This is a genomic window from Kitasatospora sp. NPDC101447 (assembly GCF_044767225.1).
Taxonomy (GTDB): Bacteria; Actinomycetota; Actinomycetes; order Streptomycetales; family Streptomycetaceae; genus Kitasatospora.
This window is the reverse complement of the sequence record NZ_JBIWNL010000020.1, coordinates 82,400-140,070: the sequence shown is the minus strand read 5'-3', so window position 1 is coordinate 140,070 and position 57,671 is coordinate 82,400. Positions and strand designations below refer to the sequence as shown.

Genomic DNA, 57,671 nt, shown 5'->3' with positions numbered 1-57,671 from the left:
CGCAGCCCGTCGTCGAGGACCCGGACGGCCGTGCCGCCGATGGGACGCCCGATCGACGGGCGGTCCGCGCCGGTCAGCGGCTCGCTCATGGTGGCGCAGACGGTCGCCTCGGTCGGCCCGTACGCGTTGATCAGGTGCCGCCCGGAGCCCCACCGGCGCACCGCGTCGGCGGGCATCGCGTCCCCGGCGACGGCCAGGGTGCGGACGGTCGCCAGCCCGTCGGGGGGCAGGACGGACAGCACCACGGGCGGCAGGGTCACGTGGGTGATGCGGTGCCGGGCGATCGACCGGACCAGTGGGCGGCCCGGTGTCAGTTCCTCCTTGGTGGCCAGCACCAGTTCGGCACCGGACAGCAGTGCCGTGCACAGTTCGGAGAAGGCGGCATCGAAGCTCGGCGAGGCGAACTGCAGCACCCGGTCCCCGGGGGCGACCCGGAACCGCTCGATCTGACGCGCGGCCAGGTTGGCGATGCCCTCGTGGGTCACCACCACCCCGTTCGGGCGCCCGGTGGAGCCCGAGGTGTGGATGACGTACGCGGGATGGGCGGTCAGCAGCGGGGCGGTGCGGTCCCGGTCGCCCGGGTCGGTGTCCGGTGCCGCGTCGATCGTCCGCCCGGTGAGCGGGTCGTCGAGGACCACCGCGGCTGCGGGTTCCGGCAGCCGGCCGGCCATGGAGCCCAGGGTGAGCACCAGGGACGGCCGGGCGTCCGCCAGCATGTGCCGGATCCGCTGGGCCGGGTAGTCCGGGTCCACCGGCAGGAAGGCACCGCCGGCCTTGAGCACGGCCAGCACCGAGGTCACCTGCGCGGGGGAGCGGGGCAGCAGCAGCGCCACGGTGCTCTCCGGGCCCACGCCCAGCGAACGGAGGTGGTGCGCCAGCCGGTTGGCCCGGCGGTTCAGCTCGGCGTACGTGAGCGTGTCGTCGCCGGAGCGCAGCGCCGTGGCGTCCGGGGTGCGCGCCACCTGCTGGTGGAACAGCTCCGGCATCGTCCGGGCGGGCACGGGCGGTTCCGGGGCGGCGGACCACTGCTCGATGTCACGGTGCTCGTGCGGCAGCAGCACGTCCAGGGATCCGATCGGCGCCCGCGGGTCGTCCGCCACGGCGGCCAGCAGGGCGACCAGGCGGTCGGCCAGCGCTGCCACGGTGGCCTCGTCGAACAGGTCCGCGTTGTACCGGATGCCGCCTCGGACGCCCGCTGCCAGGCCGTCCGGCGTGTGCGTCTCACCGAGCGAGACGTCGAGGTCGAACCTGGCCGTCCCGGGGTCGACCTCCGGGTGGGTGACGGTCAGGCCGTCCAGGTCGAACCGGGGGGCCTCGGTGTTCTGCAGCACCAGCAGGACCTGGAACAGCGGGTGCCGGGACACCGAGCGGGTCGGGCTCAGCACCTCGACCAGTCGCTCGAACGGCACGTCCTGGTGGGCGTAGGCGGCGAGCGCGGTGGTGCGGACCCGGTGGAGCAGCGTGACGAAGTCCGGATCGCCGGAGGTGTCGGTGCGCAGCACGACGGTGTTGGCGAAGAAGCCCACCAGCTGGTCGAGCGCCTGGTCGACGCGGCCCGCCAGCGGGCTGCCGATCGGGATGTCCGTCCCGGCGCCCAGCCGGGTGAGCAGCGTGGCGAGCGCGGCCTGGAAGACCATGAAGGTGGTGACGCCCTCGCGCCGGGACAGCTCGGTCAGCTTCCGGTGCAGCTGCGCGTCCACGTCGAGCGGTACCAGGCCGCCCCGGTGGCCGGGCACGGCGGGACGCGGGCGGTCGACGGGCAGCGTCAGCTCCTCCGGCAGGTCCGCCAGGGCCTGCCGCCAGTGGGCGAGCTGGCGGGCGATGGAGCTGTCCGGGTCGTCCTCCGTGCCGAGCAGCCGCCGCTGCCAGAGCGTGTAGTCCGCGTACTGGACGGGCAGCGGTTCCCACGCCGGGGGCCGGCCCGCCGAGCGGGCCCGGTAGGCGGCGGTGAGGTCCCGGGCGAGCGGGGCGTACGAGGAACCGTCGCCGGCGATGTGGTGCAGGACCAGGAGCAGGACGTGCTCGGTCGGCGAGATCCGGAACAGCACGGTGCGCAGCGGCGGTTCCGTGGCCAGGTCGAAGCCGGTGCGGCTCGCGGCGGACAGCGCGGCGGGCAGCTCCGCGGGGGTGACCGCCACCGGGACGGGGTCGGGCGGGCCGTCGCCGGCCCCGAGGACCCGTTGCCGGGGGACGCCGTTCCGGTCCGGGAAGACCGTCCGCAGGGCCTCGTGCCGTTCCACCACGTCCCGCAGCGCGGCACCCAGGGCCGCCGGGTCGAGCTCTCCGGACAGCCGTAGGGCCAGCGGGATGTTGTACGCCCCCGAGTCGCCGTCGAGGCGGTCGAGGAACCACAGCCGCTGCTGGGCGTACGACAGCGGGACCACCGCGGGGCGTTCGGCGGGGACGAGGGCCGGGCGGGCGGTGTCGGCCGCGTCCAGCCGGGACGCCAGGCCGGCCGGCGTCGGCGTCTCGAAGACCGCGCGCAGCGGCAGTTCGACCCCGAACGCGGAGCGGACGGCGTTGACGAGCCGGGTGGCCAGCAGGCTGTGTCCGCCGAGCCGGAAGAAGCCGTCGTCGGGGCCGACCGAGGGCACCGCGAGCACCCGGGCGAACAGGTCGCCCATCAGCTCCTCGCGGGGGTCGCGCGCCCGGCCGCCCGTGGTGCGGGCACCGAGGTCCGGGGCCGGGAGGGCGGCGCGGTCGAGCTTGCCGTTGGCGTTCACGGGCAGTGCGTCCAGCAGGACGAACGCGACGGGCACCATGTACTCCGGCAGCGCCGCGGCGGCGTGCGCGGCGATCGACGCGGAGGTCGCGCCGCCGTCCGGGCGCAGGGCCACGTGGGCCACCAGGCGGCGGCCGCCGCCCGGGTCGGCCACGGCGGTGACCGCAGCTGCCGCCACCGCCGGGTGGCGGGTCAGGACGTTCTCGATCTCGCCGAGTTCGATCCGGAAGCCGCGCACCTTGACCTGGTCGTCCGTGCGGCCGAGGTAGTCCAGGCTGCCGTCCGGGCGGCGGCGCACCAGGTCACCGGTCCGGTACATCCGGGCGCCCGGCCCGCCGAAGGGGTCGGCGACGAACCGCTCGGCGGTCAGCGCGGGGCGGCGGAGGTAGCCGCGGGCCAGGCCCTCGCCCGCCAGGTACAGCTCGCCGCGGACGCCGGTGGCGACCGGTTGCAGCCGCTCGTCGAGGACGTGGGCGCGCACGTGCGGCAGGGGCCGCCCGATGGGCGGAGCGCCCGTCGCCGCGTCGGCGCCCTCGTCGTCCGAGAACCAGGCGGTCGCGTAGACGGTCGCCTCGGTCGGGCCGTAGATGTTGGCCAGCCGCGTGCCGGGCAGCAGGCGGCGCACCTCCCGGACGAGGTGTTCGGGCAGTGCCTCGCCGGCCATCACCACGGTCCCGGCGGAGAAGGTGGCCTCGCCCCCGGCGAGCAGGGCGGCGAACACCGACGGCACGCCGCTGACCAGGGTGCCCGACCAGGGCCGCTCGGCGAGTTCCAGCAGGTCGCGCACGACCTCGACGTGACCGCCGGTCAGCAGCGGCGCGAACAGCTCGAACACCGAGACGTCGAAGGAGAGCGAGGTGGCGGCCAGGACGTTCGCCAGGCCGTCGGCACCGAACCGGTCCGCCGCCCACTCCAGCAGCCGGGCCATGCTGCCGTGGGGGACCACGACACCCTTGGGCCGCCCGGTGGAGCCGGAGGTGTGGATGACGTACGCGGGGGAGTCCGCCGTGAGCGCCGCGCCCCGCTCCTCGGGGGAGAGGGCGTCGGCGGGGGTGGCGGCCAGGGCGGCCCGGACCCCGGGGTCGTCCAGCCGGACCGGGGGCAGTGCGGACGCGTCGGGGATCCCCGCCGGCGTCTCCCCCTCGGTGATCACCAGGACCGGCCGGGCGTCGGCGCAGACGAAGGCGATCCGCTCGGCCGGCTGGCCACGGTCCACCGGGAGGTACGCCGCACCGGACTTCAGCACCGCGAGCACCGCGACCAGCATCCGCTCCGAACGCGGCAGCGCCACGGCGACCACCTGCTCCGGACCGGCGCCGACGGCGATCAGGTGTCGGGCCAACCGGTTGGACTCGGCGTCGAGTTCGGCGTAGGACAGCGTGCTGCCCGCGCAGCTGACCGCGGGCGCCAGCGGCGTGCGCCGGGCCTGCGCCTCGAACCGGAGGGGCACCGGCTCGACCGGCGCCGACCGGGCCGACCGGGCGTCGGTGGGCCGGGGGCGCTCCTGCGGGGTCAGGATGTCGACGTCCCCGATCGGCAGGGCCGGGTCCCCGGCCACCGCCCGCAGGAACCGGATCAGGCGCTCGGCCAGGGCGGCGGCGCCGGCCTCGTCGAACAGGTCCGCGCAGTAGCCCAGGGTGCCCTCGACACCGGACGGCTCGCCGTCCGCCGAGCGGGTCTCGCGCAGCTGGACGTCGAGGTCGAACTTGGCCGTCCGCTGCGGGATCGGCTGCCCGGTGACCCGCAGCCCGGGCAGGGCCACCGCCTCGGCGCCCTCGGGCTGCAGGGCGAGCATCACCTGGAACAGCGGGTGCCGCGCCAGCGACCGCGGCGGCGCCAGCACTTCCACCAGCCGTTCGAACGGGACGTCCTGGTGTGCGTAGGCCTCCAGGTCGGCCTCGGCCACTTGCCGGAGCAGGTCACCGAAGGCCGGGTTGCCGCTGGTGTCGGTGCGCAGGACCAGGGTGTTGACGAAGAATCCGACGAGCCGCTCCAGCGCGGCGTCGGCGCGTCCGGCGACCGGGGTGCCGATCGGGAGGTCCGTGCCGGCGCCCAGCCTGGTCAGCAGCGCCGCGAGGGCGGCGTGCAGGACCATGAAGAGGGTGGCGCCGTGCTCCCGGGCCAGCGCGAGGAGGTCCGCGTGCAGCTCGGCCGGCAGCCGGAAGGGCACCTCCGCCCCCCGGTAGCTGAACTCGGGCGGACGGGGCCGGTCGGTCGGCAGTTCCAGGCCCTCCGGCAGGTCGGCCAGCCTGCTCCGCCAGTAGGCGAGTTGGCCGCTGATCCGGCTGTCCGGGTCCTGCTCGTCGCCGAGCACCGCGCGCTGCCACAGCGCGTAGTCGGCGTACTGGACGGGCAGGGGCGGGAACTCCGGGGCCCGGCCGGCCAGCCGTGCCGCGTAGGCCGTGCCGAGGTCGTGGGCCAGCGGGTCCATCGACCAGCCGTCGCCCGCGATGTGGTGCAGCACCACGAGCAGCACGTGTTCGGTCGGCGACAGCCGGAAGAGCGTCGCCCGCAGCGGCAGCTCGGTGCCGAGGTCGTGGCCGCGGCCGGCCTCGGCCAGGAGCGCCTGGTCGAGCGAGGCGGCGTCGGTGTCGACCACGGCGAGGCCGGGACGGGCCCGGTCCGCGGCCAGGATCCGCTGGACCGGCTCGCCGTCCGCTTCGGCGAAGACCGTGCGCAGCGACTCGTGCCGTTCCACCAGGTCGTGCAGGGCCCGCCGCAGTTCGGCCTCGTGCACCGGGCCGGACAGTCGCAGGGCGACGGGGATGTTGTAGGCGCCGCCGTGTTCCTCCAACCGGTTCAGGAACCACAGCCTGCGCTGGGCGAACGACACCGGCAGCGGGTCGGGCCGGTCCATCGGGACCAGCGGGGTCAGCGCCGGGGCCGCCCGGTCGAGCCGCTCCGCGAGGGCCGCGACGGTGGGGGCCTCGAACACCGTCCGCACGTCCAGTTCGGCACCGAACGCGGAGCGGATCGCGTTGACCAGACGGATGGCCAGCAGGGAGTGCCCGCCCAGCTGGAAGAAGTCGTCCTCGATGCCCGCCCGGGGCAGTCCGAGCACGTCGGCGAACAGCGCGCAGAGCGTCTCCTCGCGCGCGGTTCGCGGGGCGCCCGAACCGGCCTGCTCCTGCGGATCGGGCTCCGGGAGGGCCGCGCGGTCGAGCTTGCCGTTCGGGGTGACCGGAAGGCGGTCCAGCACCATGAACGCCGCCGGGACCATGTACGCCGGCAGCCGCTCGCCGAGGTGGGAGCGGAGCTCCTTGGCGAGCCGCCCGGCCTGCTGGAACCGGAGCGGCGCGTTGGTGTGGCAGGCCGCCTCGTCCTCGTCGTCCTCGGCGGCGGGCTCGCTCCGGTCGGCGGCCGCGAGCGGGCCGGCGGGCCGGGCGGCGTCGACGAAGAGCACGTCGAGCAGGTCGCCGGGGCCGGACGGCGCCCAGGTGACGGCCGTGCGGTAGCCGAGCCCCTCGCCCAGGTCGTACAGCAGGGCCGGGTCGACCCCGGTCGCCTCCGCCGACCGGGCTCGCACCCGGTCGAGGGGCTCGCCGGCGTACAGGGCCGCAGCGGCCGCCGCCTCCTGCCCGGTACGGCCGTCCGGCACCCCGGTCACCCGGAGGCCCGCCGGGCGCTCCTGCGAAAGCCGGTCCCGCAGCGCCGCCAGGTCGGTGACGTCCCGGCCCCAGCGCAGGGTGGTCGCCGCGAGCGGCGGCGCCGGCGTGTCCGCGGTGCCGTGCAGCACGACGTCGTAGCGGTAGCGGGTCAGTTCGTTGTGGGCGCGGCCGCGCTTGACGCGGACGTCGGCGCCGGCGAGGCCGTCGGCGGTCCGGGCGAACCGGTGGAAGAAGGCGGGCGCCACCAGGAGCTCCTTCTCCCGCTCCGCCCGGCGCCGGGCCCGGCGCAGCAGCGCCGCCGCGTCCTCCCCGTCGTCGGCGCGCGCCAGCTCGATGGCGGCGTGGAAGGTGTGGAGCAGGTCCAGGTTGCGCACGTCGCCGACGAACAGCGAACCGCCGGGGGCCAGCAGGGTGGTGAGTGCGATCAGTGTCCGCCGCAGGTAGTCGGCGTCGGGGAAGTACTGCACGACCGAGTTGAGGACGATCGTGTCGAAATGCCCGGTGGGCAGCCCGGTGAGGTCGTCGGCGGCCTGGGTGCTCAGCCGCACGGAGGGGTGGGATCCCAGGTGGGCGCGCAGGGTGCGGATCGCCTGCTCGGAGAAGTCGGTCGCCCAGTACGACTCGCACTCGGCGTACAGCTGGGACAGGATCAGGCCGCTGCCCACCCCGACTTCCAGCACGTGGCGCGGGCGCAGCGCGCGGATCCGCTCGACGGTGGACCGGCGCCACTCGCTCATCTCGTCCAGCGGGATGGGCTCGCCGTCGTAGCTGCTCTCCCAGCCGGAGAAGTCCGAGCCGAAGGCGGCGGACCGGGCGCCGTCGTACATGCCGTCGTAGATCTGCCGCCACTCGGCGACGTGCCGGACGGCTCCGGCCTCGCGCTCGGCGGACCGCAGGCCGCCCGCGACGACGTAGGCCACCAGCTGCCGTTCGCCGCGGTGGTCGATGCGTGCCACCACCTCGGCCTCGGAGACCTCGGGGTGGTCCGCCAGCGTCGCGGCGACCTCCCCCGGCTCCACCCGGAAGCCGCGGATCTTGACCTGGTCGTCGCCGCGGCCCATGAACTCCAGCTGCCAACTGCCGTTCCAGCGTGCGAGATCGCCGGTGCGGTACATCCGGCTGCCGGGCTCGCCCCAGGGGTCGGCGACGAACCGCTCGGCGGTGAGGCCGGGCCGGTTGAGGTAGCCGCGGGCGAGGCCGGCCCCGGCCAGCCAGACCTCTCCGGTCACCCCCGGAGGGACGGGCCGCAGCCATTCGTCCAGCACGTAGACCCGGGTGCCGGCCAGCGGACGTCCGAGCGGCACCCGGACGTCGGCCGTGAAGGGCGACCGCACCTCGTGGTGGGTGGCGCACAGTGTCATCTCGGTGGGCCCGTAGAGCTGGCGCACGACCGCCCCGGGCGCGTGGTCGAGGACGCGTTGGACGGCCACCGGCGAGACGACGTCGCCGCCGGTGAGCACCTCGCGGACGGTGGCGAGGCATTCGGGTGCGTCCTCGGCCACGACCCGCAGGAGCCCGGCGGTGACGTGCACGGCGGTGATCTTCTCGGTCTCGATCAGCCGGGCGAGGGCGGCGGTGTCGAGCGGTCCGGGCGGGGCGAGCACCACCTCGTTGCCGGCCAGCAGCGGCACCCAGAGCTCGTAGTGGCTGATGTCGAAGGCGTAGGGGGCGTGCATGAGCACGCGCTCGTGGTTGCCGGTGGCCCAGCACGGGTCGTCCACGAGGGCCACCACGTCGCGGTGTGCGACGGCGACGCCCTTGGGCAGTCCGGTGGAGCCGGAGGTGTACATGATGGTGGCGAGCCGGTCGGGGTGGACGGGCAGGTCGGGGGCCGCCCCGGCGGACTCCTCCGGCACCCGGTCCGCCTCCACCACGACGACCTGCGCCTCGTGGCGGAACTCCCGGGCGAGCATGGCCCGGTCCGTCAGCAGCACGGACGCCGCGGTGTCCGTCATGACCCATTCGAGTCGTTCCGCCGGGTAGGCCTCGTGCAGCGGGACGCAGACCCCGCCGGCCTTCCACACGGCGAGCATCGCCACGACCAGTTCCGGGGAGCGCTCCAGGAGGACGGCGACGGGGCTCTCCGGTCCGACACCCCGGGCGATCAGGGCGTGGGCCAGGGCGTCGGCCCGTCGGTCCACTTCCCGGTAGGTGAGCTCCCGGTCCCCGGCGCGCAGGGCGACGTGGTCGGGGCGCGCCGCGGCCGTGCGGGAGAACCGCACGTGCAGCAGGTCCCCGGTGGAGCGGGCCGGCGCGGGGGAGCCGGTGAGCAGTCGGCGGCGTTCGTCCTCGCCGAGGATCTCCACGGCCCCGATCCGCCGGCGCGGGTCGGCCGCGACGGCCCGCAGGAAGCGGGTCAGCCGCTCGACGACGCCCTCCACGGTGGCGCGGTCGAAGAGGTCCGTGCGGTACTCGACGGTGCCGTGGACGCCGTCGGGCACCCGGCCCTCGCGGAAGCGCTCGGCGAGGTTGAACGCCAGGTCGAACTTGGCCGACGGCAGCGGCTCCTCGGCCAGGGTCACGTCCAGGCCGTCGAAGCGGATGTCGGCGTCGGGGGTGTTCTGCAGCGCGAGGAAGACCTGGAAGAGCGGGTGCTGGGAGAGCGACCGCTCCGGCTTGAGGACCTCGACCAGGCGTTCGAAGGGCAGGTCCTGGTGGGCGTAGGCGGCCAGGGCGTCGTCCCGGACGGCGGTCAACAGCTCGGTGAAGCGCGGGTCGCCCGAGGTGCGGGTGCGCAGCACCAGGGTGTTGACGAAGAAGCCGATCAGGTCCTCGACGGCGGCGTCCGTCCGCCCCGAGATGGGCGAGCCGATCGGGATGTCGGTGCCCGCGCCGAGCCGGGTGCACAGCGCGGCCAGCGCGGCCTGGAGCACCATGAAGAGGCTGGCGTTGTGCCGGTGGGCGAGGTCGAGCAGCTGCCGGTGGAGCTCGCCGTCCAGGGCGAGGCCGACCGTCTCGCCCCGGAAGTCGGCCTCGGCGGGGCGCGGCCGGTCCGTCGGCAGGACGGTCTGCTCGGGCAGGGCGCGCAGCGCCTCCCGCCAGTAGCCGGTCTGCGTCGCGATGACGCTCGCCGGGTCGTCGTCCGCGCCGAGGACCTCGCGCTGCCACAGCGTGTAGTCCGCGTACTGGACCGGGAGCGGGCGCCAGCCGGGCTGCTGTCCGAGGCTCCTCGCCCGGTAGGCCGTGCCGAGGTCGCGGGCGAGCACCGTCAGGGACCAGCCGTCGGCGGCGATGTGGTGCTGGACGACCAGCAGGACGTGCTCGGTCGGCGACAGCGCGAACAGGTGGGCGCGCAGGGGCGGTTCACGGGTGAGGTCGAAGGGGGCGGCCGCGGCGGCGCGCAGCTGTCCGGGGAGGTCCGCCTCGCTGCTCTCCGTCACGGTCAGGACGGGGCGGGCCTGCTCAGGGTCCAGGACGAGCTGGTGGGGCTCGCCGTCGACCTCGGGGAAGACGGTGCGCAGGGCCTCGTGGCGGGCGGCGACGTCGGCGACGGCCTCCGCCAGCGCGGTGCGGTCCAGCCCGCCGCGCAGCCGCAGGACGCTCTGCATGTGGTAGGCGGAGCCGTCGTCCGCCAGCCGGTTGATGAACCAGAGCCTGCGCTGCCCGAAGGACAGCGGGATCCGGGCCGGCCGTTCGGCGGGGGCGAGGGGCCTGCGCGCGTCGGCGGAGCCGGCGATCCGGGCCGCGAGGGCGGCGACGGTGGGCGCCTCGAAGAGGGTGCGCACCGGGATCTCCACGCGCAGCCGCGAACGCATGGCGTTCACCAGGCGGGTGGCGAGCAGGGAGTGGCCGCCGTGCTGGAAGAAGTCGTCGTCCAGGCCGACCCGGGCCACGTCCAGGACCTCGGCGAACAGCTCGCAGAGGATCTCCTCCTGCGGCGTGCGGGGCCTGCGCCCGGCCCCGGCCGTGCCGAGGTCGGGGCCGGGCAGCGCCTTGCGGTCCAGCTTGCCGTTGGGGGTCAGGGGCAGCGCGTCGAGCACGGTCAGGACGGTGGGGACCATGTGGCCGGGCAGCCGGCGGGCGAGGTGGTCCCGCAGGGCGGCCGGGTCCGGCGCACCGCCGGGTACGGGCACGGCGTAGGCGGCCAGGACCGGCCCGCCGGAGCCGGTGTCGCGGACGACGACGGCGGCCTGGGAGACCTCGGGGTGGTCGGTCAGCGCGTGTTCGACCTCGCCGAGTTCGATCCGGTAGCCCCGGACCTTGACCTGGCCGTCGGTCCGGCCGAGGTACTCCAGGCTGCCGTCGTCGCGCCAGCGGGCCAGGTCCCCGGTGCGGTACATCCGGGAGCCGGGCGGGCCGAAGGGGTCCGCCACGAAGCGTTCGGCGGTCGTGCCGGGGCGGTGGAGGTACCCGCGGGCCACGCCGGCGCCCGCGATGTACAGCTCGCCGGTGGCGCCGGTGGGCGCGGGGCGCAGCGCGGGGTCGAGCACGTACGTGCGGGTGTTCGCGAGCGGGCGGCCGATGGGGGGACGCCCGGGCAGCCCGGGTTCGACGGCGGCGGCCGTCGACCAGATCGTGGTTTCGGTGGGGCCGTAGACGTTGGTGACCTCGGCCGCCGCCTCGCCCAGCTCCCGGGCCAGGCCCTCGGGCAGCGCCTCGCCGCCGACGAGCACCTTCAGCCCCGTCAGGCCGTCCGACCCGTGGTCCAGCATGCTGCGCCACAGGGTGGGGGTGGCCTGGACGGCCGTCACCCCGGCGTCGGCGACGAGCTGCTTGAGCGCCTGCGGGTCGTGGGCGTCGTCCTGTGCCGCGAGGACCAGCTCGCCGCCGGACAGCAGGGGCAGCAGCAGTTCCAGGTTGGCGATGTCGAAGCCGAACGTGGTGACGGCGAGCAGGCGGTCGTCAGGGCCGAAGGCGAGCCGCTGCCGGAAGTCCGTCAGCAGGTTGACGAGGTTCTCGCCCGGGATCACCGTGCCCTTGGGCACTCCGGTCGAGCCGGAGGTGTAGATGACGTACGCGGGGCTGAGCGGGTGCGGGTGGGCGGGCCTGGCATTCGCCATCGGGATTCCTCGCTGAGGACGGCATGGTTGAGCACGGGGGCGGTGGGTCTGCGACCGGGCCGGGCCGGTCGTGCTCGGGGTGACGACCGGCCCGGGCGGGGTCAGCCGGCGGGGGTGCTGCTGCCGTGCACGGCGACCGGCAGCCGTACCGGACCGAGGACGCCGATCGACGGGTGGAACCGGATGTCCGAGTCGGCCGGCACCTCGATGCGCTCGAACCGCTCCAGCAGGGCGGTGAGCGCGATGCGGGCCTCCATGCGAGCCAGGGGCGCTCCCAGGCAGAAGTGGATGCCCTTGCCGAAGGCGACGTGCCGGCTCCGGTCGGACCGGCGGATGTCGAACTCCTCGGCCCGCTCGAACCGGGTGGCGTCGCGGTGGGCGGACGCCAGCCAGACGCACACCATGGCGCCGGCCGGGATGTGCTCGCCGCCGAGTTCGGTGTCGCACGCCGCGACCCGCTGGTCCCGGACCAGGGGGGAACGCCAGCGCAGCACCTCCTCGATGACGTCGGGCAGCAGGCCGAGGTCGGAGCGGACCTCGGCGAGGACGTCGGGGTGGCTGTCCAGGCTCATGACGGTGTTGCCGACGAGCACGGAGGACGGCAGGTGTCCGGCGATCACGAACATGCCGATGACACCGACGATTTCGTGGTCGCTCAGGGAGCGTCCGTCGACCTCCGCCGTGGTGAGGGCGGTGATCAGGTCGTCCTCGGGCTTCGCGCGGCGCTCGTCGATGATGCCGAGCAGGTACGCGGAGGCGAAGCGGACCAGCTCGCCGAGTTCGCGCACCGCGGACTCGTCGGCCTTGCCGAGCTCGCCGGCGGGCCGGGCGCCGAGCAGCGCGTCCGCCCAGACCGTGAACAGTCCGTGGTCCTTCTCCGGGATGCCGAAGAGCTTCGCGATCACCCGGGCGGTCAGCGGGGCGGCGAAGTCGGCCACGACGTCGAAGGTGCCGCTGCCGTCGGCCGACAGCTCGATCCCGTCCAGCAGTTGGTTCGCCGTCTCGGCGATGACCGGTTCGAGGCGGGCGATGACGTTGGGGGTGAACGCGCGCCGCACCAGTTCGCGCATCTGGGTGTGGTGCGGCGGGTCGACGCCGAGGAAGTTGCCCTGGGCGGCACCGGCCAGCTCCCGTTCGTCCTCCGGGATCAGGTCGTTCATGTCACTGGAGAAGGTCCGGAAGTCACCGAGCACCTGGAGTGCCTCGTCGTAGCCGAACACCTCCCACACCCCGGGCTGTTCGCTCTTGGCGACCGGGCCCGCGGCCCGGCCGCGGTCCACGTATTCGAGGAACGCCTCGGTCCGCTGGTCGTAGGGAAGGGTGGTCATGCCTGCGAGATCGGTCATGGAATAGCCCCCGCGAAAAGGTCAACCGGGCAGGAAAGGTCAACGGGGACCAGCAGCGAAAGGAGCTGAAGGTGGCCGGTTCTCTTGCTCGCCTGGCCACTCAGACGGAACCCCCGCACCGCCCCGGATCGTCGAAATCGGTCGCCGGGAAGGGCGGTTCGACTTGACGCAACGGGACGAGAGCCTAGGTAGCCGTGATCGACAGTGTCAAGGCTGTTTCCCCGGTCGAGCCCCGCTCGGGGCCCTCTGACCTGGGGGAATTCGCGTGGCGGCGCCGTCCTCACCGGATAGCCGGCCGACGGAGCGGTTCCGGCCAGGAGGGAGGTGTTCCGGCCACGCCCTTGCGATCTCTATTCGGCGGGGTACGCTGCCGAAAGGTGCCGGCGGGCTGTTGTTCGAGGACGTCGAGAGCAGGACGCGCGGCACGACACACGGGGACGGGGGATGTACAGATGGTCGTGCAGTTTTTTCGGGACCGGGACCACGCCGGACCTTCGCGCTGAAGCCTCGCCGGAACTCGCGAGGACCCCACAGGAAACAGCCGGAAGCGCGCGTTCGTACCGGCGCGGCACCGTGTCGACCGATTTCCGGGTCCTCGCCTGTTCGTGAGTGGACTGCAATCGCCAATGGCTCCGCGAAGGACTCCGCATGCCCGCAACAGTTCGTCATGAATCCGCTCTCACTTCCGCGCAGACCGGGATCTGGCTGGCCCAGCGCTTCGCGCGGGACGGCCTCGACTACAGCGTCGCGGTCTACGCCGACATCACCGGCCCGCTCGACGTCGACCTGCTGGTGCAGGCGGCCCGCGGCACCTTCGCCGACTGTCCGACCCTGCGGGCCCGCATCGTGGCGTCCGGTCCGGAACCGGTCCAGGTGATCGACGACGCGGCCGAACTCGTCATGCCCTGCCTCGACCTGCGTGACCGGGAGCGGCCGTACGAGGCCGCGACTGCGTGGATGCAGGACGACCTCGCCGTGCCGCTCGCCCCGGACGGCGACCGGATGTACTCCTTCGCATTGCTGCGGATCGGCCCGGAGCGCCATCTGTGGTACCTGCGGGCGCACCACGTGGCCATGGACGGCTTCTCCGGAGCACTGTTCGTGGGCGAATCCGCTGCCCGCTATACCGCACTGGTGACCGGACGGGCCGTCGGAAACGGTCTCGGCCGGTTCGAGGACATGCTGCGGGCGGACCGCGCCTACCGGGACTCCGCGGCATTCCGCACGGACCGCGCGTACTGGACGGAGAAACTCGCGGGAAGCCCGCCGCCCGCGACGTTCGGACAGGCCGAGCCGAATCGGCCGGCCGGCCGGACCCGTGAGACGGTGGAAATCGGGGCGGAACTGGGCGCGGCACTCCGCGAACTCGCGCAGCGTTCCGGTGTGACGCCTCCGGCGGTTTACGCCGCGGCCGCCGTCCGTTACACCGCGCGGCTCACCGGAGAACCGGACGTCGTTCTCGGGCTGCCGGTCACGGCCCGGTTCGGAAAGGCAATGCGCAGCATTCCCGGAATGACGTCCAATGTGGTGCCGCTGCGCGTCGCGGCCGGACCGGATCTCCCGTTGTCCGCATTGCTGCAGAACGTCTCGGCGGAAATGCTGCTCGGCCTGCGCCACCAGCGCTACCGGTACGAGGACCTGCGCAACGACCTCGGCCTGGGCGAGGAAAGCAGCCCGCTGGTCGGGCCGCACGTCAACCTGCAGTTCTTCGGCGAGGGCGTGCACCTCGCCGGATGCGAGACGACGGTTCACAACCTCACCAACGGCCCCGTCGACGACCTGGCCTTCGTCTTCTACGGGGACGCCCGGGGCGGCAGCGGACGGATCGACGTCGACGGCAACAACGAGCTCTACCGCCGCGATGACCTCGCGGTCCACGGCCGGGGGATCCTCCGGCTGCTGGAACGGATGGCCGAGGCCGATCCGGACACGCCGACCCGTGCCCTCGACGTCCTCCGCCCCGACGACCTGGAGCGGGTGCTCGTCGGACGCAACGACACCGCGCGGCCGAGGCGCCCGGAAACGGTCGTGGACCTCTTCCGGGCCCGCGCGGCGGCCTCCCCCGACGCCCCGGCGGTCGTGCACGGGCCGCGCAGCGTCTCGTACCGGGAGCTGGACGAGCGGGCCGACCGGCTGGCGGCCGCGCTGCGCGCCCGCGGCCTCGGCCCGGAGGACGTCGTCGCGCTCGCGGTGCCCCGCTCCGTGGAGCTGGTCACCGCCCTGCTGGCCGTGGTCGAGTCCGGCGCCGCGTTCCTGCCGATCGACCCGGACTACCCGGCGGACCGCATCGCGTACATGCTCGACGACGCCCGGCCGGCGCTGCTGATCACCACGCGGGACACCGTGCCCGCCCTGCCCCGGGCCGAGGCCACACCGCGGCTGCTGCTCGACGACGCCGAGGCGACCACGGCACCGGAGGCGGCACCCGGTCGGGACGCCACCCGCGCCGACCGCCCGCGGCCGCTCGCACCCGACTCGCCCGCGTACGTCATCTACACCTCGGGCTCGACCGGCCGACCGAAGGGCGCGGTCAACACCCATGCCGGCCTGGCGAACCGGCTGCACTGGATGCAGGACCGCTACCGGCTGACGGCACAGGACCGGGTGCTGCAGAAGACCTCCTGCGGGTTCGACGTCTCCGTCTGGGAGTTCTTCTGGCCCCTGGTGAGCGGTGCGACCCTGGTCATGGCCGACCCCGGACTCCACCGGGACCCGGCCTACCTCGCCGCAGTGATCCGCGAACACCGCGTCACCACCGTCCACTTCGTCCCCGCCATGCTCCAGGCCTTCCTGGCCGAGCCCGGGGCCGGCCGGTGCACGAGCCTGCGCCGGGTGATCTGCAGCGGGGAGGCGCTGCCCGCCGAACTCGCGGCCCGGTTCTCCGGCGTCCTCGACTGCGAGCTGCACAACCTGTACGGGCCGACCGAGGCCTCCATCGACGTGACGTACTGGCAGTACGACCCGGCGCGCACCGGCGCCCCGCCGATCGGGCGCCCGATCGCCAACACCCGGGTGTACGTGCTGAACCAGGCCCTCGAACCGGTGCCCGACGGCGTGCCCGGCGAGCTCTACCTGGCCGGGCAAGGCCTGGCACGCGGCTACCTCGGCCGGCCGACCGTCACCGCGGAGCGCTTCGTCGCCTGCCCCTTCGGCGGGCCGGGCGAGCGCATGTACCGCACCGGCGACCTGGCCCGCTGGGACGCCGACGGGCAGTTGGTCTACCTCGGGCGCACCGACGACCAGGTGAAGATCCGGGGCGTGCGGATCGAACCCGGCGAGATCGCCTCCGTCCTCGGCGAACACCCCGAGGTGGGCGAGGCCGTGGTGGTGGCCCGGGACGACCGCGGCCCGGGGAAGTACCTCGTCGGGTACGTGGTGCCCGAGCGGAACCGGCTCGCGTCCCGGCAGGAACGGACCGGCGGCGAGCACGTCGACCAGTGGCAGCAGCTCTACCAGTCGATGTACGGTGCGCCCTCCGAGGCCGCCTTCGGCGAGGACTTCGCGGGGTGGGACAGCAGCTACACGGACCGCCCGCTGCCGCTGGAGGACATGCGGCAGTGGCGCGACCGGACGGTGGAGGCGATCCGCGCCCTGCGGCCCCGGCGGGTGCTGGAGATCGGGGTCGGCAGCGGCCTGCTGCTCGCCCCGCTCGTGCCGGACACCGAGCGCTACTGGGCGACCGACTTCTCGCCCGCCGCGATCGCCGCGCTGCGCCGGCACCTCGACGCCCGGCCGGACCTGGCCGGACGGGTGGAGCTGCGCACCCAGGCCGCCGACGACCTCACCGGGCTGCCCGAGGACTTCTTCGACACCGTGGTCATCAACTCGGTGGCGCAGTACTTCCCCGACGCGGACTACCTCAGGACCGTCCTGCGGGGGGCACTCGCCCTGCTGCGCCCCGGAGGAGCCGTCTTCCTCGGCGACGTCCGCAACCTGAGGCTCCGCCGGTTCCTGGACACCGGAGTGCAACTCGCGCACAGCGGCGAGGACGCCGACCCGGAGGCCGTCCGCAGGGCCGTGGCGCAGCGGGCCCGGCAGGAGAACGAACTCCTGGTGGACCCGCAGTTCTTCACCGCGCTCGGCCGGGAGACCACCGACCTCGGCGGCGTCGACGTCCGGGCCAAGCCCGGTGACTACGACACCGAACTGAGCCGCTACCGCTACGACGTGGTGCTGCACAAGCGCTCGCAGCGCCCGCCCGTCTCCCTGCTCGACGTGCCGCGGGCGAGCTGGGGCACCGAGGTGCCCGACCTGGCCACTCTCCGGGACCGCCTCGCCGCCGACCGGCCGGAGCGGCTGCGGATCACTGCCGTGCCCAACGCCCGGCTGGCGCCCGAGGTGGCCGCCGCCCGGGGGTTGGCGGCCGGCTCGCCGATGGCCGAGGTCCGGCGGGCGGCGGCCGGGGACGTCCCGGCCGGCCCGCTGCCCGAGGACTTCCGCCACCTCGGCGAGGACCTCGGCTACCGCACGGTCGTGACCTGGTCCGGCGAGGCCACCTCCGGCGAACTCGACGTGATCTTCCTCGACCCCCGCACCGCGGCCACCGAGGCCCTGACCGACGTGTGCCTCCCGGCGGCAGCGCAGCCGCAGGCCCTGACCAACAACCCGTCGGTCGGCCGGGAGGCCGGCCGGCTCGCCGCCGCCCTGCGCGAACACCTGCGCGACAACCTGCCCGACTACATGGTCCCCGCCGCGGTCCTGGTGCTCGACGCGCTGCCCACCACGGCCAACGGGAAGCTGGACCGCCGGGCCCTGCCCGCACCGGAGTTCCGGGCCACCGGTGCCGGACGCCCGGCGCGCGGTCCGCGCGAGGAACTGCTGTGCCGGCTGTTCGCCGAGGTCCTGGGCCTGCCCGGGATCGGGGCCGACGACAGCTTCTTCGACCACGGCGGCGACAGCATCGGCGCGATCCAGCTGGTCAGCCGCGCACGCGGGGCCGGCGTGCTGTTCACCCCGCGCGAGGTCTTCGAGCACCGGACGGTGGCCAGGCTCGCCGAGGTGGCCCGCACCCAGGACGCCCCGGACCCGGCGGGCACCGGAGTCGGCCCCGTCCCGCTGCTGCCGATCGCCCACCATCTGCGCGGACTCGGCGGACCGGTCGGGAGGTTCAGCCAGTCCCTCAGCCTCGACGTGCCGGCCGGACTGCGCGCCGAGACGCTCACGGAAGCCCTGCAGACCGTGCTCGACCACCACGACGCACTGCGCCTGCGCCTCGACCGGGACGACGACGGCGCGTGGTCGCTGGAGGCCCGTCCGACGGGCACCGTCGACGCAGGCCGCTGCCTGCACCGGGTGGCCGCCGACCGGCCCGGCGGGCTCACCGCGGCGGACGTCCGGACCCGGGAGGAGGCCGCCCTCGACCGGCTCGACCCCGAACAGGGCGTCCTGCTGCAGGCCGTCTGGTTCGACGCCGGCCCGGACCGCCCGGGCCGGCTGTTCCTGGCCGCCCACCACCTGGCCGTCGACGGCGTGTCCTGGCGCGTCCTGGTGCCCGACCTGGCCGACGCCCACGCCGCCCTGGCCGAGGGCGGGCGCCCCGCCCCGGCCCCGGTCGGCACCCCGCTGCGGCAGTGGTCACAGCACCTGGCCGAGCGCGCCCGCACCCCCGGACTGGAGGCCGAGCTCGACCACTGGCGGGAGACGCTCACGGGCGACCGCGCCCCGATCGGCGCCCGCCCGCTCGACCCGGCCCGGGACGTCTTCGCGGCCCGGCGCACCCTGGTGTCCTCCGTCGACGGCGACACCACCGCCGCGCTGCTCACCGAGGTGACCAGCGCCTTCCACGCCGGCGCGAACGACGTCCTGCTCAGCGCCCTCGCCCTGGCCGTGCAGGACTGGCACCGACGGCGCGGGCACGGCGCCGCGCCCGTGCTGGTCGACCTGGAGGGACACGGCCGCGAGGAGGACGCCGTCCCGGGCGTCGACCTGTCCCGGACGGTGGGCTGGTTCACCAGCCTCTTCCCCGTGCGCCTGGACCCCGGCGTGACCGATCCGGCGGAGACCTGGACCGGCGGGCAGGCCGTCGCGACGGCGCTGCGGAACGTCAAGGAACAGCTCGCGGCCGTGCCCGGCAAGGGACTCGGCTTCGGGCTGCTGCGACACCTCAACCCGCGGACCGCGCCCGCCCTCGCCGCCCTCGGCACGCCGGACATCGGCTTCAACTACCTCGGCCGCTCCCTCACCACCCGCGGCCGGGGAGCCTGGACCCCGGTGCGGGACGGCGGCGGACTGGCCGGACACGCCGACCCCGGCGCGCCCTTCGCGCACGCTCTGGAGATCAACGCGCTCGTCCACGAGGACGGGGACGACGGCCCGCGGCTGTCCGCCGAGTGGTCCTGGCCGCAGGACCTGCTCACCGAGGCCGAGGTCCGGGACCTCGCCGACACCTGGACCACCGCCCTGCGCGCCCTGGCCGGCCACGCCCGCCGACCGGGCGCCGGCGGTCACACGCCGTCCGACTTCCCGCTCGCCCGGCTCGACCAGCAGGACGTCGACGAGATCGAGGCCGCCTGCCCCGACGTCGAGGACGTCCTGCCGCTGACGCCGCTCCAGGAGGGCCTGGCCTTCCACGCCGCGTACGACGACCACGCGCCCGACGTCTACCACGTCCAGATCGCCCTCGACCTGGAGGGCGCGATCGACCCCCGGAGGCTGCGCGAGGCGGCCGAGGACCTCCTGCACCGCCACCCGGTGCTGCGCAGCTGCGTACGGCACCGCGCGAGCGGCGGCCTGGTCCAGGTCGTCCGTGCCGAGGCCCCGCTGCCGTGGCGGTACCTGGACCTCGGCGGGCTCGACCCCGAGCAGCAGGAGGAACGGGCCCGGGCCGAGGTCCGGGAGGACCTGGTCAGCCGCTTCGACCTGGCCGAGGCACCGCTGCTGCGGCTGACGCTGCTGCGCCTCGGCGAAGGCCGCCACACCCTGGCGGTGACCAACCACCACATCGTCCTGGACGGCTGGTCGATGCCCCTGCTGCTGCAGGAGCTGTTCGCCGCCTACGGCACCCGGGGCGCCGGCACCCCGCCGCGGCCCGTCGGCACCTGGCGCGGGTACCTGGACTGGCGGGCCGGCCAGGACCGCCCCGCGGCCGAACAGGCGTGGCGCACGGCGCTCGACGGTCTCGACGCACCGACCCGGCTGGCACCGCAGGGCGACGCGCACGCCTCCGTCCAGCCCGCGTCCCGCTCCGTCCGGCTGCCCGAGCCCCTCACCGCCGCGCTGACGGGTCGGGCCAGGGCGCACGGCGTCACGCTCAACACGGTCGTGCAGGCCGCGTGGGGGCTCCTGCTGAGCCGGCTGACCGGCAGCGAGGACGTCGTCTTCGGCACCACCGTCTCGGGCCGGCCGCCCGAGCTGCCGGGCACCGAGACGATGATCGGCTGCTTCATCAACACCGTCCCCGTGCGGGTGCGGCTGCGCCCCGAGGAGCGGATCGGCGCACTGCTGGCCAGGCTGCAGGACGAGCAGTCCCGCCTCGCCGCCCACCAGCACCTCGGGATCGCCGACATCCGGCGCCTGACCGGAATCGACGGCGAACTCTTCGACACCATCAGCGTGTTCGAGAACTACCCGCTGGACCCGGATGCCCTGAACGGCGGCGCGCGGGCCGGCGGCCCGCGGGTGGCCGCCGTGCGCACCCACAACGACGTGCACTATCCGCTGGCGCTCATCGCCACCCCGGGCCCGTCGCTCGACCTGCAGTTCACCTACCGGCCGGACCTCTTCTCGGCCGACGACGTCGAGCGGGTCGTCCGGCGGTACACCCGGCTGCTGGAGACGATCGCCGGGGCGGACCCGGACACCCGCGCCGACCGGATCGAGGCCCTGGAGCCGGCCGAGACCCACCGGCTCGTCGAGGAGTGGAACGACACCGGAACCCCGGCCGCCCCCGTCGCCGTGGCCGACGCCGTGCGGGAACGCGCGGCGTGTACGCCCGGTCGGACGGCGGTGGTCGACGCGACCGGCACGCTGACCTACGGCCAACTCGACGCGCGGGCCGACCGGCTGGCCCGTCGGCTGCGGGCCCGGGGCATCGGCCCGGAGGACCTGGTGGCGGTGGCGGTGCCGCGGTCGGCGGAGTTGCTGGTCGCGCTGCTGGCCGTCCTCCGGGCCGGCGCCGCCTACCTGCCGCTCGACCACCGGCACCCCGCCGAACGGACCGCGTTCATGGTCGAGGACGCCGCGCCCGCGCTGGTGCTCACCGGCGGCGAGGAACCGCCCGGCCTGCCGCCGGCGGACCGGCTCGCCCGGCTCGCACTGGACGACGCCGACACGTTCGGCGAACCGTCCGGGCAGCCCGACGAGTACGGCGAGGTCCCGCCGGAGCCCGCCCGCCCCGTCCCCGAAGCCTGCACCGCCTACGTCATCTACACCTCCGGCTCCACCGGGCGGCCCAAGGCCGTTGCCGTGTCACGCGCCAACATGAACGCCCTGGTCGGCTGGGCGGTGGAGCGGTTCGGCGGCGACGGGCTGGACCGGGTCCTGGCCGCCACCTCGCTCTCCTTCGACGTCTCGGTGTTCGAGCTCTTCGCCCCGCTGGCCGCCGGCGGACAGGTGGAGATCGTCCGCGACCTGCTCGAACTGGCGGAACGGCCCTGGCAGGGCTCGCTCATCAGCGGTGTCCCCTCCGCGCTGGCCGGGCTGCTCGCCGACCCGTCGCCGACCTTCGGGGCCCGGCTGCTCGTGCTGGCGGGCGAGGCCCTGCCCGAGCCCCTGGTGCGGCAGATCCGCCGCTCGCTGCCCGGTACGGCGATCGTCAACCTCTACGGGCCGACCGAGGCGACGGTGTACGCCACCGACTGGCCGTGCGCCGACGCGCAGGTGCCCGCCCCGCCCATCGGCCGCCCGCTGCCGCACACCCGGGCCTACGTCCTGGACCGCCGGCTGCGCCCCGTCCCGGCCGGGGTGGCCGGCGAGCTGTACCTGGCGGGCACCGGCGTCGCGCGCGGCTACCTCAACCGGCCCGCGCTGACCGCGGACCGCTTCGTCGCCGACCCGTACGGTGCTCCGGGAAGCCGGATGTACCGCACCGGCGACCTCGCCCGGTGGTCGTCCGACGGCGCGCTGGACTACCTGGGCCGCGTGGACAACCAGGTGAAGGTCCGCGGGCACCGGATCGAACTCGGCGAGGTCGAGGCGGTGGTGGCCCGTCACCCGGACGTCGCCCAGGCCGTCGTCCTGGCCCGAGACACCTCGGCGGGCACCACCCGGCTGGTCGCCTACGTGGTGCCGCGCCCCGGCGCGGAACCGGACCTCACGGACCTCGCGGACCGTACGGCGCAGGCGCTGCCCGGCTACATGGTCCCGGCCGGCTACGTCGTCCTGGACCGGCTGCCGGTCACCGCCAACGGGAAGCTGGACCGGGGCGCCCTGCCGGAGCTGGAACCGGTCGGGGACACCCCGGACACCGGCCGGGCCCCGCGCACCTCGCGCGAGGAAGTGCTGTGCGAACTCTTCGCGCAGACCCTGGGCGTGCCGCGGGTCGGGCCCGACGAGAGCTTCTTCGCGCTCGGCGGGGACAGCATCACCTCGATCCAACTGGTCAGCCAAGCCCGGCGCCGGGGGCTGGAGTTCACTCCCCGGGACGTCTTCGACCACCGGAGCCCGGCGAACCTGGCCAGGGCGGCGCGCGAGCGGGCCCACCCCGTGGCCGAGGAGGACACCGAGGCGGGACCGGGACCGCTGGAACCGACTCCGGTGATGGAGCGGCTCCGGGAACTGGGCGGTCCGATCGGCCGGTTCAACCAGTCGATGTTCGTCCGGCTGCCCGTCGGTATCGACGAGCGGACGCTGTCGGCGGCGCTGCGGTCGGTGGCGGACCGTCACGAGGCCCTGCGGCTGCGGCTGCACCGGAAGGACGGCGACACTTCCTGGGACCTGGAGATCACCGAGCCGGGAGCCGACCTCGGGCACCGGCTCGCCCGCCACGACGTCTCCCGGCTGACCGGTGCCGAACTGAGCGGGACCGCCCGGCGGCAGGCCGAACTCGCCTGGGACCGGCTGGCCCCCGAGGACGGCACGATGTGGCAGGCGGTGTGGCTCGACGCGGGCCCGGCCGCCCCCGGGTACCTGCTGCTGGCCGTGCACCACCTCGCGGTGGACGGCGTCTCCTGGCGCATCCTGCTGGGCGACCTGGCGGAGGCCGCCGACGCGCTGCGCCGCGGCGCCCCCGCCTCGCCCGCACCGGTGGGGACCTCGCTGCGCCGCTGGTCGAGGCTGCTCGCCGCGGAGGCCGGCAGCGCCCGGCGGACGGCGGAACTCGGCCTGTGGACGAGGATGCTGGAGGGCGGCGACGCGCCGCTCGGCCGGCGGGCACCGGACCCGGCCCGTGACGTGGTGGCCTCCCGGCGGAGCGTCGAGCTGACGCTGCCGGCGGACGCCACCAAGGCGCTGCTGACCGACGTGACGACCGTCTTCCACGCCACGGTCAACGACGTCCTGCTCACCGCGGTGGCGCTCGCGGTGCAGGACTGGTGCCGTCGGCGCGGGCGCCCCGCCACCGCGGTGCTGGTGGACGTCGAGGGCCACGGCCGGGAGGAGGACGCGGTCGGCGGCGTGGACCTGTCCCGAACGGTGGGCTGGTTCACCAGCGTCCACCCGGTCCGGCTGGACCCGGGCGACGTCGAGTGGCCGGACCTGTGGGCGGCCGGGCCGGAGACCGGGCGGGTGCTGAAGCGGGTCAAGGAGCAACTGGCCGCGATCCCCGACCACGGTCTGGGCTACGGCCTGCTCCGCCACCTCAACCCGGACACCGGGGACGTCCTCGCGGGGCTGCCCGTGCCGCAGATCGGCTTCAACCACCTCGGCCGGTTCACCGCGCCCGCCGGGACCGGTGAGTGGGCGCCGGCGTACGGGATCGGCGGGTTCACCGGCGGCGCCGACCCGGACCTGCCGCTGGCGCACCCGGTGGAGGTCAACACCCTCGTCCGGGACGACGACGGCTCGGCCCCGGTGCTCGTGGCCGAGTGGTCCTGGGCGGCGGAGCTGTTCACGGCGGCGGAGGTCGAGGACCTCGGAGAGACCTGGTTCCGCGCCCTGCGCGCGCTGGTCGACCACGCCCGACGCCCCGACTCGGGCGGCCACAGCCCGTCCGACCTGCCACTGGTCTCCCTGTCCCAGGACGAGATCGACCGGCTTCAGGAAGAACTTGCCCTGGAGGGGGAGTTGTGACAACCGCAACGAAGCGCACGCCCAGGATCGACACCGTTCTGCCCCTCACGCCCGTCCAGGAGGGGCTGGTCTTCCACGCGGCGTACGACGAGGACGGCTCGGCCCTGTACAACGTGCAGGTGGCGCTGGACCTGGAAGGTCCGCTCGACGCCGGCGTGCTGCGGCGGTCGGTGGAGGCCGTCGTCCGGCGGCACCCGACCCTGAGGGCGAGCTTCCGGCGCAGGGCCTCCGGCGACACCGTGCAGGTGGTCCAGTCGGAGGTGCCGGTGCCCTGGGAGGAGGTGGACCTCACCGCGGTCGCGGACGGCGACGTGGAGGCCGAGACCGGCCGGATCACCCTGGACGCCCGCACCCGCCGCTTCGACCTGGCCGCGGCCCCGCTGGTGCGCTTCACCCTGGTCCGGCGCCGGTCCGACCGGTTCCGGCTGGTGCTGACGAATCACCACGCCGTCCTGGACGGCTGGTCCACCGGGCTGCTGCTGCGCGAGCTCTTCGAGGTCTACGGCGCCGGCGGCGACGCGTCGGCGCTGCCGCCCGCCGTGCCGCTCCAGGAGTTCTTCGCCTGGCGGGCCCGCCAGGACGCCGGCCGGGCCCGGACGGTGTGGCGCGCGGCGCTGGCCGGCCTGGAGGAGGCCACCAGGGTGGCCCCGAACGCGGACACCCGCACGGCGGTGCCGACCGAGCAGGTGCTGGTCACCGTGCCCGCGGACCTGACGGCGGCCGTCGTCGAGCGCGCCCGGCGACTGGGCCTGACCACCAACACCGTGGTCCAGGGCACGTGGGGCCTGCTGCTGTCCCGGCTGACGGGCCGGGACGACGTGGTCTTCGGGACCACGGTGGCCGGCCGGGCACCCGAGCTGCCGGACGTCGAGGCCATGGTCGGGATGCTGGTCAACACCGTGCCGGTGCGGGTCCGGATCGACCCGCGGGAGACCCTCGCCGGGCTGTTCGCCCGGCTCCAGGACGAACAGTCCCGGCTGGGCGCCCACCAGCACCTCGGGCTGACCGAGATCCAGGGCCTGTCGGAGGTGGACGGAGACCTCTTCGACTCGCTCGTGGTGTTCGAGAACTACCCACTGGACAGGTCCGTCGACTCGGTCGTCGGCGTGCGGGTGACGGCCACGGAGGCGCACAACAGCGTCCACTACCCGTTGAGCCTGCTCGCCCACCCGGGCGAGACCATCGTGCTCTGCTTCGGCTACCGGCCGGACCTGGTCAGCGGCCCGTCGGCCCGGCGCGTCGCCGACCGCTTCGTGCACCTGCTCGACGGCTTCGCCACCGGCGCGTCGGACACCGCCGTCGGCGGGATCGACGTCCTGACCGCGGAGGAACGGCACCGGCTGGTCGTCGGGCTGAACGACACGGCCCGCCCGGTGCCGGACCGCTCGGTCGCCGAGCTGTTCGCCGCCCAGGCCGCGGCCACGCCCGAGCGCGTCGCGGTCCGGTACGGCGGACGGGCCACGTCCTACCGGGAGTTGGACGACCGCGCGAACCGGCTGGCGGCCGCACTCGGGGCCCGCGGCATCGGGCCCGAGGACATCGTCGCCCTGGCGGTGCCGCGGTCGACCGAGATGGTCGTGGCGCTGCTCGCCGTCCTGAAGGCCGGCGCGGCCTACCTGCCCATCGATCCCGGCTACCCGGCCGAACGCGTCGGCTTCATGCTCGCCGATGCCCGGCCCGCCCTGCTCATCACCACGACCGGCCTCGTCGAGCGCCTCGGCGCGAACCCGGGGATCCCCCGGCTCCTCGTCGACGACGTCCACGCTTCGGAAGGAGACTTCTCATGAGGGTACTGTCCACCGCCGCCCCCGGCTCCGGGCTCTTCCTGCCCACCGTCCCGCTGGCCTGGGCGCTGCGCAGCGCCGGGCACGAGGTCCTGGTCGCCAACAACGGCCGGGCCGCCGAGACGCTGGTCTCGGCCGGTCTCCAGGCGGTCGACGTGTGCCCCGACCGTGACGTGTTCGCCGAGTTCATGGAAGCGAGCCGGGTGATCAACTCGACGCCGCCGGGCGCCCCGAGGCCCCGGCGCGGCGGGCTCGGGCTGTTCGGCGAGGAGATGGCCGAAGGCCTGCTGAAGGTCGCCGAGGAGTTCCGGCCGGACCTCGTGCTGTCCACCCTGGAGCAGGGGGCCGGCCCGCTGGTGGCCGCCGCGCTCGGTGTCCCGTACGTGGAGCAGAGCGTCCGGCTGGCGTGGGCGGGCAGCGACGAGCAGGCCGTGACGTACCGCGGGAACATCGCCCGCTACCTGGAGCCCACCCGGGCCGAGCTCGGCCTGGACGAACCGGCGGCGGCCGCCGCGATGATCGACGTCCGGCCGCCGAGCATGGGGGGCCGCGACGACGCGACCGAGTGGTCGATGCGCTACGTGCCCTACAACGAGAGCCGGCTGCTGCCCGAGTGGGCGCTGGCGACGCCGTCCCGGCCTCGGGTGTGCCTGACCATGGGCAGTGTCCTGCCGCTGTCCGGTGAACTCGGCGAGCTCACCGCGTTCCTCCAGGAGTGCGGTGGTCTGGACATCGACCTGATCCTCGCGATGGGGGAGGCCGAGGCGGCGGCGCTGGGTCCGGTGCCCGACAACGTGCGGGTGGCCGGCTGGGTGCCCCTCAGCACCCTCCTCCCGACCTGCGCCGCCATCGTGCACCACGGGGGTGCCGGCACCGCGCTGACCGCACTGGCCCACGGCGTTCCGCAGCTGGTCGTGCCACGGCTCGCCGACCAGCCCGCGAACGCGGCCGTGATCGCGGCCCGGGGCGTCGGACTGGCCTGCGCCCCGCACGAGGCGACCGCGTCCACCGTGAAGGACCTGCTGCGGCAGCTGCTCGACGTGCCGGACTACCGGCGGACGGCCCGCGAGGTGCAGGCGGAGATCGCCGCCCGGCCCAGCCCCGCGGCGCTGGTCGCGCGTCTGGAGGAACTCGCCGGCGCGCGGTGACCGGAACAGGGGTCGTCCAAGGTCAGGGGCACTTTGCCGAGTCTTGAAGAAAGGGTGCCCGGCCTGGAACCATGGCCTGCGGCCGCACGTCGTACCCACAGGTGATCGGCCGGGGGGACAGGCCGCCCGGCACGTTACGCTGCTTTGAGGGGTAAAGCGGCGCCGTGCCGCCATCGGACAACTGCCGGGACCGGCCCGCGGCTCCAGGGGGAGCCTGGTCGGTCCCGTCCTGCCACGGAGGTACTGGCCTTGCACATCGACGCCTGGATCGAGGGCATTCCACCGACGGCGGTGTACGCCGTCGTCGGTCTGATCATCCTCATCGAGTCGCTGGGCATCCCGTTGCCCGGCGAGATCGCCCTGGTCACGGCGTCGCTGATGGCGGTCAAGGGCGTGGTGAGCCCGTGGGGCGTGGCGGGCGTCGCGATCGCGGGCGCGATCATCGGCGACTCGATCGGCTACTCGATCGGGCGCAAGGGGGGCAAGCCGCTCTTCGAGAAGCTGGGACGCAAGTTCCCCAAGCACTTCGGGCCCTCGCACCTGGCCACCGCCGAGCGCTCGTTCCAGAAGTGGGGCATGTGGGCGGTCTTCTTCGGCCGCTTCATCGCCCTGCTGCGCATCTTCGCCGGTCCGCTGGCGGGCGCGCTGAAGATGCCGTACTGGAAGTTCCTGATCGCCAACGTGCTGGGCGGCGTGATCTGGGCCGGCGGCACGGCGATGCTGGTCTACAAGGTGGGCAAGAGCATCGAGCCGTGGCTGGCCCGCTTCTCCTGGGCCGGTCTGGCCGCCGCGGTCGTGATCGGCGGCCTGTCGGCCTGGATCATGAAGCGCCGGGCGGCGAAGACCCACGCGAAGATCGAGGCGGAGCAGGCGGCGGCCGCCGCCACCGCCGGGGCGGCGACGGCCCCGGTCGCGGAGTGACCGTGCACTGACGACGCAGTGACAACCCGGCTGCGGACCGTGACGAACGGCCGCCCCGGAGCCATCGGGCCCTCGGAGTAGCATCACCGGAGTACCTGCCGGTCTTTGCACTCTGGAGGGCCCGATGACGTTGCAGCCGACCTGGGACGCCGTGGACGCGTACTTCTCCGAGCAGCTGGTCGGGCACGACCCGGTGCTGGAGTCGGCGGCGGCCGCCGCCGACGCGGCCGGGCTGCCGAAGATCGCGGTGGCCCCCAACCAGGGCAAGCTGCTGCACCTGCTGGCGCTGACCCAGGGCGCGAAGCGGATCCTGGAGGTCGGCACGCTCGGCGGCTACAGCGCGATCTGGCTGGCCCGGGCGCTGCCCGCGGACGGCACCCTGATCACCCTGGAGATCGACCCGCGGCACGCCGAGGTGGCACGCGGCAACCTGGCCGCCGCAGGGCTGGAGGACGTCGCCGAGGTGCGGCTGGGCCGGGCCGCCGACTCGCTGGCGGCACTGGTGGAGCAGGGCGCGGAGCCGTTCGACCTGGTCTTCATCGACGCGGACAAGCCGAGCAACCCCGAGTACTTCCGCCGGGCGCTCCAGCTGACCCGGCCGGGCTCGCTGATCATCGTCGACAACGTGGTGCGCGGCGGCGCGGTCGCCGACGCGGCCAGCACCGACCCGGCGGTGGTCGGCACCCGGGCGCTGCATGAGCTGATCGCGGCCGAGCCGAGGGTCACCGCGACCTCGGTGCAGACGGTCGGCAGCAAGGGCTACGACGGCTTCACGCTCGCCCGCGTGCAGCACTGAGCCGGCGCGCACGGAAGCGCGCAACGGCGAGGAACGGCCGGGGGCGGCGAGGAACGGTCGGCGACGGCAGGGAACGGTCGGCAACGGCCGGATGGCCGGCGCCGGCAAGGAACGGAACGGAGACGGAGACATCGTGCGGATCGGACTGCTGGGCACCGGCACCTGGGCGGAGCGGGTGCACGCGCCCGTGCTGGCGGAACACCCCGGGCTGGAGTTCACCGGCGTCTGGGGCCGCCGCCCGGAGGCGGCCGAGGCCCTGGGCGCGGCGCACGGCGTGCCCGGGTACGCGGACCTCGACCGGCTGCTGGCCGACGTGGACGCGGTCTCCGTCGCGCTGCCCCCGACGGTGCAGGCGGACCTCGCGGTGCGGGCCGCCGAGGCCGGCTGCCACCTGCTGCTGGACAAGCCGGTCGCGCTGACCGTGCCGGACGCCGAGGCCGTCGCCGAGGCGGTCCGCGCGCAGAAGGTCGCCTCGGTGGTGTTCTTCACGGTGCGCTTCGGCGGCCCGCAGATCCCGTGGATCGAGGAGCAGGCGGCGCTGGGCGGCTGGTACACGGGCCGCTCGGACTGGTACGGCTCGGTGTTCGTGCCCGGCAGCACCAGCCCGTACGCGGCCTCGCCGTGGCGCCGGGAGAAGGGTTCGCTGTGGGACGTCGGCCCGCACGCGCTGTCCGTGCTGCTGCCGGTGCTCGGCGACGCGACGCAGGTGACGGCGGTGGCCGGCCCGATGGACGCCGTGCACCTGGTGCTGCGGCACGCCGGCGGCGCGTCCAGCACGCTCGCGCTGAGCCTGACCGCGCCGCTCGCGGCGGGCGGCACGGGCATGGAGCTGCGCGGCGAGCACGGTGTGGTGCAGCTGCCGGAGCGCGGCGAGGGCCCGCAGGCCGCCCTGCACCGGGCGCTGGACGCCCTGCAGTCCGCCGCGGCGTCCGGTGAGCCGCACTCCTGCGACGCGGACTTCGGGCTGCGCGTGGTGGAGATCCTCGCCGCGGCGGAGCGCTCGCTGGCGGAGGGCGGACCGGTCGCGGTCTGAGGCCGACCCCGGCCCGCAACGGGATGGGACGCGCCGCAACGGGGCAGGACGGCCGGGACGGACAGGACGAATGGGACGGCCGGGTGGAGCACCGAGGTGCCCCGCCCGGCCGTCGGCTGTCAGATGCCGAACGGCACCGCTGAGCGGACCGTAAAGGAGCATCCGACGGGCCGGTGGGGCCCGGCGGTGCGGTCAGGCCGGCGGCAGGGGCGGCCGGTCCGGTCCCGGGCGGCGGTCGGTGGGGCGGGCCGGGGGGATGACCGGTGCGTGGAAGTCGCGCGGGCCGGTCCAGAGCGCGGGGACGGCGTCGCTGCGGCGGGCCAGTTCGTACGCCACGGCCTCGTAGTTGACGCGCCAGCCGTGGAAGTGCGCCCAGGCGTCCTCGACCGGCCGTTCGCGGGGGAAACCGGCCGCGGTGATCATCGCGACGGCGCCCAGGTACTCGGCGTAGCTCAGCCGGATCGGCACGTCCGGGTCCGGGTCGGGGTCGAAGTCGATGCGCAGCGAGCGGGCGATGTCGCGCAGCGCGGTGAAGCCGGCGCGCAGGACCAGCCGGGCCTCCGGCGGGGAGGTGCGCGGGCACAGGGCGAGGTGCAGGGCGGCGGCGTCCATCACCGAGATCAGGCCGACCACCCAGCTGCGGTTCGGCTGCGGGGAGCGGAAGGAGAGCAGCACGGGGTAGTTGGAGTGGCTCTCGCCGATGTCGGCGGCCAGGCGCTCCCAGTCGCGGTAGAGCTGGGGGAGCGCGGTCTCGGTGTCCACCAGGGACTGGCGGGCCAGCAGCTCGGGGCCCCAGGCCGGTTCGCCGGCCCGGGACTGCAGCAGCGTCACCTCGGTCTCGCGGCGCTGGTAGGCGGCGTAGAGAGTCGGCAGGTAGGAGATCTGCAGGGCGATCACCAGCGGGCCGCTGGCGGCGGCCATGAAGTCGATCGCGGACAGGTGCAGGCGGTCGCCGCTCGCGAAGCCCAGGGTGAACAGGCTGGACCCGGCCTCGCGGATGGACACCGTCCAGTCGAGATCGGACGTGCCGTGCAGCAGCAGCGTGTAGGCGATCAGCATCCCGCTGAGCCACACCGTGAGCATGCCCAGCAGGACCAGCGGCGCCAGCCAGGTGAGCGCCCGGTCCTGCGCGCGGTAGCCGCCGATCGGCGCGGCGGAGAGCCGCAGCACGCCGCGCAGCACCGTCCAGAGCCGGTTCACCAGGGACGAGTAGAGCCCGCGGGGGACGACCAGGGTGCGCAGGATGCTGCCGACGACCAGCAGGAGCAGCAGCGCACCGACCACGGTGTGGATCAACCTCATGACGACATTCTGACGGGCGGTCGGAGCGGGTGCGGCGGAGGTCCGGTTCCGCCTGGGCCGTCGGCGGACATCGATGGACATCAGCGGACATCGGCGGAGCGGCACCGCGCGTCCGCTGACCAGCCGTCACGGGCGGTATGACGACGATCACACCGCCTCCGTGCTGCCCGGGCCGACCCCCGGAGCCGTCTATCTGTTCGAAGGGGTCTTGTGCCCACGAACGGAGCGGGGAGCGGACTGTGCGTGCACGGCGAGGTGACGCGACCGGGGCGGACGAGCCCGGACGACGGCGGTGGCGCCCGGTGCGCCGGATCGACTACCCGCGCCGCGGGCGGCGCGGGGTGCGCCGCTGGCTGCCGTCCTGGCGGCAGCTGCTCCTGGTGGCCGGCGTGGGGACGGTGGCGCTGACGGGCTGGCTGGCCTGGTTCTTCGTGACCACCAAGGTGCCCGACGACCTGAACTCCTTCGCCACCCAGCAGAACAACGTCTACTACTGGGCCGACGGCACCGAGATGGCGCGGATCGGCGAGACCAACCGGCAGGAGGTGCCGCTCGACCGGGTGCCGGAGCCGGTGCGGTGGGCCGTGCTGGCCGCCGAGAACGAGACCTTCTACTCGGACCCGGGGATCTCGGCCACGGGCATCGGCCGCGCGGTGTGGCAGATGGTCTCCGGCGGCGAAACCCAGGGCGGCTCGACCATCACCCAGCAGTACGTCAAGAACATCTACCTGAACCAGCGCCAGTCCATGGACCGCAAGCTCAGCGAAGCCGTCATCGCGATCAAGCTGGACGACCGGATGAGCAAGGACGACATCCTGGCCGGCTACCTCGACAGCAGCTGGTTCGGACGCGGCAGCTACGGCATCCAACGGGCCGCGGCGGCGTACTACGGCAAGGACGTCTCGCAGCTCGATCCGAGCGAAGGGGCCCTCCTCGCCGCCCTGCTGAAGGGGGCCGGGCAGTACGATCCGGCGCTCGGGCCGGAGAACCACGAGCGGGCCGAGGAACGGTGGTCCTGGATCCTGGACCGCATGGTGGAGATCGGGAAGCTCTCCCGCGCAGAGCGCGCCCGGTACACGGTGTTCCCCGAGCCGAAGCCGCAGCCGAAGAACCCCGGGCTGAGCGGCCAGGTCGGCTACCTTGTGGACATGGCCAGGGCCTACGTGGAGAGCCACAGCGACATCACGCCCGCCCAGTTCGACCTCGGCGGCCACCAGATCTACACCACCTTCGACAAGCCGAAGGTCACCGCCCTCGCCGCGGCCGTCCAGGAGGCCACCAAGGGGATCGACCCCGACAACCGCGAGGCCGACAGGCTCCTGAAGGTCGGCGCGGCCTCGGTGGCCCCCGACGGCAGGATCGTCGCGCTCTACGGCGGGCCCGACTACCTCAAGCAGGGCTTCAACAACGCCAACACCACCACGGTGCCCGTCGGTTCGGCCTTCACCCCGGTGGTGTACGCCGCCGGGCTGGGCCAGGGCGTCCAGCGCGAACGCGGCGGCCAGCGCACCCCCGTGACGCCCACCACCCCGTACAACGGGGACAACGGGGTGAACGTGCTGACGCCCGAGGGTCCGTACTGGGGGCGCGACGGCAAGATCGTGAAGACCGCCAACGACGGCAAGCGCAACTGGGGGCAGGTCAGCCTGCGCAGCGCCGTCGAGCAGTCCGTCAACGGGCCGATGATGCAGCTCGGCATGGACGTCGGCCTGGACCGGGTGCAGAAGACCGCCGCCGACCTCGGGCTGCTCCCCGGCAGCATGGGCGAACTGGTACCGGCCTTCGGGGTCGGCAACTCCACGCCCAGCGCGATCAGGACGGCGGACGCCTACACCGCCTTCGCAGGCGGCGGCAAGCGCACCGAGCCGTACTCGGTGTCCAGGATCACCCGCAACGGCAGCCCGCTCGACCTGCGCCTGCCGACGCCCGTGCAGGCGCTGCCGGCGGCGGTGGCGGGAGAGGTGGACACGGCGCTCAAGGGCGCCGTCCGCAGCGGCAGTTCCACGTGGGCGGCGGAGGCCGGCCCGGACCTGGCCGCGAAGCCCGGTACCACCGCGGACCGTACGGCGGGGTGGTCCGTCGGCTACAGCGGGCAGCTGGCCACCGCGGTCACCGTCTTCCGGGCGGACCTGCGGGACCTGAAGCTGCTCCCGCTGGAGGGGCTGGGCGGGGCGGCGCCGGACACCCCGGACTCGGCGCTGCCGAGCCGGATCTGGACGACGTACATGAAGGCGGTGGGCGGGCGGTAGGCGCGCCGGCCGTGGGGTTCGTGAGGCCTGTTCTGCCCGTGGTGTGTGTGATGTCCGTGGGGCCCGTGGGGCCCGTGGTGTCACGGGCCCCACGGGCCGGCCTACTTGACCAGGCGCGGCCAGTCGGCCGGCTGCCCGGGGTCCAGCCCGCGCAGCTTGTCGAGCACCTTGGGGTCCTGGGCGTCCATCCAGTCGGCGACCTGGCGGAAGGAGACGCAGCGGACCTCCTCGCGCTTGCAGACGCTCTTCATGACGTCCTCGATGGCCTGCATGTAGATGCCGCCGTTCCAGTCCTCGAAGTGGTTGCCGATGAAGAGCGGGGCGCGGCTGCCGTTGTAGACGCGTTCGAAGCCGGCGAGGTAGCTCTCCTTGGTCTGCTTCTCCCAGGTGTCGAACTTCTTCGGGTCTCCCTTGGTGCTGCTCTCCCCGGACTGGACGGAGAGGAAGTTGAAATCCATCGAGAGGCGCTGGGAGGACAAGGCGGGGTAGGGCAGCAGCTGCAGCGGGAAGTTCCAGACGCCCTCCTTCTTGACCGGCCAGACCTGGAACTCGCCCGGGGAGCTGGCGTCGTAGCGGAAGCCCTTCGCCTTCTCGGCGGCGAGCAGGTTCTTCTGGCCCTCCAGGCAGGGGGCGCGGCCGCCGACCAGCTCCTTGGTGTAGTCGAAGGGGAGGGGCGGGAGGTCCTTGAAGCCGGTGTTGGTCTTCCAGTTGGTGACGAAGGAGATCGCCTGGTCGAGCTCGCTCGTCCACTCGTCGGTGGACCAGTCACCGCCGCCGCCGGGCTGGGGGCCGCAGAAGTGCCCGTTGAAGTGGGTGCCGATCTCGTTGCCGTCCAGCCAGGCCAGGCGCAGTTGTTCCAGAGTGTCCTTGATGTGGGGGTCGGTGGCGAAGTCGATGGACGCGGAGCCGGCGTCGTGCTGCGGGGGGTGGTAGAGGGAGCGTTTGGACTTGGGGAGGGTGTAGAGGCCGCTCAGGAAGAAGGTCATCTGGGCGTTGTTCTCCACCCCCAGCTTGCGGAAGCGGGAGAACAGGCGCTCGTCGCCCTCCAGAGCGCCGTCCCAGGAGAAGACGACGAACTGCGGCGGCCGCTCGCCGGGCTTCAGCTTCTCGGGCTTCGGCTGCTTCGGCTGAGGTCCGGTGTCGGAGGTGGAGCCGTCGCCGAGCACCTTCACCTGGCCGTCCCAGGTGGGAGTCGGAGTGGGGGTCGGGGTTGGAGTGGGGGTGTCGGTGGGTGCCTCGGACGGGGTGCTGGACGTCGGGCCCGCGGGGGTGGTGCCGGTGGCGGTGGGTCTGCTCTGCACGCCGGAGCAAGCCGTGGTCAGGACGAGGGAGGAAACGACTCCCACAAGCAGACCGTTCATGCCGCGCGCAATCCGCACCGGACCCCCACTTCACTGACGCAAGTCAGTAGATGTTCGGATAAATGATCGAAATGGAGGGATCATCAGAACATCTTTGATCGACGCCTGTCGAGGCGGGGGTGCGGTGGCAACTGGCGTACGTATCAAACGGTCTGACGGTTCATCTGGTCTCTCGCGAGGACGCACGGAAGGCTGCAGCGGCCGCGACGGTGTAGAAGCGCCTGACCCGGTCCGAGGAGCCGGGCACCCGGAGGAACTCGTTGCGCTCGCGGTCCCAGAGCCCCCAGCACTCCAGCGCGACGAAGTGCGGGCTGGAGGAGTCGATCAGGCGGATCTCGAACCGGGCGGGAGAGGGCGGAGGGGGAGGGGGAGGGGTGGCGGGGAGGTGATCGGTCATCGCCGGGTCGCCACCTGGATGAAGCCGGAGGCCTTCTCGACACGCTTGGAGAAGTCGGCGAACTCCCCCTCGATCGGGGAGATGGCGGACTTGCTGGGGACGAGGATGGCGCCGGCCTGCCGGTCGAGCACCCGCTGCAGAGCGGCGCGGAGCATGGGGCGGTGGTCGGGCCCCTTCGTGGCGGCCTCGTCGTCCACGACGATGAGGTCGATGCCCCAGTTGAAGGCCTTGGCGTAGTCCTCGCACGCCCGCAACTCGCGCTCGGGGAAGGAGGAGTTGGCCTTGGTCAGGTAGAGGACGACCTGGAAGGACGGCGTGGGGGTGGGGCAGGACATAGATGTCTCCATGGTTGCACTTCGCGTTCGGCTTTTCACGCGGTGTAGCCATGGTGGCGTGCTGGCCCTTACGATCGGAAGGCTTTCCCACTTGACAGTCTCTGGCGTGGGATTCAGCCAGCCATGGAGGTCTGATTATGCGTGAGACGGAGCTCAATCCTTCGGCATCTCCTCTGGAGGCGTTCGGAGCCCAACTGCGCAAGGCACGCAAGGCGGCTGGTCTGACCCAGGCGGAGCTTGGGCGGCTCACATCCTTGAGTGACAGTCAGATTTCAAACCTCGAAAGAGGTACACGCAGTCCCACACTCGACTGGGTCATCGAGGCCGACCGGGTTCTGAACACTGGTGGGACTCTGGAGCTGACCTACTGGAGCCTGAGCGGTGGGGGATCACTTCTGGAGGGCTTCGCGGAGTTTGCAGCACATGAGGCGAAGGCTGTTGAGCTGCGGCAGTTCGAGTTGGGCGTCGTTCCCGGGCTGTTCCAGACCAAGGCATACGCAGAGACTCTGGCGGCGGCCGACGTGCGTCGGGGAGTCATCACCAGCGAGGAGGCCGAGGCTCGGGTCTCCTACCTTCTCACTCGTCAGCAGCGCCTCAACAGTGTGGACATGCCGCTGGTCCATGCGGTGTTGGATGAGAGTTGCATTCGAAGGCTGGTAGGCGGTCCGGCTGTCATGCAGGAGCAGTTCGATCGGTTGGCGGAGCTGTTCGAGCGCCCGAGGGCCATCATCCAGGTGGCGCCGTTCTCGATGGGCGAGCACAGATCGCTCGCCCTGCCGGTGGTGCTGCTGACGATGCCCGACCGCAGCATGCTCGGATACACGGAGTCCCAGGCGCGTGGATATCTCACCAGGGAAGCCGAGACCGTAACAGCGTGGGCCAGGGACTACGATCGGCTTCAGGTGGGCGCCAGTTCGGACGTGGTGTCCCTCGCCGCGATCCGCGCAGCTCGGAAGGATCTTTGAAATGACCCGCACTGACGGCGTGACTCTGACCGGCGCTACCTGGGTCAAGTCCAGCTACAGCCAGAACGGTGGCAACTGCGTCGAGGTGGCGCCTGACTTCCCCGGCGTCGTTCCCGTCCGTGACTCCAAGGACCCCGAGGGGCCCGCCCTCGTCTTCACCTCCGACGCCTGGCGGTCGTTCGTCGCCGCCGTCGCCGCCGGCGAGCTCTGACCTGTGGCCCCCGGGCTGGGCCCGGGGGCCACAAATTCGCTGGCGTGTGCCGCCGTCCGGGAATGATGATCACGGGATGCATGTCTTCCTGGAAACCGAGCGGCTCGTGCTGCGCCCGTTCGCCGACACCGAGACCGACGTCGACGGCCTGTTCGCTCTGGACAGCGACCCCGACGTGATGCGCTTCATCAACGGGGGCAAGCCGACCACCCGCGAGGCGATCCAGACACGCACCCTGCCGCGGCTCCTCCACGACTACCCGGCCTTCGGCACCCGCGGCTTCTGGGCCGCCGACGACCGAGCCACCGGTACCTTCCTCGGCTGGTTCGAGCTGCGCCCCCTCGACGACCAGCGCCCGTTCGTCGTGGAGCTCGGGTACCGCCTCAACAAGGCCGCCTGGGGCAAGGGCTACGCCACGGAGGGCTCGCGCGCCCTGATCGACAAGGGCTTCACCGACCTCCGGGTGGAGCGGGTCACCGCGAACACGATGGCGGTGAACACCGGGTCCCGGCGGGTGATGGAGAAGTCGGGCCTGTCGTTCCTCCGGAACTTCACCGGGGACTGGCCCGACGCGATCCCGGGTTCCGAGCACGGCGAGGTCGAGTACGACCTCGTCCGGGCCGACTGGGAGCAGCGGCGCCCGTGACCCCGCGGCGGCCGGTCCAGCCCTAACGGCGGCCACCGGCCGTCCCGACGACCCCCTGAGCCGTGTGGCTCGGGGGGTCGTGGCATTGACAGGGGCCTTCTGCGGCTGAATGCTAAGCAAGCGCTTAGTCAACCCGAGACCAAGGAGTCGCCCGATGTCCGAGACCCCTGCCTCGCCGCCCGGGGTGGACCTGGTGCGGTTGCGCGCCCACCTCGACCGGGAGCTGCCCGGGGCCGTCCGGGGGCAGCTGCGGGCCGACCTCATCGAGGGTGGCCGCTCGAACCTCACCTACGTCCTCTCCGACGGCTCCTCCCGCTGGGTGCTGCGCCGCCCGCCACTCGGACACGTCCTCGCCACCGCGCACGACATGGGCCGCGAGTACCGCGTCATGACCGCGCTGCGCGACACCGGCGTCCCGGTGCCGGACACCCTCCTCCTCGATCCGGGCACGGACGTCCTCGGCGCGCCCTGGTACCTCATGGAGTACGTCACCGGCACCGCCCACCGCGACGCCGCCGACCTAGCCTCCCTCGGCGAGCAGCGCGTCCAGGCCCTCGGCCGCCGCCTGGTCGACACCCTCGCCACCCTCCACCGGATCGACCCCGCCGCCGTCGGCCTCGCCGACTTCGGCCACCCCGACGGCTACCTGGAACGCCAGCTGCGCCGCTGGTCCAAGCAGCTCGCCGCCTCCCGCAGCCGCGACCTGCCCGCCCTGGACCGGCTGCACGCCGCGCTCGCCGAGCGGCTTCCGACGTCCCCCGCGCCCGCGCTGGTGCACGGGGACTACCGCCTCGACAACGTCCTCGTCGACGACGGTGACGCCATCGCCGCCGTGCTCGACTGGGAGATGTCCACCCTCGGCGACCCGCTCACCGACGTCGGCCTGCTGGTGATGTACACCGAACTGGCCGGCGTCGGCGGCGGCATCATCCCCTCCGCAATGACCGCCCCCGGCTTCCCGAAGCCCGACGAGATCGTCTCCCGGTACGCCGAGGCGACCGGCCGTCAGGCCGCCGACCTGGACTGGTACGTGGCCTTCGCCTCGTACAAGCTCGCCGCCGTCGCCGAGGGCATCTTCTTCCGCTTCCAGCAGGGCCGCACCCTCGGCGCGGGTTTCGAGCGGGCGGGCGAGATGGCCCCGATCCTCGCCCGCCACGGCCTGAACACCCTCAAGGAGAACTGACCGATGGACTTCGCGTACGACGCCCGGACGACCGAGCTCCGCGAGCAGCTGCTCGCCTTCATGGACGAGCACGTCCACCCCGCCGAGGCCGTCCTCGCCGCGCAGCTCGCCGACCCGGCCCGCGCGCCGTGGGCCGTCCCGCCGGTCGTCGCGGACCTGCAGGCCGAGGCCCGCAAGCAGGGGCTGTGGAACCTCTTCATGCCGGGTGAGCACGGCGCCGGCCTGACCAACCTGCAGTACGCCCCACTCGCCGAGATCACCGGCCGCAGCCCGCAGTTGGCCCCGCCCGCGCTCAACTGCGCGGCCCCGGACACCGGCAACATGGAGCTGCTCGCCCAGTTCGGCAGCGCCGAGCAGCGCGAGCGGTGGCTGCGCCCCCTCCTCGACGCCGAGATCCGCTCCGCCTTCGCGATGACCGAGCCCGAGGTGGCGTCCTCGGACGCCACCAACATCGCCACCCGGATCGAGCGGGACGGCGACGAGTACGTGATCAACGGCCGCAAGTGGTACATCACCGGGGCGATGAACCCGGAGTGCAGGCTGCTCATCGTGATGGGCAAGACGGACCCCGACGCCGAGCCGCACCGCCAGCAGAGCATGGTGCTCGTCCCGCGCGACACCCCCGGTGTGACCGTGAAGCGCGGCATGACGGTCTTCGGCTACGACGACGCCGACCACGGCGGCCACGCCGAGGTGCTGTTCGAGGACGTCCGCGTCCCGGCGGCCAGCCTGATCGGCGAGGAGGGGACGGGCTTCGCCATCGCCCAGGCCCGGCTGGGGCCGGGCCGGATCCACCACTGCATGCGGGCCATCGGCATCGCCGAGCGGGCGCTGGAGCTGATGTGCCGCCGTGTCACCGAGCGGGTCGCCTTCGGCAAGCCGCTCGCCGAGCAGGGCGTGGTGCAGGACTGGATCGCCGAATCGCGCGTGCGGATCGAGCAGTTGCGGCTCCTCGTCCTCAAGACCGCCTGGCTGATGGACACCGTCGGCAACCGGGGCGCGCACACCGAGATCCAGGCGATCAAGATCGCCACCCCGCGCACCGTCGAGTGGATCCTCGACAAGGCCGTCCAGGCCCACGGCGCCGCCGGCGTCAGCCAGGACACCCCGCTCGCCCAGCTCTGGGCCGGCAACCGCACCCTGCGGCTCGCCGACGGCCCGGACGAGGTGCACAAGCGCTCGCTGGCCCGCCGGGAGCTGAAGCGGTACCGGCGGTAGCCGCCCCACCGTCGAAAGCCCCGCCTGCCGACCTGGTCGAACACCGGGTCGGCAGTCCCGTTCCGGCGCTGACCTGCCCGGAAGCCGTGCTGCGGGGAAAACTAGACTGTCGGCTCGGCCGTCCGGAAAGGCAGGCGGCCGGAGTGACGGGGGGTCATGGCGATGTGGTCGACGATGTCCAATGCCGGTGTACCGGCACAGGACCGGTTCGCGTGGTTCACCGACATGGTCGCCCGGGACCTGGTCCCGGTGACGGTCTCCAGCCCGGAGGCCGCCGACTTCCGTGCGGAGGCCGCCGTGCTGGACCTCGGTCCGGTCCGGGTGTCGGCGCACTGCCACCCGCCGGTGCGTTCGCGTCGGCCCTCGGCGCTGACCCGACGCAGCGACCCCGAGCAGTACCAGCTGGCCCTGGTCGGGGGGAGGAACCCGATGTGGATCTCCCAGCACGGGAACGACTCCGGGCCGGTCAGCGGGGAGTTGGTGCTCTGGGACACCTCACGGCCGTTCGAGGCCGGCACGCGGTACGAGGACGGCACCAGCCAGGCCCTCATCCTGCACATTCCCCGCACCGCGCTGCCGGTCAACGCGGACAAGACCGACCGCCTGCTCGCCCGGCAGATCTCCGCCCGCCGCGGGACGGGCGCCATCCTGGCGCGCTTCCTCACCTCCCTGGGCGACCACGCCGCCGAGTGCGGGCCCGAGGAGCTGGAGCGGCTGGGAGGGATCGCCCGCGACCTGGCCGCCGTCTGCCTGGCCGAGTCCGCCGACGCCGCCCGCGAGGTCGACGCCACGACCCGCTCACGTGCCCTGCTGGAGCAGGTCAAGGTGTTCGTCGAGCACAACCTCGACCATCCCGACCTGGGGCCCGAGATGATCGCCGGGCGCCACCACGTCTCCGTGCGTTCGCTGCACGTGCTGTTCCAGGGCGAGGAGGAGACCGTCAGCAGACTGATCCGTCGGCGCCGCCTCGAACGCTGCCGCGCCGACCTCGCCCGGCCGGAGCTCGCCGAGCACTCCATCCGCAGCATCGCCGCCCGCTGGGGGTTCGCCAGCGCGGCCGTCTTCAGCCGGGCCTTCCGCGAGGCCTACGGGCTGACGCCCCGCGAGCACCGCCGGCAGAGCGCGCACGGAGCCGCCTGCGCGAACCCTCAAGAAAACCTGCGCTCGGCGCAAACCCGGGCGGACGGCTCGCTCCTAACCTGGCTGGGCGGGTGATCACCACCCCGTTCATCGCTTCCCGGGGGAAACCACATGAAGAAACTCCTCACTGCCGCCGCAGCCGCCGGCCTCGCCCTGACCGGTGTCACAGTGGCCGCACCCGCGCCGGCCCGGGCCGCCTCGGAGATCCCGGTGTTCCAGCTCGTGAACTTCGAGGGCCGGTGCCTGGAGGTCGAGAACTCCTCGACGCAGAACGGTGCCCGGGTGCAGCTGTGGGACTGCCACAACCAGCCCGGTTCGTACTGGCGCTTCGGGGACGTCGCCGGAACGAACTACCACTACCTCGTCAACGACCACAGCGGGAAGTGCCTGGAGATCGAGGACTCGTCGCTGTCGAACGGCGCCCGCGCCCAGCAGTGGGACTGTGTCGGCCAGCCCGGTGCCATCTGGGTTCATCTGCACGAGCTGTCGTACAAGTCGTATGACTACTACAAGATTCTCAACACCAGCGACAAGGCCCTGGAGGTCGAGAACTCCGCGAGCTTCAACGGGGCGCCCGTGCAGCAATGGAACTACGGCGGCCAGGGCGGGGCCCTGTGGCGCTTCTACTGGCTGTGACCCGGGCGGGGAAGCCGTCCCCCCGAGTCGCCGGCCTGCCCGCGTACGGGGGTCGTGGGCAGACCCGGTGCCGGGGGGCGGTCATTGGCCCTTAAGGGTGTCATACCCGGGTACTCAGGGGCCGGTTGGCTCCCTGGTATGACGGCTGCGGACCGTTCCCGCCCGTAGTGTCCTGCGTGTTCGATCGATCGAGGGCACGGAGGGACGGATCATGGGCAGTGGGGGACGGGCCTTGGCGGCGGTCCTGCTGGCGGCGACGGCGGTGCTGGGCACGGTGGGCGGCCCCGTGGCGGTGGCGGCGGGTGCGGAGGGCGGGGACGCCGGGCAGCGGGCGCGGGCGTGGCTGCCGGAGCCCACCGGGCCGTACCCGATCGGGACGACCGCCGTGCACCTGACCGACGCCGGCCGCGAGGACCCGTGGAAGCCCGGGCAGCGGCGCGAGCTGATGATCAGCCTCTGGTATCCGACCTCCCGCCCGGCCGACCCCGCCGACCGGGCCCCGTACATGGAGCCCGCCGCCGGGGAGCACTTCGGCGGCGCCGACGGCGTCGGGCTGATCAACTACGGCACCACGCCCGGCAGCACCGACTGGTCCGGCATTCGCACCCACGCCCGCAATGACGCGCCGGCGCTGCCCGGCCGGCGCCCGGTGGTGCTGTACTCGCCCGGCCTCGGCGACCCGCGCACCTGGGGGACGGCCCTCGTCGAGGACCTCGCCTCCCGCGGCTACGTCGTCGTCACCGTCGACCACACCTACGAGGCCTCGGAAGTCGCCTTCCCCGGAGACGAGTTGGCCACCTCGGTGCTCCCCGGCATGCTCGGGCAGCCGGACCTGGACATCGGCGCCGTGCTGCGGAAGTCCATGGCCGCCCGGGTGGCCGACACCCGCTTCGTCCTGGACGAACTGACCTGCCTCGGCGGCCGCAAGGACCTGCCGAGCGGGCTGGCCGGGGCGCTCGACCTCGACCGGATCGGCATGGTCGGCCATTCGGCCGGCGGCTTCACCGCGCTCCAGACCATGCACGACGACCCGCGGATCGCCGCCGGGATCAACCTGGACGGCCAGCTGCACTTCCCCGGCCCGGACGGCCGCACCGGCGTGTTCCTGCCCAGCGTCGCCGAGGACGGCCTGGACCGGCCCTTCCTGCTGATGGGCACCGGGAGCGACGACTCCGGGCCCTACCGCCGGCAGCCCGGCTGGAACGCCCTGTGGCAGCACAGCACCGGCTGGCACGCCGACGTCACCCTCACCGGGTCGAGGCACGGCTCGTACACCGACGCCCAGACCCTGCTGCCGCAGCTCGCCCGGCAGGGCGCCCTCGGCGCGGAGCAGCTGCGCAACGACGTCGGTGACGTCCGCCCCGGCCGCGCCGAGCTCGCCACCCGCTCGTACGTCGCCTCCTTCTTCGACCGCTGGCTGCGCGGCCACGACGACCACCTGCTGGACGGGCCCTCGCCGCGGTTCCCGGAGATGGGGTACGAGCGGTAGCGAAGGCGCTGCTCGGGTCAGGCCGATCCGAGCAGGGCGAGTCGGCTGGCGGTCCGGTCCAGGTCGCTGAACAGGTCCTCGGATGCCCCTTGGTCGATCGGGTCGGCGCCGATCAGCACCAGCCGGACGTCCCGGTCGCAGCAGACGTCCACCAGGTCGGCGAAGCGCCGCCGCCCGTCCGGGGTCGCCTCGGCCAGCGGCGGTACGTCGGTGAGCACCAGGGTGGGGAAGCGTTCGGTGAGCGCCAGCTGGTCGGCCGCCGAGGTCAGCCCCTCGCACAACTCGGCGAAGCCGAACCACACCTCGGCGTCGCGGACCGCGGCTGCCCGCAGCGGGCGGCCGTGCACCACGACCTCGTCCGCCTCGCTCGCGGTCGGCCGGGTGAGGCCGAGCATGCGCAGGCCCTCCTCGTCGTCGGTCCGCAACCGCGCGCCCTGGGTGAACCGTTGCGGCGTGCCGTCCGCAGGCTGCCGCTCCCGGCGGAAGTCCACCGGGCCCGCGATCTCCACGACGTCCATCCGCTCCTCGATCAGCCGGATCGTCGGCTCGAACAGGTGGTGGTACAGCGGGTTCGGCATCAGGCCGGCGGGCGGGTAGTTGGACGTGGTGACCAGGGTGATCCGCCGGTCCAGCAGCGTCCGGAAGAGCCGGGCCACCAGCATCGCGTCCCCGGCGTCGTGGGCGTGGAACTCGTCGAAGACCAGCACCCGGCAGTCGCCGAGCAGCTCGTCCACAGCGCGGTCGACCGCCGCGACCCGCTCGGCGGCCGGGTCCCGGTGCCCGTCGGCGGCGTGCAGGGCGACGCCCTCGTGCAAACGGCGGAAGAAGTCGTGGAAGTGCAGCCGCCGCTTCCGCGGAGTGGCCAGGCCGTCGAGGAAGGTGTTCACCAGCCAGCTCTTGCCCCGGCCCACCGGGCCCCACAGGTAGAGGTGGCGCGGCGGGCGGCGAACGAGCAGCCCGGTGCGGGCCAACTCCCCGGCCAGCCTCGACAACCGCTCGACGGCGGGCCGCTGGGCCGGATCCACGGCGAAGCCCCGTTCCCCGGCGGTCCGCCGGAAGTGAGCCAGCATCGCCTCGTACTGCTTCGTCGCCTTGTCCGTCACGTCCGCGAGCCCTAACAGTGCCTCAGAAAAGCTCCGACGGCGACCGCCTGGACGAGGAGCTCCCCGGCCGGTGCCGTCCCGTCCTCGGGGGTCGTTGCCGCCGGGCGGTTCACTGAATTCGGGACGGCATTTCGAGCGATATTCAGTGAATGGTTACGCGCGTCGACTCCTTTTCATCGATTCCGCTTGACCTGCTTCGACGCGTTTCTTAATCAGCCCTTACCCTTCGCCGTTGACCTGTGTTCATCAGCTCTGCTTTCCTTCATGCCCAGCAGGCGGCAATGGGGCCGACGGGGCGTCAATTCCGGGTGTGCGGAGAAATTCCGACCGGACGCGACTTCCCGCGGAACCCGCCGTCCGCCCCTTCCCCACAAAGGGATCGCCCGGGGCTCCCTCACGGCCCCGGACGATCGGCAGAAGAGAGGCACCCTCACCCATGGGTCACTCCCCAAGGACCGGACGCGCGAAGTACGCGGCGCTCACCGGCATCGCGTCGCTCGCGCTCGCCGTCGCCGGCCTGGCCGGCGCCGGTCCGGCCTCCGCGCAGGACATCTCCAGCTCGCAGGGAAGTACTGGCAGCACCGCCAACGAGTTCAACCCCTGGAGCCCGCAGAACGGCCACCCGTACCGGCACGGCGCGGTGCCCGGCATGTCCCAGCACGAGAACTACAAGAAGTGGCTCGACGCCCACAACCAGGCCGCGGCGACCGGTCAGCAGACCCTGTCCTACGGCGGCGGCGTCGACGGCATCGGCGTGCAGAGCGGGCACTCCAAGGTCTACCTGGTGTTCTACGGCAACCAGTGGGGCACCCAGAGCACCGACGCCAACGGCAACGCCAAGTTCACCGGCGACTCGGCCGGTGCGGCCGGTGCCACCCAGCAGATGTTCAAGGGCATCGGCACCAACGGCGAGACCTGGTCGGCCGACCTCACCCAGTGGTGCGACGGCCCCAACGTCGCCACCGGCGCCGTGAGTTGCCCGTCCAACGCCAACTTCATCCCGTACCAGAGCGGCGGCGTGCTGTCCGGCGTCTGGTACGACAACGCGGCCGCCTCGCCGAGCCAGGCCACCGGCAACCAGCTCGCCCAGGAGGCGGTCAAGGCCGCCGGCCACTTCGGCAACACCACCGCCGCCGCCAACCGGGACGCGTACTACATCGTCCTGTCGCCGCACGGCACCAACCCGGACGACTACCAGAACCCCTCCACCGGGTACTGCGCCTGGCACGACTGGAACGGCGACACCACCCTCACCGGCGGTGCGGCGAGCTCGCCCTACGGCGACATCGCCTTCTCCAACCAGCCGTACAACATCGACGCGGGCTCCAACTGCGGTGTCGGCTTCGTCAACTCGCCCGGCACGCTGGACGGCTGGACGATGACCCTCGGCCACGAGTGGCACGAGATGATGTCCGACCAGAACCCGGCCGGCGGCTGGACCAACCACGTCTCGGGCAGCAGCTACAACGGCCAGGAGAACTCCGACGAGTGCGCCTGGATCCGGCCCGGCAGCACCGGCGGCGCCGCCAACATCTCCTTCGGCTCCTTCGGCAGCTACGCCGAGCAGGCCAGCTGGTCGAACGACACCAACTCCTGCGCGATCTCGCACGCCATCCTGACCCACGGCAACACGGTCACCGTCACCAACCCGGGCAGCCAGTCCGGCACCGTCGGCACCGCGGCGAGCCTGCAGATCAGCGCCACCGACTCGGCCACCGGCCAGACCCTGAGCTACTCGGCCACCGGCCTGCCGGCCGGCCTGTCGATCAACTCCTCGACCGGCCTGATCTCCGGCACCCCGACCGCCGCCGGCACCTCCAGCGTCACGGTCACCGCGACCGACACCACCGGCGCCACCGGCAGCACCAGCTTCTCCTGGACCGAGTCCACCACGGGCGGCGGCGGCAACGCCGTCACCAACGGCACCTTCGAGACCGGCAACCTGACCGGCTGGACGGCCGCCGGCTCCACCTCCGCCCCGGCCTCCGCCGCCCACAGCGGCAGCTTCGGCGCCATGGTCGGCTCCACCAACCCGACCGGGGACTCCTCGATCGCCCAGACCTTCACCGCGCCGACCGGCTCCAGCAAGCTGTCCTTCTGGTACAGCAACACCTGTGACGACACCATCACCTACGACTGGGCCACCGCCACCCTGAAGGACAACACCACCGGCACCACCGCCACGGTCCTCGCCAAGACCTGCACCACCACCGGCACCTGGACCAACAAGACGGCGACCGTCACCCCCGGCCACTCCTACACCCTCACCCTGAGCAACCACGACGACAACTACCCGGGTGACCCGACCTACACCTACTACGACGATGTGACCGTCTCCTGACGATCGCAGCGCCGAACGCACCGGGGTGGGCCCAGCGCCCGCCCCGGTGTCGTATTCCACAGCCGTATTTCATCGGGGGGGGGGATCCGAATCGGCGGCTGCTGCGTCAAAACGGCACCGCTTGCACACCGGCAGAAGGAACCACCGTGAACCCGAGAAGACCCGCCGCCCTGGCGCTCGCCGCCGCCCTGCTCGCCCTGACCGGGTGCGCCTCCACCGCCTCGAAGACACCCGCCTCCGGCGCGTCGGCCCCGAGCGCGTCGGCCCCGAGCAGTTCCGCCCCGACGCCGGCGGTGCTCGCGGTGGACGAACACGTCGGCGGTTCCACCCTGAAGGCCGCGGTCGGTACGACGCTGACGCTCGCGCTCCACAGCACCTACTGGTCCGCCGCCACCAGCTCCGCCCCCGACGTCGTCGCCCCGACCGGCACGCCGACCACCGCGCCGTCCCCCTCCTGCCGCCCCGGCGGCGGCTGCGGCACCGTCACCACCACCTTCACCGCCCGCGCCCCCGGCACGGCCCACCTCACCGCGACCCGCACCAGCTGCGGCGAGGCCCGCGAATGCCCGCCCGACCAGCGGACCTACGAGGTCACCGTGGAGGTCACCGGCTGAGGCCGGAGGCCGGAGCCTCCCTACCGAGGCCTCCCTGCCGGAGCTCGCCTACCTGATCTCCGAGCCCGGGTTGGCCTCGTCCCAGGCCCGACGGGACCTGACGATCGCGTCGTGGTGGCCGTAGGACCAGTCCGCCATCGCCCGCACCAGGTGGGTCAGGCTGTGGCCGAGCGGGGTCAACTCGTACTCCACCTGCGGCGGGACGGTCGGGTGGACGGTCCGCGAGACCAGGCCGTCGCGCTCCAGGCGACGCACCGTCAGGGTCAGCATCCGCTGCGAGATCCCCGGCAGGGCACGCTGCAGCTCGCGGAACCGCCGTACGCCCTGGGCGAGTTCGACGACGGTGAGGACCGACCACTTGTCGCCCAGGCGGTCCAGCAGGTCCCGGATCCCGCAGTCCACGCCGTCCTCGCACCAGACCACCGGGCGGGGGGTGGTTACCGCGGTGTGCCCTGCTGACATGAAAGTGCCTCCTTACGCCGAACGCCCAGGCTATCGAGGATGGAGACGTCGCCGACGGTCGATCATCCCCAGGAGGAACCCATGCTGCTCGTCACCGGTGTCAACGGAGGCCTCGGTGCCCTCGTCCTGGCGCACCTCGCCGGGCGGGAGGGCGTCGTCGCCGGCTCGCGCACCCCCGCGAAGGTGCCGGCCGGCACACCCGCCCGGCTGGTGGACTTCGACCGGCCGGACACCCTGGCGGAGGCCTTCGACGGCGTCCGGACCCTGCTGCTGATCTCGGCCGGAGCCGCCGAGGACGACGTGGTGATCGCCCGGCACGGCGCGGCGATCGAGGCGGCGGAGCGGGCGGGCGTCGAGCACGTCGTCTACACCAGCCTCTCCGGCGACGGCGACCACCTGCCCTACGCCCTCGCCCACCGCTGGACCGAGCGGCGGCTGCGCTCCTCGGCGACCCTGAGCTGGACGGTGCTGCGCAACGGGCTGTACGCCGAACTCCTGGGCGCCATCGCGGCGCCCGGCCCCGACGGGGTGATCACCGCGCCGCTCGGTGACGGGAAGCTGGCGGCGGTGGCGAGGGCGGACCTCGCCGAGGCGGCGGTCAGGGTCGCGCTCGAACCGGGCACGCACCGCGGCCGGACGTACGAGCTGGTGGGGGAGCGGGCGCTGGGCGGTGCCGAGGTGGCCGCGGCGCTCGGCGCCGAGTACCGGCCCGGTCGGCTGGCCGACGCCCGGACGGCGCTGGTGGCCTCGGACGCCCGGGACTTCCAGGTGCCGATGGTGCTGGGCACCTACTCGGCGATCGCCCACGGCTTCCTCGCCGGTCCGGGCGGTCCGGGCGGCCCGGGCGGGCCGGGCGACCTCGCGGCGCTGCTCGGCCGCGAGCCCCGCCCGGCCCTGGAGGTCATCGCCGCCGGTCGGTGACCGGCCCGTCGGCAGTGGCCCCCCGGAACGCGGTCGGTCACGGGCATAGGCGGTGCGGGGTCGGGGTGCACTCGGGGTCGGGGTCGACCGGGCCGCTGCCGGGGCGGTAGTTGGACCACCACAGCGGGGTGTTGCCGTAGTACACGACCAGGTTGCCGCCGTTCTGGATGGCCAGGTAGGCGCCCGGGTGGCGGCCGGTCCGGCTCTCCCACAGCGGGCGCCAGGCGGCGTCGTACGCGGTGAGGTTGCCGTCGGCCTGGACGTAGAAGTAGGTGCCGACGCCGTAGGTGCCGACGGCCGTCCAGATCGCGACGCCGTTGTGGTAGAGCACCACGTGGCCGTCGGTCTGCTGCCACAGCACGGTGCTGCCGTCCGGCGAGGACCAGCTCTGGCCGCGGGTCAGGCCGGCGGTGGCCTGGATGACGGTCTGGTCGGCGTCCGACACGGCGGAGGCGGAGGCGGAGGCGGGCGCGGTCACGGTGGTGTCGGCGACGGGGACGGCGTGGGCGGCCTGGGCGGGCCCGCCCAGCAGTCCGGCCGCGATCAGTGCGGTGCCGAGGACCACACCGGCCCGGAGCGCGAGAGAACGCGGGTTTCGCATGACGGGTCACTCTCCTGGAGTCGCTTCTCAACGTGGCACGTCGGGGAAACGTCGCGACGGAGCGCCGCACCCGTGCGGAGCGCGTCGGCCCGGCCAGTCTTACCGTGCGCGGTACGAACCGTCATCCGTTCGCCACACCTGGGAGGCGAGGTTCCGCTAGGGGTGCCACGGGGGCCACTGCAGCCACCCGTGTCACCCCTCCGGGTACGAATCCTTGGTGTGTCAGGCGCTTCCGGTCGCCGCCTCGCTTTCGTGCGCCGCCGCGGCTTCGGCGGCCGCCCCGGCTCCGGCCGCCGCCTCGGCCTCCGCCGCCGCGACCCAGTCGGGCAGCGGCTCCCGGCAGGCCAGCCACGTCCGCGGCACGCCACCGAGGCCGGTGCGGGCGGCGACCACGCCGCCGGTGATGGCGCAGGTGGTGTCCACGTCGCCGAGGCCTTCCGCGGTGGTCCACAGGGCGTCGGTCAGGCTGTCCACGTGGTGCGCGGCGGACCACAGGGCGAAGGGGACGGTGTCGCTCGCCCGGATCCGCTGCCCGTTGCCGAGCAGGTCGGCGGCCCGCCACGGCTCGGTGGCCGCGGGCAGCTCGGCGGCCCGGCGCAGCCCGTCCCGGACCTCCCCGGCCGGGGTGCGGTCGGCGACCTCGGCCAGCAGTTCCGCGCCGGCGGGTGCGGGCCCGGAGCGGCCGCGCGCGGCGAGGGCCGCCGCCAGGGCGACGGCCACCGCCCCGGCGACGCCCTCCGGGTGCGCGTGGGTGACCTCGGCGGACAGCGCCGCCTGCTCCGCAGCCTCGTCGAGGTCCGCGGCGAACCAGGCGCCCAGCGGGGCCACCCGCATCGCGGCGCCGTTGCCGAGGCTGCCCTGGCCGTCGAACAGCTCCCGTGCGGCGGCGCGCCACCGCGTGGGGTCGGCACCGAGCTCCGGCAGCAGCAGGTGCATGCCGTGCCCGTAGCCGCGGCCGGGGTCCGCCCGGTAGGCGGCCGCGAAGGCCTGGGCGAGCCGTTCCTGGTGCACCGCGTCGAAGGCGGTCAGGACCCCGTACACCGACAGGGCCATCGCGGTGTCGTCCGTCCAGTGCCAGGGGCCCTCCTCCGGCGTGCGCCGGGCCCGGATCTGCGTGAACGCCTCCTGGGGCGAGCGGAAGAGGGGGAACCAGCGCTCCCCGAATCCGTCCCCGAGGGCCAGGCCCTCCAGCGAGTCGCGAGCGGCGGAATAGGTCGTCATCCCGGCATCCTGGCAGCGGTGACGGTCCCGCCGCACCCGCCTTTCCGGTGGCGGCGGGACCGGTGGCGGCAGGCCCGGGGCGGCGGGACCGGTGGCGGTCAGTCGCCGAGGACGGCGATCCGGCCGGTGCTCAGCCCGTCGGCGACCCGCTGGACGGCGTCCGCCGCACCGGCGAGCGGCACCCGGGCGCTCACCAGCGGCCGCACCGCGCCCTGCTCGGCGAGCTTGGTCAGCTCGTCGTGCGCGGCGCGGACGGCGCGCGGGTCTTGGGTGTTGTAGAGGCCCCAGTGCAGGCCGAGGATGGCGTAGTTCTTCACCAGGGCGTGGTTGAGGGCCGGCGCCGGGATCCGCCCGGCGGCGAAGCCGACGACCACGATCCGGCCCTCGAAGGCGACGCACCGGGTGGAGCCGGTGTAGGCGTCGCCGCCGACCGGGTCGAAGACCACGTCCGCGCCGCGCCCGCCGGTGGCCTCCTTGACCGCGGCGACGAAGTCCTCGGCCGTCCGGTCCACCACCAGGTCGGCGCCGAGGGCCCGGGCCGTCTCCGCCTTGGCCGCGCCGCCGACCACCGCGATCACCCTGGCCCCGGCGGTCCGGCCGAGCTGGACCGCCGCGCTGCCGACGCCGCCGGCCGCGGCGTGCACCAGCAGGGTCTCGCCGGCCCGCAGCCGGGCCCGGCGGTGCAGCGCGAACCAGGCGGTCTGGTAGCCGATGTGCAGGGCGGCGGCCTCGGCGTCGTCCAGCGCCTCGGGCGCCGGGAACGCGGCGGCGGCGTCCAGCAGCGCGTACTCGGCGAAGGCGCCGTGCGGCAGCACCGGGTTGCCGATCAGCCGCTCGCCCCGCCTCGGCCCGTCCGCGACCTCGCCGCACAGCTCCACGCCCGGCGTGAACGGCAGCGGCGGGCGGACCTGGTACTGCCCGCGCACCATCAGCGCGTCCGGGAAGTTGACGGCGGCGGCGCGGACCCGGACGAGCAGCTGCCCCGGGCCGGGCACCGGCTGCGGCACGTCCCCGGCGAGCCGCATCACCGCGGCCGGCTCGCCGAGTTCGCCGACCTGCCAGGCCCTCACAGTGCGCCGCCCGCTTCGAGCTGCCGCTGCAGCCGGTTCATCCCGCCGATCCAGCGCTCGGGCTCGGTGGCCCGGACGCGGTAGTACTCGGCCACCTCGGGGTGCGGGAGGATCAGGAAGCGCTCCTCGCGCAGCGCGGCGAGCGTCGTGGCCGCGACGTCCTCGGGCTCCAGGGCGTTCGGGGCGAGCATCAGCTCGCCGAGGGCGCCGGTCGAGGCGAGCATGTCGGTGCGCACGCCCTGCGGGCACAGCGCGTGCACCCGGACGCCCCGGTGGCGGTAGGTCGCGGAGAGCCATTCGGCGAAGGCGAGCGCGCCGTGCTTGCTGACCGCGTACGGCGCGGAGCCCAGGCTGGTGAGCAGCCCGGCGGCGGAGACGGTGGCGAGGAAGCGGCCCGTACCGCGCTCCAGCCAGCGGGGGAGCAGCAGTTCGGCGGCGCGCACGTGCGCCAGCACGTTGACCTCCCAGGCGAGCGTCCAGGCGGAGGCCGGGGCGTCGGCGCCGCCGGACGGGGCGACGCCCGCGTTGGCGCACCAGAGGTCGATCTCGCCGAGGGCCTCCCGGGAGCCCCCGACCAGGGCGGCCAGGCCCTCGGCGGAGGCGGCGTCCCCGGGCAGGGCGGTGCCGCCGCACTCCTGCGCGACGGTGTGGGCGGCCGCGGCGTCCAGGTCGTTGACCACCACCCGGGCCCCGGCCGCCGCGAACGCCCGGGCCAGCGCGGCCCCGATGCCCCGCCCGGCGCCGGTGACCACGACGCCCTGGCCGGCGAACGCCCCGGCCGACGGGTCGGCGAACGCCCCGGCCGTCACATCCCACCGCCGAGCGTGACCCCGCCGTCGACCACCAGGGTCTGGCCGGTGATCCAGCCGGCGTCCGGGGAGAGCAGGAAGGCGACCGCGCCCGCGACGTCCTCCGGCACGCCGAGGCGGCCGAGCGGGTAGGCGGCGGCGACCTGCTCCTCGCGGCCCTCGTACAGGGCCTCGGCGAACTTGGTCTTGACGACGGCGGGCGCGACGGCGTTCACCCGGATGCCCTGCGGGCCCAGCTCGGCGCCGAGTTCGGTGGTGAGCCGGATCAGTGCGGCCTTGCTGACGCCGTACATGCCGATGCCGGCGGAGGCGCGGATGCCCGCGATCGAGGCGACGTTGACGACCGAGCCGCCGTGCTCGCCCATCCACGCGGCGTGCGCGCGGCGGGTCCAGGCCAGCGGGCCGAGCACGTTGACGGCGATGATCTTGGCGGCGGCGGCCTCGTCGGTCTCCAGGACCGGCCCGTAGACCGGGTTGATGCCGGTGTTGTTGACCAGGTGGTCGAGGCGCCCGAAGGCCTCCAGGGTGCGGGCGATCGCCTCGTCCTGGTGTGCCGGGTCGTCGGCCTTGCCCGCGACGGCGATGGCGTTCTCCGGTCCGCCCAGGTCCTGGACGGCCTCGGCCAGCGGCTCGGGGTTGCGGGCGGTGAGGCAGACCTTGGCGCCGCGGTCGACCAGCTCGCGCGCGATGCCGAGGCCGATGCCCCGGCTCGATCCGGTGACGACCGCCACCCGGCCCTTGAAGGAGTGCACCACGGAGCGTCCTGCCTTTCGTGCGAGGATCCGACTACCATCGCTGACTAAGCGCTTGCTCAGCATGGTGTCGGTGCGAGAACCTGTCAACAGCCCGCGAAGCCGCCGAGCGGTCGGCGGGACGGCCCGGCGGCCGGAGCCGGCAGGAGGAGCCCGTGGGACGGCCCGTGGGACGGCCCGGTGGGACCGTCCGCCGGGGCCGTCCGGCGGGGCCCGACGCGAAAGCCCGTACGAATTCCGGTACGCGTTCTCTGGGAGGATGACGCCATGACCAGCACCCCGATGGCAGACCTCTGGCCGACCCTGCCCGGCGCCGACACCCGCCCCGAAGCGGCGTACCGGCTGCTCCAGGCGGCCGTCGAGTCCTTCGCGGAGCGCGGCTTCCACGCCACCACCACCCGGGACATCGCCACCGCCGCCGGGATGAGTCCGGCCGCGCTGTACATCCACTACCAGTCGAAGGCCGCGCTGCTGGCCGAGATCAGCCAGGCCGGGCACGCCGCCACGCTGGCCCTGGTCCGGGAGGCGGTGTCCGGCGAGGGCGGTCCGGCGGAGCGGATGCGGCGGCTCGTCGAGCAGTTCACCGCCTGGCACGCCCGGGCCCGGACGGTTGGCCGGGTGGTCAACTACGAGCTGCACGCGCTGCCCGAGGACGCCTACGCGGTGGTCGCCGCGCTGCGGCTGGACATCGAGCGCGAGGTCAGCGCGCTGATCGGGCAGGGGGCGACGGCCGGCGACTTCCAGGTCTCGGAGGTGCGCACGGCGGCCCGCGCGGTCACCTCGCTGGGCATCGACGTCTCCCGCTGGTACACCGACCGCTCGACCGAGACGCCGGAGGAACTCGGCCGCCGCTACGGCGAGTTGGTGCTGCGGATGCTCGGCGCCCGGATCTGACCGGCCCGGCGTCGCCCCGGCGCCTTGACCTGCCCCGGGGGTGCGCGCAGACTCGTATACGAAGTACGTGTGCCTCGTAGGCGTACAGCGCCGGGGGCACGCGGGGTGACCCCGCGAGCCCCCTCCGGCGCACTCCCACCGCAGCCCCGACGCTGCGGATCGAAGCAGATCACCTCCCGCGGCGACCACGCCCCCCCGACCGGCGGCGCCGACGGGAGCAACCCCGACCCGGGCCGGCCCGGCCGGGTCGTGCCGTCGCCACGGCGCGGCGGCACGGAGGCGCGCACGCTGCGGCGCGGCGCGGCCCGGGTGGTCGGAGAAAGGGAGGTGCAGCGATGCCCTTCCCGCAATCGAGTCCGGTCCGGCCCCGCTTCTGGCTGGAGACGGTCCTGGGCGGACTGTCCGGACTGCTGTTCCTGCTCACCCTGGCGTGGCCGGAGTGGATCGAGACGCTCCTCGGCCTCGACCCGGACGCCGGCAGCGGCGCGGCGGAGTGGCTGGTGGTCGCGCTGGCGGCCGCCGTCACCGCCGCCTGTCTGCTCGGCGCGCGGATCGAGTGGCGCCGGGCGCACCCCTCCTCGGCCCGCGCCGCGCGGTGAGCGGGGAGGAGGACCGTCATGACTGACGTATCGCCCGGGGTCGCCCCCGAGCAGCTGATCGACCTCGTCCGCCGGGCTCCGCTGAGCTTCGTGGGCACGGTCACCCGGGTCGGCGGCACCTCGCTCGCGGCCTTCCCGGCCGACGCCCGCAACGAACGGACCGCCGTGGTCAAGGTGACCGAGGTGCTGCACGCGCCCCAGGCCTTCCGGCAACTCGCGGGCAGTGAGGTCACCGTTCAACTGGCCCCCGAAGAAGCCCCGTTGGCGGTCGGCGACACAAGGGCCCTCTTCACCCGGGGCCTGGTCTACGGTGAGGGCCTCGGCCTGGCCGAGGTGGCCCGGCTGCCCGCCGAGGCCGTCCAGGGGCACGTGTCGCTCGCCGCCACCACCGCCGACGAGCTGCCGTTCTCCTCGGTGCAACGCACGATCCGCAACCAGGACATCGCCGCGCATGCCGCGGAGGCGGACGCGGTGGTGATCGGCGCCGTGGTGGGCCTGGAGGACCTCGGCCTGCCGGCGCACTCCGAGCACGCCCCGCTCTGGTGGCGCGCCACGATCGACGTCTCCCGCGTCGAAGCCGGCCCGGTCACCCCCGGACGGACCGGCGTGCTCTACCCGCGCAGCCAGGACGTCCGCTGGTACCGCGTGCCCAAGCCGGCGCCCGGGCAGCTGGGCCTCTGGCTGCTGCACGACACCTCGGGCGACCTCGCGGCGCAGGCGCCGTACCGACTGCTCCACCCCGACGACTACCAGCCGGTGCAGAAGCTCGCCGTGCTGCGCGAAGGGAGGTGAGCCGACATGCCCACCATCAAGGTCGTCGACATCGTGCCCAGGGCACAGAGCGGTGACACGAACCAGGACGCCGAGCCCAACCTCGCGGTGAACCCGGAGAACCCGCGGGAGATGGTCGCGACCGCCTTCACCCTCGACCCGCTCGGCGGGCCGTTCGCCCCGGTCTTCGTCTCGGCCGACGGCGGCGACACCTGGGTGCTGACGTCCGTCGTCCCCGGGGAGAAGGGCGACTTCGGCACCTTCGACATCAGTGTCGGCTTCGCCGCGCAGGGCGGCAGGCTCTACACGGGCATCCTCAACGCCACCACCGGCGACCTGGAGATCCTGCGGACGGAGGACATCACCTCGCCCGGGGCGATGGAGGTCCTGGCGGACGTGTCCACGGACCTGAACCCGGACCAGCCCTGGGTGGTCACGGCGCCCGCGGGGGCGGACGGCGGCGGCCGGGACGTCGTGTACGTCGGCAACAACGTCCTCGACCGGGGGGCCGGCTCCGCGACGGCGACGGTCTCCGCCGACGCCGGCACGGGCTCGGGCGGCTTCACCGACGTCCGGCTCGACCAGCGCCCCGGCGCCAAGAGCAACGGGCCGCCGATCCGGCTCGCCGTGCACTCCGACGGCACGGTCTACGGCGCCTTCGAGAGCTACAGCCGCGAGGTCCGGGACACGGCGGATCCGGCTCCGGCCTTCCTCATCACCCTCGACGTGGTGGTGACCCGGGACGACAAGGGCGGCCTCGGCCAGAACGCCTTCGAGGACCTCCGGGACTCGGTCGACGGCGTCGTCGGCCAGCGGGTGGTCAGCGGGCGGGCCCTGGAGTTCAAGGTGCACGAGGCGACGCTGGGCCAGGAGCGCACCGGCGCCGACCTGTCGATCGCGGTCGACCCCACGAACTCCAACAGCGTGTGGGTCGCCTGGTGCGACGCGACCGGCGGCCTCCCCACCGACTACGTGCTGCACGTGCGGCACTCGGCCGACCGGGGGCAGACCTGGACCGACGCGCACGCGGACCTGATCGACGCCAAGAACCCCTCGCTGGCGATCAACTCCGACGGTCTGGTCGGACTGCTCTACCAGCAGCTCGCCAACGGCCAGTGGTCGACGGTGCTGGAGCTGTCCGCGGACCGCTTCGGGACCGTCGAGCGCACCGTCCTGCACCAGGCCCCGGGCGACGTCCCGAAGGCGAAGCACATCCCGTACCTGGGCGACTACATCCGGATGCTCGCGATCGGCCGGGACTTCTACGGCATCTTCTCCGGCAACAACACACCGGACCGGGCCAACTTCCCGGTCGGCGTGACGTACCTGCGCAACGCCAACTTCACCACCCGCCAACTGCTCAGCACGGACGGCGTGACCCGCGTTCCGCCGTCCATCGACCCGTTCTTCTTCCACCGGGCTTCCTGAGCTTCCAGCGGGCCGGCCGAGCGCACTCGGCGCACTCGCCAAGGCGCCCGCCACGATCGGTCGTGGCGGGCGCCCTGCTGTCGGGCACTGTGGCTTGGTGTTCCCGGTGTTCCCGGTGTTCCCGGTGCTCCCGGGGTGTTCGGGTGTTCAGGTGACGGCCAGGCAGAACTGCACCAGCCCGGCGTCCACGTCGAGGACGATCCGCTCCATCTCCGCCCACGGCGGGTGGAAGGGGTTGGGCGAGTGGGCCGCGTCGTTGCCCCACTCGACCGTGAAGCCGAGCACCTTGCCCCGGTCGGGGTCGGTGTAGTGGCGGGCGTAGACGTAGTCGTCGCTGGTGCCGCTGGTCGGGTACAGGTGGAAGCCGGTCATCGGCTTGTACGGCACGCCGCGGACGCCGTAGACGCCCTGGCAGAACGCCTCGGCGAGCAGCCGGGCGGTGTCCTCGTCCCCCTTGGGGATGTACTCGGAGTACGCGAGGTCGCCGGGCAGGCCGCGCTTGCCGTCGAACTGGTGGTTGCGGAAGTTCATGTCCGGGTCGACCGACTGGTTGTCGTCGTCGCCCCAGTTGTAGAGCATGTCCTGCGCGTAGCTGTGGACGTCGACGAACCACCCGGTCCGCGGGTGCTGGTCCAGCAGCCAGCGGACGTTGCGGGTCTCCGGCTCGGAGAACGCGGTCGGCCCGCAGTAGACCATCTCGTCGCACGGGTCGGCCGAGACCTGGGGGTCGGCGTGCGGGTCGAAGGCGGTGGCGAAGTCGAACAGGAAGTCGTAGTTGCGGTTGAGGTCGACGCCGATGCAGGCGGGGTTGGGGCTGCCGCCGGCGTTGGCCGGGTTGCGGTTCTTGCGCCACATCGACTTCACGGTCTGGCTGTAGAGCCGCCCGTCGGGGTTGACCAGCGGGTAGACGACCAGGTCGAGGCGCCGGAGCAGGTGCTGCACCTGGTCGGCGGTGAAGACGGAGCCGCCGTAGCCGAGGCCGGTGCCGTTCCGGTAGGCCTCCAGCAGGTCGGCGGCGAAGTGGACGAGGACCTCGCAGCTGCCCCATTCGCGGGCGTGCACGCCGCCGATCAACATCACGCACTTCTTGGGGATGGGCGCGGGTGCGCCGATCCGCAGGGCGTGCGCGGTGCGGCCCTCGAACGAGGGCTCGGGCAGGGTGATGAGCTCGGCGAGGCCGGGGTAGGCGGTGGCCAGGCTGGTCACGGCGGACTCGACCTCGGTGATGTTCAGGTACGGCATGGCGGGCCTCCCGGGTCAGCCGGCGAGCTTGGCGGCCAGGCCGCGCGGGACGGCGTCGGCGGGGGCGAACCGGTCGCCGGTGCCGACCTCGGCCTGGGCGGCGCGCCCGGCCTCGCTGGCGTTGCCGATCCGGGTCACCGTGACGCCCTCGCGTTCGAGGGCCGGGACCTGGGCGGCCGTGGCGTAG

The 57,671-nt window shown here is 73.6% G+C and carries 37 protein-coding genes (2 of these 37 running past the window's edge); 22 read left to right on the top strand and 15 right to left on the bottom strand.

Translation table 11 applies throughout. From position 1 onward, the window contains the following. Together ACIRST_RS26355 and ACIRST_RS26350 are read right to left on the bottom strand one after the other, a co-directional pair. Positions 1 to 11,336: the 5' portion of an amino acid adenylation domain-containing protein gene (locus ACIRST_RS26355; RefSeq protein WP_402804815.1), read on the bottom strand. It extends 1,513 nt beyond the left edge of the window; 11,336 of the gene's 12,849 nt are visible here — the first part of the coding sequence; the start codon lies at positions 11,334 to 11,336; its stop codon lies off the left edge, out of view. A gap of 95 nt (positions 11,337 to 11,431) precedes the next feature. Then, entirely contained in the window at positions 11,432 to 12,676 is a 1,245-nt protein-coding gene (locus ACIRST_RS26350; protein ID WP_350525338.1) for a cytochrome P450, read from the bottom strand. Positions 12,677 to 13,324: 648 nt separating this feature from the next. Between ACIRST_RS26350 and ACIRST_RS26345 the strand changes: the two genes are divergently transcribed. The 6 genes from ACIRST_RS26345 to ACIRST_RS26320 all read left to right on the top strand — a co-directional run bounded on the left by ACIRST_RS26345 (position 13,325) and on the right by ACIRST_RS26320 (position 29,524). Then, positions 13,325 to 23,842: an amino acid adenylation domain-containing protein gene (locus ACIRST_RS26345; RefSeq protein WP_402804802.1), complete on the top strand. Its 10,518-nt coding sequence runs from the start codon at positions 13,325 to 13,327 to the stop codon at positions 23,840 to 23,842. Then, positions 23,839 to 25,629: a condensation domain-containing protein gene (locus ACIRST_RS26340; RefSeq protein ID WP_402804800.1), complete on the top strand. Its 1,791-nt coding sequence runs from the start codon at positions 23,839 to 23,841 to the stop codon at positions 25,627 to 25,629. Before ACIRST_RS26345 ends, ACIRST_RS26340 begins: the two co-directional genes overlap by 4 nt. Beyond that, the gene (locus ACIRST_RS26335) at positions 25,626 to 26,774 is read left to right on the top strand and encodes a nucleotide disphospho-sugar-binding domain-containing protein (protein WP_350525335.1); all 1,149 of its coding nucleotides are present in this window, start codon (positions 25,626 to 25,628) and stop codon (positions 26,772 to 26,774) included. Before ACIRST_RS26340 ends, ACIRST_RS26335 begins: the two co-directional genes overlap by 4 nt. 249 nt (positions 26,775 to 27,023) lie before the next feature. Then, positions 27,024 to 27,695: a DedA family protein gene (locus tag ACIRST_RS26330; RefSeq protein WP_350525334.1), complete on the top strand. Its 672-nt coding sequence runs from the start codon at positions 27,024 to 27,026 to the stop codon at positions 27,693 to 27,695. Between the two features lie 124 nt (positions 27,696 to 27,819). Beyond that, positions 27,820 to 28,491 (top strand): O-methyltransferase, encoded by a 672-nt coding sequence (locus ACIRST_RS26325; protein WP_402804797.1) that lies wholly within the window; start codon positions 27,820 to 27,822, stop codon positions 28,489 to 28,491. Positions 28,492 to 28,624: 133 nt separating this feature from the next. Next, the gene (locus ACIRST_RS26320) at positions 28,625 to 29,524 is read left to right on the top strand and encodes a Gfo/Idh/MocA family protein (protein WP_402804795.1); all 900 of its coding nucleotides are present in this window, start codon (positions 28,625 to 28,627) and stop codon (positions 29,522 to 29,524) included. Positions 29,525 to 29,716: 192 nt separating this feature from the next. Here ACIRST_RS26320 and ACIRST_RS26315 read toward each other — a convergent pair whose 3' ends face one another. Then, positions 29,717 to 30,826 carry a hypothetical protein gene (locus tag ACIRST_RS26315; RefSeq protein ID WP_350525331.1) on the bottom strand — a complete coding sequence of 370 codons (1,110 nt, stop codon included), beginning with the start codon at positions 30,824 to 30,826 and terminating at the stop codon, positions 29,717 to 29,719. A gap of 239 nt (positions 30,827 to 31,065) precedes the next feature. Here ACIRST_RS26315 and ACIRST_RS26310 point away from each other — a divergent pair, with 239 nt between their 5' ends. Beyond that, positions 31,066 to 33,075: a transglycosylase domain-containing protein gene (locus ACIRST_RS26310; RefSeq protein ID WP_402804793.1), complete on the top strand. Its 2,010-nt coding sequence runs from the start codon at positions 31,066 to 31,068 to the stop codon at positions 33,073 to 33,075. Positions 33,076 to 33,176: 101 nt separating this feature from the next. Here the strand turns inward: ACIRST_RS26310 and ACIRST_RS26305 are convergent, their stop codons facing one another. The 3 genes from ACIRST_RS26305 to ACIRST_RS26295 all read right to left on the bottom strand — a co-directional run bounded on the left by ACIRST_RS26305 (position 33,177) and on the right by ACIRST_RS26295 (position 35,168). Continuing rightward, positions 33,177 to 34,436, bottom strand: a complete 1,260-nt coding sequence (locus ACIRST_RS26305; RefSeq protein WP_402804791.1) for a hypothetical protein — start codon at positions 34,434 to 34,436, stop codon at positions 33,177 to 33,179. Positions 34,437 to 34,596: 160 nt separating this feature from the next. Continuing rightward, positions 34,597 to 34,833 carry a hypothetical protein gene (locus tag ACIRST_RS26300; protein ID WP_402804789.1) on the bottom strand — a complete coding sequence of 79 codons (237 nt, stop codon included), beginning with the start codon at positions 34,831 to 34,833 and terminating at the stop codon, positions 34,597 to 34,599. Next, positions 34,830 to 35,168: a hypothetical protein gene (locus ACIRST_RS26295; protein ID WP_350525327.1), complete on the bottom strand. Its 339-nt coding sequence runs from the start codon at positions 35,166 to 35,168 to the stop codon at positions 34,830 to 34,832. Before ACIRST_RS26295 ends, ACIRST_RS26300 begins: the two co-directional genes overlap by 4 nt. Before the next feature lie 137 nt (positions 35,169 to 35,305). Between ACIRST_RS26295 and ACIRST_RS26290 the strand changes: the two genes are divergently transcribed. From ACIRST_RS26290 to ACIRST_RS26255, 8 genes are all read left to right on the top strand, one after another. Further along, the gene (locus ACIRST_RS26290) at positions 35,306 to 36,133 is read left to right on the top strand and encodes a helix-turn-helix domain-containing protein (RefSeq protein ID WP_402804787.1); all 828 of its coding nucleotides are present in this window, start codon (positions 35,306 to 35,308) and stop codon (positions 36,131 to 36,133) included. Position 36,134: 1 nt separating this feature from the next. Beyond that, on the top strand, positions 36,135 to 36,344 hold the full coding sequence (locus ACIRST_RS26285) for a DUF397 domain-containing protein (protein WP_402804785.1): 210 nt from the start codon (positions 36,135 to 36,137) through the stop codon (positions 36,342 to 36,344). A 76-nt stretch (positions 36,345 to 36,420) separates the two neighbouring features. Beyond that, on the top strand, positions 36,421 to 36,990 hold the full coding sequence (locus ACIRST_RS26280; protein ID WP_402804783.1) for a GNAT family N-acetyltransferase: 570 nt from the start codon (positions 36,421 to 36,423) through the stop codon (positions 36,988 to 36,990). Positions 36,991 to 37,144: 154 nt separating this feature from the next. After that, positions 37,145 to 38,173, top strand: coding sequence for a phosphotransferase family protein (locus tag ACIRST_RS26275; RefSeq protein WP_402804781.1), 1,029 nt, complete (start codon positions 37,145 to 37,147; stop codon positions 38,171 to 38,173). Positions 38,174 to 38,176: 3 nt separating this feature from the next. After that, positions 38,177 to 39,391 (top strand): acyl-CoA dehydrogenase family protein, encoded by a 1,215-nt coding sequence (locus ACIRST_RS26270; protein WP_402804779.1) that lies wholly within the window; start codon positions 38,177 to 38,179, stop codon positions 39,389 to 39,391. A 174-nt stretch (positions 39,392 to 39,565) separates the two neighbouring features. After that, positions 39,566 to 40,606 carry a helix-turn-helix domain-containing protein gene (locus tag ACIRST_RS26265; protein ID WP_402804777.1) on the top strand — a complete coding sequence of 347 codons (1,041 nt, stop codon included), beginning with the start codon at positions 39,566 to 39,568 and terminating at the stop codon, positions 40,604 to 40,606. A 36-nt stretch (positions 40,607 to 40,642) separates the two neighbouring features. Further along, entirely contained in the window at positions 40,643 to 41,167 is a 525-nt protein-coding gene (locus ACIRST_RS26260; RefSeq protein WP_402804775.1) for an RICIN domain-containing protein, read from the top strand. Between the two features lie 211 nt (positions 41,168 to 41,378). Beyond that, positions 41,379 to 42,656, top strand: coding sequence for an alpha/beta hydrolase family protein (locus ACIRST_RS26255; RefSeq protein WP_402804773.1), 1,278 nt, complete (start codon positions 41,379 to 41,381; stop codon positions 42,654 to 42,656). Between the two features lie 17 nt (positions 42,657 to 42,673). On the opposite strand, the gene zapE is transcribed toward ACIRST_RS26255, so the two are convergent. Next, positions 42,674 to 43,759 carry a cell division protein ZapE gene (gene zapE / locus ACIRST_RS26250; RefSeq protein ID WP_402804771.1) on the bottom strand — a complete coding sequence of 362 codons (1,086 nt, stop codon included), beginning with the start codon at positions 43,757 to 43,759 and terminating at the stop codon, positions 42,674 to 42,676. A gap of 436 nt (positions 43,760 to 44,195) precedes the next feature. Here zapE and ACIRST_RS26245 point away from each other — a divergent pair, with 436 nt between their 5' ends. Both ACIRST_RS26245 and ACIRST_RS26240 read left to right on the top strand, forming a co-directional pair. After that, positions 44,196 to 46,100 (top strand): putative Ig domain-containing protein, encoded by a 1,905-nt coding sequence (locus tag ACIRST_RS26245; RefSeq protein WP_350524890.1) that lies wholly within the window; start codon positions 44,196 to 44,198, stop codon positions 46,098 to 46,100. A gap of 146 nt (positions 46,101 to 46,246) precedes the next feature. After that, positions 46,247 to 46,714 carry a hypothetical protein gene (locus ACIRST_RS26240; RefSeq protein WP_402804769.1) on the top strand — a complete coding sequence of 156 codons (468 nt, stop codon included), beginning with the start codon at positions 46,247 to 46,249 and terminating at the stop codon, positions 46,712 to 46,714. Positions 46,715 to 46,762: 48 nt separating this feature from the next. Here ACIRST_RS26240 and ACIRST_RS26235 read toward each other — a convergent pair whose 3' ends face one another. Next, a complete protein-coding gene (locus tag ACIRST_RS26235) occupies positions 46,763 to 47,176 on the bottom strand; it encodes a helix-turn-helix domain-containing protein (RefSeq protein WP_350524888.1) in 414 nt (137 codons plus the stop codon). Positions 47,177 to 47,257: 81 nt separating this feature from the next. On the opposite strand from ACIRST_RS26235, the gene ACIRST_RS26230 reads away from it, so the two are divergent. Next, complete coding sequence (locus ACIRST_RS26230) at positions 47,258 to 48,097, top strand: NAD(P)H-binding protein (RefSeq protein WP_402804767.1); 840 nt, start codon at positions 47,258 to 47,260, stop codon at positions 48,095 to 48,097. A gap of 37 nt (positions 48,098 to 48,134) precedes the next feature. Here ACIRST_RS26230 and ACIRST_RS26225 read toward each other — a convergent pair whose 3' ends face one another. The 5 genes from ACIRST_RS26225 to ACIRST_RS26205 all read right to left on the bottom strand — a co-directional run bounded on the left by ACIRST_RS26225 (position 48,135) and on the right by ACIRST_RS26205 (position 52,553). Next, the gene (locus ACIRST_RS26225; RefSeq protein WP_402804765.1) at positions 48,135 to 48,698 is read right to left on the bottom strand and encodes a hypothetical protein; all 564 of its coding nucleotides are present in this window, start codon (positions 48,696 to 48,698) and stop codon (positions 48,135 to 48,137) included. A 222-nt stretch (positions 48,699 to 48,920) separates the two neighbouring features. After that, positions 48,921 to 49,919, bottom strand: a complete 999-nt coding sequence (locus ACIRST_RS26220; protein WP_402804763.1) for an ADP-ribosylglycohydrolase family protein — start codon at positions 49,917 to 49,919, stop codon at positions 48,921 to 48,923. Between the two features lie 98 nt (positions 49,920 to 50,017). Next, complete coding sequence (locus tag ACIRST_RS26215) at positions 50,018 to 50,989, bottom strand: NADPH:quinone oxidoreductase family protein (protein WP_350524884.1); 972 nt, start codon at positions 50,987 to 50,989, stop codon at positions 50,018 to 50,020. Next, positions 50,986 to 51,798 carry an SDR family oxidoreductase gene (locus ACIRST_RS26210; protein WP_402804760.1) on the bottom strand — a complete coding sequence of 271 codons (813 nt, stop codon included), beginning with the start codon at positions 51,796 to 51,798 and terminating at the stop codon, positions 50,986 to 50,988. Before ACIRST_RS26210 ends, ACIRST_RS26215 begins: the two co-directional genes overlap by 4 nt. After that, positions 51,795 to 52,553: an SDR family oxidoreductase gene (locus tag ACIRST_RS26205; RefSeq protein ID WP_350524882.1), complete on the bottom strand. Its 759-nt coding sequence runs from the start codon at positions 52,551 to 52,553 to the stop codon at positions 51,795 to 51,797. Before ACIRST_RS26205 ends, ACIRST_RS26210 begins: the two co-directional genes overlap by 4 nt. A gap of 264 nt (positions 52,554 to 52,817) precedes the next feature. Between ACIRST_RS26205 and ACIRST_RS26200 the strand changes: the two genes are divergently transcribed. The 4 genes from ACIRST_RS26200 to ACIRST_RS26185 all read left to right on the top strand — a co-directional run bounded on the left by ACIRST_RS26200 (position 52,818) and on the right by ACIRST_RS26185 (position 56,242). Beyond that, positions 52,818 to 53,444 (top strand): TetR/AcrR family transcriptional regulator, encoded by a 627-nt coding sequence (locus ACIRST_RS26200; protein ID WP_402804758.1) that lies wholly within the window; start codon positions 52,818 to 52,820, stop codon positions 53,442 to 53,444. Between the two features lie 335 nt (positions 53,445 to 53,779). Beyond that, positions 53,780 to 54,043 carry an ABC transporter permease gene (locus ACIRST_RS26195; RefSeq protein WP_350524880.1) on the top strand — a complete coding sequence of 88 codons (264 nt, stop codon included), beginning with the start codon at positions 53,780 to 53,782 and terminating at the stop codon, positions 54,041 to 54,043. A gap of 18 nt (positions 54,044 to 54,061) precedes the next feature. Further along, on the top strand, positions 54,062 to 54,835 hold the full coding sequence (locus ACIRST_RS26190) for a hypothetical protein (protein WP_402804756.1): 774 nt from the start codon (positions 54,062 to 54,064) through the stop codon (positions 54,833 to 54,835). 6 nt (positions 54,836 to 54,841) lie between these two features. Continuing rightward, positions 54,842 to 56,242: a hypothetical protein gene (locus ACIRST_RS26185; RefSeq protein ID WP_402804754.1), complete on the top strand. Its 1,401-nt coding sequence runs from the start codon at positions 54,842 to 54,844 to the stop codon at positions 56,240 to 56,242. Between the two features lie 147 nt (positions 56,243 to 56,389). On the opposite strand, the gene ACIRST_RS26180 is transcribed toward ACIRST_RS26185, so the two are convergent. Both ACIRST_RS26180 and ACIRST_RS26175 read right to left on the bottom strand, forming a co-directional pair. Further along, positions 56,390 to 57,484 (bottom strand): M14 family metallopeptidase, encoded by a 1,095-nt coding sequence (locus ACIRST_RS26180; RefSeq protein ID WP_402804752.1) that lies wholly within the window; start codon positions 57,482 to 57,484, stop codon positions 56,390 to 56,392. Between the two features lie 15 nt (positions 57,485 to 57,499). Beyond that, positions 57,500 to 57,671, bottom strand: the 3' portion of a protein-coding gene (locus tag ACIRST_RS26175; protein WP_350524876.1) for a hypothetical protein. Its footprint extends 158 nt past the window's final position; only the last 172 of its 330 coding nucleotides appear in the window; its start codon lies beyond the right edge, outside the window; it ends in the stop codon at positions 57,500 to 57,502.

Coding starts and splice junctions, on each gene's coding strand:
- ACIRST_RS26350 (WP_350525338.1), bottom strand. CDS start 12,676: ATGACCGATCTCGCAGGCATGACCACCCTTCCCTACGACCAGCGGACC.
- ACIRST_RS26345 (WP_402804802.1), top strand. CDS start 13,325: ATGCCCGCAACAGTTCGTCATGAATCCGCTCTCACTTCCGCGCAGACC.
- ACIRST_RS26335 (WP_350525335.1), top strand. CDS start 25,626: ATGAGGGTACTGTCCACCGCCGCCCCCGGCTCCGGGCTCTTCCTGCCC.
- ACIRST_RS26325 (WP_402804797.1), top strand. CDS start 27,820: ATGACGTTGCAGCCGACCTGGGACGCCGTGGACGCGTACTTCTCCGAG.
- ACIRST_RS26315 (WP_350525331.1), bottom strand. CDS start 30,826: ATGAGGTTGATCCACACCGTGGTCGGTGCGCTGCTGCTCCTGCTGGTC.
- ACIRST_RS26305 (WP_402804791.1), bottom strand. CDS start 34,436: ATGAACGGTCTGCTTGTGGGAGTCGTTTCCTCCCTCGTCCTGACCACG.
- ACIRST_RS26300 (WP_402804789.1), bottom strand. CDS start 34,833: ATGACCGATCACCTCCCCGCCACCCCTCCCCCTCCCCCTCCGCCCTCT.
- ACIRST_RS26295 (WP_350525327.1), bottom strand. CDS start 35,168: ATGTCCTGCCCCACCCCCACGCCGTCCTTCCAGGTCGTCCTCTACCTG.
- ACIRST_RS26290 (WP_402804787.1), top strand. CDS start 35,306: ATGCGTGAGACGGAGCTCAATCCTTCGGCATCTCCTCTGGAGGCGTTC.
- ACIRST_RS26285 (WP_402804785.1), top strand. CDS start 36,135: ATGACCCGCACTGACGGCGTGACTCTGACCGGCGCTACCTGGGTCAAG.
- ACIRST_RS26280 (WP_402804783.1), top strand. CDS start 36,421: ATGCATGTCTTCCTGGAAACCGAGCGGCTCGTGCTGCGCCCGTTCGCC.
- ACIRST_RS26275 (WP_402804781.1), top strand. CDS start 37,145: ATGTCCGAGACCCCTGCCTCGCCGCCCGGGGTGGACCTGGTGCGGTTG.
- ACIRST_RS26270 (WP_402804779.1), top strand. CDS start 38,177: ATGGACTTCGCGTACGACGCCCGGACGACCGAGCTCCGCGAGCAGCTG.
- ACIRST_RS26265 (WP_402804777.1), top strand. CDS start 39,566: ATGTCCAATGCCGGTGTACCGGCACAGGACCGGTTCGCGTGGTTCACC.
- ACIRST_RS26260 (WP_402804775.1), top strand. CDS start 40,643: ATGAAGAAACTCCTCACTGCCGCCGCAGCCGCCGGCCTCGCCCTGACC.
- ACIRST_RS26255 (WP_402804773.1), top strand. CDS start 41,379: ATGGGCAGTGGGGGACGGGCCTTGGCGGCGGTCCTGCTGGCGGCGACG.
- ACIRST_RS26245 (WP_350524890.1), top strand. CDS start 44,196: ATGGGTCACTCCCCAAGGACCGGACGCGCGAAGTACGCGGCGCTCACC.
- ACIRST_RS26235 (WP_350524888.1), bottom strand. CDS start 47,176: ATGTCAGCAGGGCACACCGCGGTAACCACCCCCCGCCCGGTGGTCTGG.
- ACIRST_RS26230 (WP_402804767.1), top strand. CDS start 47,258: ATGCTGCTCGTCACCGGTGTCAACGGAGGCCTCGGTGCCCTCGTCCTG.
- ACIRST_RS26225 (WP_402804765.1), bottom strand. CDS start 48,698: ATGCGAAACCCGCGTTCTCTCGCGCTCCGGGCCGGTGTGGTCCTCGGC.
- ACIRST_RS26220 (WP_402804763.1), bottom strand. CDS start 49,919: ATGACGACCTATTCCGCCGCTCGCGACTCGCTGGAGGGCCTGGCCCTC.
- ACIRST_RS26200 (WP_402804758.1), top strand. CDS start 52,818: ATGACCAGCACCCCGATGGCAGACCTCTGGCCGACCCTGCCCGGCGCC.
- ACIRST_RS26195 (WP_350524880.1), top strand. CDS start 53,780: ATGCCCTTCCCGCAATCGAGTCCGGTCCGGCCCCGCTTCTGGCTGGAG.
- ACIRST_RS26190 (WP_402804756.1), top strand. CDS start 54,062: ATGACTGACGTATCGCCCGGGGTCGCCCCCGAGCAGCTGATCGACCTC.
- ACIRST_RS26185 (WP_402804754.1), top strand. CDS start 54,842: ATGCCCACCATCAAGGTCGTCGACATCGTGCCCAGGGCACAGAGCGGT.
- ACIRST_RS26180 (WP_402804752.1), bottom strand. CDS start 57,484: ATGCCGTACCTGAACATCACCGAGGTCGAGTCCGCCGTGACCAGCCTG.